The following is a 55,385-nucleotide window of genomic DNA, read 5'->3' on the forward strand; positions in this document are numbered from 1 at the left end:
GGCGGCGTCCGGGGGGCGGCGGCGGACTGGGCGCAGGCCGCGGCGGCGCCCAGGATCAGCGGGGCGGCGAGGGCGGTGGCGAGGAGGCGCTGGCGCATGGTCGAAAATCCCTGTGTACAAGCCTGAGAAGGGCGCGTCCGTTTTGCCTAAGGGCACCCTGGATGCTAGAAAACCGGATAGCGGATCACGTTCCGATTCCGGCCATTTAAAGCCCGATTTCCTTGACCGACGACACCTACGAAAACGCCGCAGCCCCGGCGGGCGGCGATATCTCCACCATCACCATCGAAGACGAGCTGCGCCGCTCGTACCTCGACTACGCCATGAGCGTGATCGTGAGCCGGGCGCTGCCGGACGCGCGGGACGGCCTGAAGCCGGTGCACCGCCGCATCCTGTACTCGATGCACGATCTGAAGATGTCGCCCGAGCGCGCCTATTCGAAGTGCGCGCGCGTGGTCGGTGACGTGCTGGGCCGCTTCCACCCGCACGGCGACGCCTCGGTCTATATGGCGCTGGTGCGCATGGCCCAGCCGTTCTCGATGGGGCTGATGCTGGTCGACGGCCAGGGCAATTTCGGCTCGGTCGACGGCGATATGCCCGCCTCGATGCGTTACACCGAGGCCCGGATGGCCCCGGCCGCCGTGGCCCTGCTGGCCGACATCGACAAGGACACGGTCGATTTCCAGCCGAACTACGACGAGAAGGAGCTGGAGCCGGTCGTCCTGCCCAGCCGCATTCCGAACCTGCTGGTCAACGGCGCGGGCGGCATCGCGGTCGGCATGGCGACCAACATCCCGCCGCATAACCTGGGCGAGGTGATCGACGCGGCGGTGGCCCTGCTGGACGAGCCGAACATCGGCGACGACGCCCTGCTGGACATCGTACCCGGTCCGGACTTCCCGACCGGCGGCGAGATCATGGGGCGCACCGCCCCGCGCAACGCCCTGCGCGACGGCCGCGGCTCGGTGATCGTGCGCGGCAAGGCGACGATCGAGACGATCCGCAAGGACCGTGAGGCGATCATCGTCACCGAACTGCCCTATCAGGTGAACAAGCAGACCCTGATCGAGCGGATCGTCGAGCTGGTCCGCGAGAAGAAGATCGAGGGCATCGCCGACGTCCGCGACGAGTCGGACCGCGACGGCATGCGGATGGTGGTCGAGCTGAAGCGCGACGCCTCGGGCGACGTGATCCTGAACCAGCTGTGGCGCTATACGGCGATGCAGTCGTCGTTCGGCGTCAACATGCTGGCCCTGAACCACGGCCGCCCCGAGCAGATGGGGCTGCGTCAGCTGCTGGACGCCTTCCTGGAGTTCCGGGAAGAGGTCGTTGTCCGCCGCACCAAATATGAACTGGCCAAGGCCCGCGACCGCGGCCACGTGCTGGTCGGTCTGGCCGTCGCCGTCGCCAACATCGACGAGGTGATCCACATCATCCGGTCGTCGGCCGATCCGACGGAGGCGCGCGAGCGCCTGCAGGCCAAGGCCTGGCCGGTGGGCGACATGATGGCCCTGATCGAGCTGATCGCCGACCCGCGCTCGGCGCTGGTGGACGGCGACAAGCTGCGCCTGACGGACGAGCAGGCCCGCGCCATCCTGGCCCTGACCCTGAGCCGTCTGACCGGTCTGGGGCGTGACGACATCTTCGGCGAGGCCCGCGACCTGGCCGGCACCATCCAGGGCCACCTGACCCTGCTGTCGGACCGCGCCAACATCCTGGCGGTGGTGCGCGCGGACCTGATCGCCGTGAAGGACGAGTTCGCCGTGCCGCGTCGCACCCTGATCGGGGAAGGCGACGGCGAGATGGAGGACGAGGACCTGATCCCGCGCGAGGACATGGTCGTGACCGTCACCCACGGCGGCTATGTGAAGCGCGTGGCGCTGAACGCCTACCGGACCCAGCACCGCGGCGGGAAGGGCCGCAGCGGCGTGGCGATGAAGGAGGACGACGCCGTCACGGGCGTGTTCTCGGCCTCGACCCACACGCCGGTGCTGTTCTTCGCCACCAACGGCAAGGCCTACAAGCTGAAGACCTGGCGTCTGCCGCTGGGCAATCCGCAGTCGCGCGGCAAGGCCTTCGTCAACCTGCTGCCGATCGAGCCGGGCGACAGCATCATGAACGTGCTGCCTCTGCCGGAGAACGAGGCGGAGTGGGGCGACTACGACATCATGTTCGCCACCAGCTCGGGCGACGTGCGCCGCAACAAGCTGTCGGACTTCGCCACGGTGAACCGCGCCGGCAAGATCGCGATGAAGCTGGAGGACGGCGACCGGATGGTCGGCGTGGCCCTGTGCACCGCCGAGGACGACGTCATGCTGACGACGGCGCTCGGCCGGGCGATCCGCTTCAAGGCCGACGATGTGCGCGTGTTCAAGGGCCGGGATTCGACCGGCGTGCGGGGCGTGCGCCTGCAGGAGGGCGACGAGGTCATCTCCATGGCCGTGCTGGGCCGGGTGGACGCCACGCCGGAAGAGCGCGCCGCCTACGTCAAGCACGCCAACGCCATGCGCAAGGCGCTGGCGGGCGCGGACGGCGAGGAAGACGCGGCTCCGGTCGAGGCCGAGGACGACGTCGCGGACGCCGTGCTGTCGGTCGAGCGGATCGCCGAACTGGGCGCCGCCGAGCAGTTCATCCTGACGGTCACCGAGACGGGCTTCGGCAAGCGGTCGTCGGCCTATGAATATCGCCGCACGGGTCGCGGCGGGCAGGGGCTGACGGCGCACGGCCTGGGCGGTCGCGCGGGCAACCGTCTGGCTGCGGCCTTCCCGGTCGAGGAGAGCGACGACCTGCTGATGGTCACCTCGGGCGGCCAGATGATCCGCACGCCGATGGACCAGGTCCGCATCGTCAGCCGCTCCAGCCAGGGCGTCACCATCTTCAAGACCGGCAAGGACGAGAAGGTCGTCTCGGTCGAACGCCTGCCGGACAGCGGCGGCGGCGAGGATGGTGAGATCGAGGTCGAGGGCGGCGAGGGCGAGGCCGGCGAAAGCTGATTGCGCCCGAGCGGGTCCCCGTCGCATGGTCTCCTCCAGGCTTGGGGGAGATGATCGTGCCGCGCATCCTGCTGTTTCTGCTGACCTTGCTTCTGGCCGGTTGCACCCTGCCAAAGGTCGATCCCGCGCGCGAGGCCCAGGCTGACCGCGTCTATGAACTGTTGCGCCGGAACGATGTGGCGGGCCTGCGGGAGATGGCCGGGCCCATCCTGCTACAGCAGGACCTGCCCGAGGCCGTGCAGCAGATGCAGTCCCATATTCATGCGAGCACGCCTACGGCCGTCGAGACCGCGGCGTGGAACCTGAATATCGTGAACGGCGATGCGACCTATGAGGTCGCGCGGCTGTACAGCCATCCGGAAGGCAAGGTGCAGGTCCGGGTGACCATGATGCGCAGCGGCGATGCGCCATACCGTGTTGAGGGGCTGCATGTGATGCGCGTCTCACCGGCGCTCCTGAAGGCCCACGAGGAGTCGATCAAGGCGAGCGGCTTCACCCTGACGGGCAAGACGCCGGCCCACTATGCGGTGCTGGGCGCGGCGGTGCTGGCCTTCCTGGCCTGTGTGGTCACGGCGGTGACGGCGGGTATCCGGCGTCGCTGGCTGTGGATGATCGGCTGCCTGTTCGGCTTCGGGAAGGTGGCGCTGAACTGGACGACCGGGGCGATGTTCGTCCAGCCGATCTCTATCGCTCTGCTCGGCGCGGGTGCCCTGAAGGGGCTGGGGCCTGCGGATCCCTGGGTGATCTCGGCCTCGATCCCGCTGCCGGCCATCCTGTTCTGGGCGCTGGGCAGGTGGCGCAAGAAGGCGCCGAAGACCAAGGCGCGGGCGGCGGAGCCGGACTCGTGGACGACCGACGCGTGACGCCGTCGCTCTGGATCGACGGAGCGCCGGCGACCGCAGAGGCGCTGGCCCATCAGGCGCTGGTGAACTACGGGGCCTATACCTCTTTCGGCGTCGAGAATGGCGCGGCGCGGGGGCTGGACCTGCATCTGGAGCGGCTGCGGGACGCGTCGGTCGAACTGTTCGGCGAGGCGGTTCCGGAGGACCGGTTGCGCGCATTGATGCGGGCCGCGATCGGGAGCCGTGAAGCCTGCTGGCTGAGGGTCAGCCTGTTCTCGGACCAGATTTCGAACCGCAATCCGACCTGGGTTGGTCAGCCGCGCGTGATGGTCGGCGTGTTTGATCCGCCGCCGCCGCTGAGGACGCGCGTGCGGTTGCAGGTCCAGGCTCACGAGCGGATGGCGCCCCGTCTGAAGCATGTCGCGAACATGGACCTGCTGACCACGCGCCGTCGGGCCCGGGCGGACGGCTTCGACGACGCCCTGTTCGCGGACCGGGACGGGGTCCTGTCGGAGGGGACGCTGTGGAACATCGGCTTCGTCCGGGACGACCGGGTGACCTGGCCCCGGGGGCCGATGCTGGCGGGGGTGACGCAGAGGCTGATCGAGACCGGTCTGGCGGGCGTCGGGCTGGACAGCGAGACCCGGCCGGTCAGCCGTGAGATGTCGACGGGCTTCCGGCAGGCCTTCATCTGCAACAGCGCGACCCCGGCCTGTCCGGTCGGTGAGATCGACGGCCGGGCGCTGGAGATCGATCCGGCGCTGATCGACCGGCTGCGCGCGGCCTGGGCCTCGAACCCGCCGCAGGCGATCTAGGCCCGACGTTGTGCACCTGCTAAACCGATGAAAAGTCGGGGGAGACATTCGATGCGCATCGGCCTGTATCCGGGCACTTTCGACCCGATCACCAACGGGCACCTGGACATCATCAAACGGGCGGTGAAGCTGGTCGACCGGCTGGTGATCGGCGTGGCCCAGAATGATGACAAGGGGCCGCTGTTCACGACCGCCGAGCGGGTCGAGATGGTGCGCGCCGAGGTGGCGGTCTTCGGCGACCGGGTCGAGGTCCGGCCCTTCTCCAGCCTGCTGATGCATTTCGCCGAGGACCTGGACGCGACGGTGATCGTGCGCGGGCTGCGGGCCGTGGCCGACTTCGAATACGAGTTCCAGATGACGGCGATGAACCAGCGCCTCAATGCGGACATCGAGACCGTCTTCCTGATGGCGGACCCGCGGCATCAGGCGATCGCCTCGCGGCTGGTCAAGGAGATCGCCCGGCTGGGCGGCAATATCGGAAGTTTCGTCAGCCCGGCGGTCGCGGCCGCCGTCCTGCACAGGGTCAAGGGATAGTATGCGCTTGAAGATCACACTCGCGGCGGCGACCGCCGTCGCCCTGCTGGCGGGAGCTGCCCCGGCCGCCCTGGCCCAGACCGCCGCCGGCCCGGGCGAGTGGCGCGCGGTGGCGCCGGAAAACCTGCTGGTCATCGAGACGTCCAAGGGGCGGGTGATCGCCGAGCTGGATCCGCGGGTCGCGCCGATCTCGGTGGACCGGGTCCGTACCCTGGCCAACCAGGGCTTCTATGACGGTCTGACCTGGCACCGGGTGCTGGACGGCTTCATGGCGCAGGGCGGCGATCCGCTGGGCACCGGGGAGGGCGGCAGCGAACTGCCGGACATCGTGGCCGAGTTCGGATTCCGGCGGGGCCGCGCGGACGGCTTTGTCCAGATCGCGCCGCCGTCGAACGGCGCCGGCCAGACGGGGGTGATCGGCTCCATGCCGGTGCAGACCCAGCCCGACGCCCAGATGATGGTGACGGCGGACTTCAAGGTCGACGCCAACGCCCTGTTCTGCCCCGGGGTTCTGGGCATGGCGCGCGCCGGCGAGCCGGACAGCGCCAACAGCCAGTATTTCATCATGACCGCCGCGAACAGCAATCTGAACGGCAGCTATACGCCGTTCGGACGGGTCCTGTCGGGCCTTGAGGTGGTCCGGTCCCTGAAGAAGGGAACCGATGCGAACAACGGCGCCGTCACCAATCCGGACCTGATGGTGCGGGTGCGCACGGCGTCCGCCCTGCCGGAAGCCGAGCGTCCGGCCGCCCGCGTGCTGACGACCGTCAGCCCCGCGTTCGCGGCGCAGGTCGAGGCGGCGCGCACCCGGCTAGGGGGCCGCTTCAGCGTGTGCGATGTCCAGCCGACGGCCGAAGTGACCGGCGGCTGAGCGAGGACGAGGGGGAGGTGTGATGATGTTGAGGTTCGCCCTGGCCGCCGCGGCGGTCCTGATGACCGGCCCGGCGATGGCGCAGGAGGTCGGCGGACCGCCGCCGCCCCCGCCGGCGCCGACCCCGCAGACCACCATCGCCCCGACCGACTGGCGCACGGTGGCGCCGGAGAACCTGCTGGTCATCGATACGACCAAGGGCCGGATCATCGTCGAACTGACGCCCGAGATCGCGCCCCTGCACGTCGAGCGGATGCGGCTGCTGGCGCGCAACGGCTTCTTCGACAATCTGACCTGGCACCGGGTGATCGACTGGTTCATGGCCCAGACCGGCGATCCGCTGGGCAATGGCGAGGGACAGAGCGCCTATCCGGACCTGAAGGCCGAGTTCACCTTCCGCCGCGACCGCGCGATGCCGTTCGCGCCGGTGGCCGAGCCGACCGGCGCGCGTCTGGGCTTCATCGGCTCCCTGCCGGTCCAGACCCAGCCCGACGTCGCCTTCGCCCAGACCGGCGACGGCAAGGTGCACGGCTGGGGCGTCTACTGCCCGGGCGTGGTCGGCATGGCCCGGGACGAGGGCAATGACACCGCCAACAGCCAGTTCTTCATCATGCGGCAGGCCTATCCGGCGCTGGACAAGCGCTACACCATCTGGGGCATGACCGTGTCGGGCCTGGACGTGGTCCGGGCGCTGCAGGTCGGGGACGGCGAGAACGGCATGATGGCGGCCGCCCAGCCGGACCGGATGACGCGCGTGCGCGTGGCCTCCGATATACCGGTGGCGGAGCGGCCGATGGTCCAGATCCTGGCGCCGACGTCCGAGCGCTTCCTGAACATCGTCGGCGCGGCGCGGGCGGCGCGGGGCGCCGATTTCTCGGTCTGCGACGTGACCCTGCCGGTTCAGGTGACGGGCGGCTGAGCCCCGCCCGAGCCGCCGCCCCGCCGACGGCGACGACGACGGCGCACGGGCTTCTGATCCTCGCGCATCCGCTCCAGCAGCAGGCCTTCGCGCAGGCCGCGATCGGCGACGCGAACCCGTTCCGACGGCCAGGCGCGCTGGATCGCCTCCATGATGGCGGCGCCGGCCAGCACCAGATCGGCGCGATCCGGACCGATGCAGCTTTCCTGCGCCCGCCCGTCGGGCCCGAGCGCCTTGAGACGTTCGGCGGCGCGCTCGCAGTCGGTCCGGGTCATCCAGAGGCCGTCGACCAGATTGCGCTGGTAGCGCCGCAGGCCGAGATGGATGCCGGCCAGGCTGGTGATCGCGCCCGAGGTGCCGACCATGTGGGCGCGACCTTCCTCGAACCGCGCGCGCAGGGTCGCATCAACGGGAGAGTCGGCGATGGCGGCGCCCATGTCGGCGACCATGGCCTCGTACCAGGGATGCAGGTCGCCGCCGACCGGCTCGGGATGGCGCTCGGCCAGGGTCACGACACCGATCGGCGCCGACATCCAGCCCTCGAGACTGAAGCCGCCCTCCGACCGCCGCAGCCAGCTGAGCTCGGTGGAGCCTCCGCCGACATCGACCACGAGGATGGCCTCCGCCTCGGGATCGAACAGGTTCCGGCACCCCTCGACCGCCAGCCGCGCCTCCTCGACGGGGTCGATGATGCGCAGTCTGAGACCGGTGCCCTTGCGCACGCGCTCGATGAATTCGGGTCCGTTGGCGGCCTGCCGACAGGCCTGGGTGGCGACGGCCATGAGCCGGGACGGATCGACCCCCCGCCGGGCCAGCCGTTCGCTGCAGGACATCAGGGCGTCGTAGGCCCGCTCCATGGCGGAGTCGTCGAGCCGCCCGGTGCGGGACAGGCCTTCGCCGAGCCGCACGATCCGGCTGAAGGAATCGACGACGCGAAAGCCGTCTCTCGCCGGGCGGGCGATGAGCAGGCGACAATTGTTGGTCCCCAGATCGAGCGCCCCGTACAGGAGCCCTTCGCGACCTGGCGCCCCCGCCGCGACGCCGGCGCCGCCACGGGCGCGCTTGCCGTCGGGCCGCCGGGGCTGGGACCGTTGACGCGAGGACGCGCCGGCGGTCTCCGGCATGGGCCGAATCTTTCAAGGTGGGCGGTCCGGAACGGCGCCCGTCCGTGACAGCCTAGACCGCCAAACTGATCCGCGCCAAGCGTGTCTGTCGCGAAAATGAACGGAAAGGCGGCGATCCCGCTCAGGTTCGCAGGCGTAGCTGTGGAGGATGACCCAATCCTCCTTCGCCCGTTTCGGCCTCGGCCAGATCGTTCGACACAGGGACGCCGGCTTCCGCGGCGTGGTGGTCGACGTCGACCCCGTTTTCGCCGGCCCCGCCGGGGCGACCGGCGCCATTTCCCCGGACCAGCCCTACTACCAGGTGCTGGCGCTGGGCGAGGACGGCGGCTTCATGGCCTATGCGCCGGAAGATGCGCTGGAGCACGATCCGGAGCTGGCCGCCCTGACCCGGGATGCGGAGCGCAAGCTGTTCACGCGCGACCGCAGCGGTCACCATGCGCCGAGGGCCCAGGCGATCCACTGACCCGCTGGCGCCGTTGCGCGCCCGCCTCTAGATTGGGTCCAAAGGGCCGTCAGAGTCCGGACCACAGGAGCGCCGTCATGTCTGATTTCGAGCACGTCTTTGACAAACCGCCCGCAGGGGCCGCCGAAGACTGGACGATTCCGCAGGACTGGCGCGCCTATACCGAGACCGAGCACAAGACCTGGGACACCCTGTACGCCCGGCAGATGAAGATCCTGCCCGGCCGCGCCGCCGACGTCTTCTTCAGGGGGCTGGAGGCGCTGGACCTGAACACGGGCGGCATCCCGGACTTCTCGCTGATGAACCCCAAGCTGCAGGCCCTGACCGGCTGGACGGTGGTGTGCGTGCCGGGGCTGGTGCCGGACGAGGTCTTCTTCGACCATCTGGCCAATCGCCGCTTCCCCTCGGGCCAGTTCATTCGCAAGCCGGACCAGCTGGACTACCTGCAGGAACCGGACATCTTCCACGACGTGTTCGGCCATGTGCCGATGCTGACCGACCCGGATTTCGCCGCCTACATGGAGGCCTATGGCAGGGGCGGGCAGCGGGCGGCGGCGCTGGGCATGCTGCCCAATCTGGCGCGGCTGTACTGGTACACGGTCGAGTTCGGCCTGATGAAGGAGGCCGACCAGCTGCGCATCTACGGCGCGGGGATCGTATCCTCGGCGACCGAAAGCGTGTTCGCGCTGGAAGACCCGTCGCCGAACCGGCTGGGCTTTGACCTGGAGCGGGTGATGAAGACCCTCTACCGGATCGACGACTTCCAGCAGGTCTATTTCGTCATCGACTCGATCGAGCAGCTGAAGGGCGAGACCCTGAAGGACTTCGGCCCGATCTATGAGCGGCTGAAGGGCGCCGAGACCCTGGCCATCGAGACGATCCTGCCGACGGACGAGGTCTTCACCAAGGGGACACAGGCGTACGCGGCGAAGGGCGGGCGGTTCGCGGCCTGATCAATCCTCGTGCGAGATCAGGCTCCTGTGCTTGGTGTCGCGCATGAAGAGGTAGACCAGCAGCGACACGCCGATCATGGCGGTCACGTACCAGAAATAGACGCTCTCGATCCCGGCGCCCTTGAGCCACAGGGCGACGTACTCGGCCGTACCGCCGAAGGCCGCGTTGGCGATCGCGTAGGGCAGGGCGACGCCCAGGGCGCGGATGTGGGCGGGGAACAGCTCGGCCTTCACCACGGCGTTGATGGCCGTGTAGCCGCTGACGATGACCAGGGCCGCCAACGCCAACAGGAAGGCGACAAAGGGGTTCTGGACCGAGGCCAGGGTGGCCATGATCGGCACGGTGAACAGGACGCCAAGAACGCCGAAGGCCACCATGACCGGCTTGCGCCCGATGCGGTCGGACAGCGCGCCGACGGCGGGTTGCAGGCACATGAAGACGAACAGGGCCGCGGCGCTGATCTCGGTGGCGGCGTCCTTGGTGAAGCCGGTCGTGTTGACGAGGAATTTCTGCAGGTAGGTCGTGTAGGTGTAGAAGGCCAGCGTACCCCCGGCGGTCAGGCCCATGACCAGAAGGGCCTCCTTCGGGTGTTTCAGGATCAGCTGCAAGGCGCTGGATTTCGGCGCCTTTTCGGTGTCGGAGGCGACGAAGGCGCGGGTCTCGTCCAGCCGACGACGCAGCCAGAAGACGATCACCGCCAGCGCCGCCCCGACGAAGAAGGGAATGCGCCAGCCCCAGGAGGCCAGGTCGGCGTCGCTGAGGGTGTTCTGCAGCACGATGAGCAGCAGCAGGGCCAGCAGCTGGCCCGAGATCAGGGTCACATACTGGAAGCTGGACCAGAAGCCGCGGTGGTTCTTCGCGGCCATCTCGGAGAGGTAGGTGGCCGAGGAGCCGTACTCGCCGCCGACGCTGAGGCCCTGCAGCAGGCGGGCGAACAGCAGCAGGGCCGGGGCGGCGAGGCCGATGCTGGCGTAGCCGGGACTGCAGGCGATGATCAGGCTGCCGCTGCACATCAGGGTGACGGACAGGGTCAGCCCGGCCTTGCGGCCCTTGCGGTCGGCGTAGATGCCCATGATCCAGGCGCCGACCGGCCGCATCAGAAAGCCGACCGCGAAGATGGCGGCGCTGGACAGCAGCTGGGCGGTGGCGTCGCCGCGGGGGAAGAAGACGGGCGCGAAATAGAGGGTGAAGGCCGCATAGGCGTACCAGTCGAACCACTCGACCAGATTGCCCGCCGAACCGCCGATGATGTTCCGCAGGCGACGGGCGGGGGACATGGTTTCGATCGGCGGGATGGCGGTCATCGGGCGGTCTCCGGAAGACGGCGAAGGCTGAAGGCGACGGCCCCCGCCCAGACGGCGAAGGCGGTCTCAAGGATGCGCTGGGCGACGCCCAGCCAGTGGAACCACGGCTGGACGAACCAGACCACGCCCAGGGCCGGAAGGCCACAGAGGAGGCTGAGGACGAACAGGCCGCGCAGGGCGGGCTGTTGGCGGGCGGCCAGACCGGTCAGGAAGACCCCGACCACCCCCGCCAGATAGCCGACGCCGCCAAGGATTTCATGCAGCCGCCCGGACAGGGTGAGGCCGCCGGGCGCGCACTCGAAATCACAGGGAAAGACGCCGCCGAACATCAGGCCCAGCCCGTTCAGGGCGCTCAGTCCGAAACCGATGACGAACAGGGGCGTGCGCGGGAACAGGACGGCGCACAGCCCCCAGAAGACGGTCAACAGGGCGCCGGAGACGATGAAGGCCAGGCTGACATGCGGACCGGTCAGGGCGCCGTCGGCGCCGAGTTCGCTGATGAACTGACGCAGGTGGTCGTAGTCCGGATAGAGGGCGCTGCCCGCGAACGTGGCGGCGCCGAGGATCAGCAGGCTGAGAAGGGCGCAGGCGAGGGCGAGCGCGCGCATCTCAGTCCCGCTGGAAGGGGTAGAAGTCCGAGCCCAGGCCGAGGATGGAGGTCAGCTCGTCCAGCGCGCCCCGGCTTTCGTCCAGCAGGGCCGGGTCGGCGAGGTCGGCGACCTTCAGCTCATCGCGATACCAGGTCGCGCCCCAGACGCTGAGGGCGCCGTGCAGCTCGTCGGTGAGGCGCATGTTGGCGTTGGCCGCGGCCAGTTCGGCCTCGTTCAGCACCACCCGGAGACGAAGGCAGGCGGGGCCGCCGCCGTTGCGCATCGACTGGCGGACATCGACGTACTCCACCCGGCCGATCGGGCCGTTGGACGAGGCGACGGCCTCGGCGACGGCGTGGGCGCGGGCGTTGTCGCGGGTCTCGGTCGGGCAGATCAGGGTCAGGCGGTCCTCGCCCGGGACCTGGATCAGCATGGAGTTGAACAGATAGCTGGTGATGGCGTCGGCGAGGGGGAGGTCGGCCTCGGACACCTCGACGAAGATCGGATCGAAGCCTTTCGCCGCCGCGCGGATGGCGGCGTGGGTCCCGGCGGTGTCCTCGAAGGCCAGCTGGTGATGGAACAGGGTGTCCAGGGCGCCGACGCAGACCACGTCATTGTGGAAGGTTCCGCCGGCGATGGCGGCCTTCGACTGGCGGGCCAGCACCGCGCCGGATGCGCCGTGTCGGCGGGCGAGGGCCTCGGCGGCCTCACGCGTCTGGCGAGCGGGGAAGGGGCCGGTCCACGGCTCCCATGCCTCGCGGCCCCAGACCAGCAGGTTGACCCCCTCGGCGCCATGCTCGGCGCACAGGCGAACGTGATTGGCGGCGCCCTCGTCGGCGAGATGGGCGACGGAAGGCAGGGCGTCGTGGACGGCGAAGCGGGCGGCGTCCGGGAAGAGGGCGTCGAGCGCACGCTTCGTCTGCTGATGCTCCAGCGAGCGGTGCAGGTTGGTGACGAGGTTGGCGGGGCTGAAGTGGACCCGGCCGTCGGCGCTGTCGGCGGAGGGCGTCACGGTCGCCGCGTTGGCGGCCCACATGGGCGAGGCCGAGCAGGCGGCGGCGGCGAAGGTGGGGGCGTCTTTCCACGCACGCTCGATCACCTGTGCGTCCGTGCCGCCGAAGCCGAGCGAGCGCAGGAAGGGGATGTTGGGCCGCTCATGCGGGGGCAGGACGAACTGGGGCAGGCCGAGGTCGGCCAGCCGCTTCATCTTGTCGAGGCCCTGCAGGACCGCCGCGCGCGGGTTGGACGCCTGCCCCTCATTGCGGCTGGAGGCGAGGTTGCCGGGGGAGAGGCCGGCGTAGGAGTGCGTCGGCCCGATCAGGCCGTCGGCGTTGGCTTCGAGGGCGGTCATCTGACGCTCGTGGTTATGGCTACGCCGAACGCGGAAAGGATAGGCAACGCCATGAACCAGACCAGCAGAGCGACAGCGCCACCCGCCACGCCGAGGGCTATCGCCCGCTCCTTCCGCGGCGCGAAGAGACCGACAAAAGCGAGGACCATGACTTGGCAGCCGAAAGTCATTGCCCAAAAGCGAAGATTTATGAACCAGTTCACTGGATCATCCAGCCTTCTGAGGGCGACCACTATGGCGGACACGGCCGCCAATGCCGCCATGAGGAGTAGGACAAAGCGTAAACTGCTGCCGAGGCGCTCGCTCAGCCCCGCCGCTCCGATCCGCCGATCTCCTCGCCAGTCCGAGATCACGCCGACAATCCCTTGATTTCGCTTTCGATGTTCTTCACCGCCTCGGCCTCGAAGCTGGCGACCGGGTAGGCGCAGTAGTCGGCCGCGTAATAGGCGGAGGGGCGGTGGTTGCCGCTGGCGCCGAGGCCGCCGAAGGGCATGTCGCCCGCCGCGCCGGTGGTCGGACGGTTGAAGTTGACCACGCCCGCGCGGATGCGGCGGATGAAGGTCTGCCAGTTCGCCGGATCATCCGAGACCAGACCGGCGCTGAGGCCGTAGCGGGTGGCGTTGGCCTCGGCGATGGCGGCCTCGAAGGACGACACGCGGGTCACCGACAGGAAGGGGGCGAAGATTTCCTCGTCCGGGACATCGACGCCGGTGACGTCGATGATGGCCGGTTTGACGAAGGCGCCCGGAAGGTTGCCGATCGGACCGGAGGCGCGGATCACCTTGGCGCCGGCGTCGATGCGCTGCTGCAGGGCGGCGAGGGCGGCGGCGGCGGCCTTTTCGGAGATCAGCGGCCCGGCGTAGGGCTCGGTCGAGCTGTTCCAGGGGGCGAAGATCAGGCGGTCGCTGAGGGCGGCGATGGCTTCGATGATGGCGTCGCCCTGCGGCCCTTCCGGCACGATCAGGCGACGGGCGCAGGAGCAGCGCTGGCCGGTGGTGATGAAGGCGGACTGGACCGCGATGCCCGCGACGGCTTCAGCGTCAGCGGCGTCCCAGACGACCAGCGCATTGTTGCCGCCCAGCTCCAGCGCGAGGATGACGTGGGGATCGTCCGCGAACTTGCGGCGGAAGTGGGCGCCGGCGGCGCCCGAGCCGGTGAACATCAGGGCGTCGATGCCGCTGTCCAGCAGGGCCGCGCCGGTGTCGCGCCCACCCTGCACCACATTGACCACGCCTTCGGGCAGGTCGGCGGCGGCGAAGGCCTCGGCCATCAGCTGACCGGTGAGGGGCGTCTCTTCCGAGGGCTTGAAGACGACGGTGTCGCCCGCCAGCAGGGCCGGGACGATGTGGCCGTTGGGCAGGTGGCCCGGGAAGTTGAACGGCCCGAGGACTGCGGCGACGCCGTGCGGGCGGTGGCGCAGGGTCGCCGAGCCGAAGGCGGTGGCGGCGGTGCGCTCGCCGGTGCGCTCGTCATAGGCGCGGGTCGAGATGTCGACCTTGCCCTGCATGGCGGTGAGCTCGGTCTGCGTCTCCCACAGGGCCTTGCCGGTTTCGCGGCTGATGGCCTCGGCGATCTGCGGGGCCCGCTCCTTGAGGACAGCCTGATAGCGTTTCACCGCATCAATGCGGTCCTGACGCGGGCGGTCGGCCCAGTCGGGGAAGGCGGCGCGGGCGCGGTCGGTGGCGGCCTGAACCTCGGTCGCGGAGGCGGCGGGGCCGTCCCAGACGGTTTCGCCGTTGGCGGGATCGATGGATTTGAACTGCATGCTTTTACCGCTCATCCCCGCGAAGGCGGGGACCCAGTGCTTTGGAAGATGGTCGGCGCGAAATGATCCCCGAACCCACGTCCTGATGCGCCGGCGTCAAGCTGGACAGAACTGGGTCCCCGCCTTCGCGGGGATGAGCGGAATAGACTGTCACGTCTTCACTCGCACGGTATCGCCGGCCTTCACCTTCAGGGCGTCGGCGGCTTCGCGGGTCAGGGTGGCGACATCGCCTTCGAGATGGGCGCGCTGGCGGACAGCACGGAAGGCGGTGACGCTGTCCGTCGAGATCAGGGCGGGCAGTTCGGCCTCCACCTCGTCGGCGACGGCGACGGTCAGGGGGCGGGCGTCGCGGACGGTGCGGATGTTGTCGCGCTGGCAGGAGACGGTCGGGCCGGCGTCGAAGATGTCGATCAGGCCGTTGGGGCGGAAGCCCTCGCTCTCCAGCAGGGCCATGGCGGGCACGCCCTGCGGATGGACCTTGCCGATGACGGCGCGGGCGGGCTCGGGCAGCAACTCGACATAGATGGGGTGGCGCGGAGCCAGGTCGAGGATGAACTGCTTGTCGGTCGAACCGGTCATCCGGTCGGCCTCGTCGAAGTCCATCGGGAAGAATTTGTGGGCGACGTGGTCCCAGAAGGGGCAGGCGCCGTCGGGGGTGAAGACCCCGCGCAGCTCGGCCAGAACGTTCTCGTTGAACAGTTCGGGCTCGGCGCCGATCAGCATGTAGCGCGACTGGCTGAGCAGACGGCCCGCGCCGCCCTTGCGCCGGTCGGCCTTCAGGAAGAGCGAACCCACCTCGGTCCAGCCGGTGCATTCGTTGACCAGCACCAGGGTCTTCTGTTCCAGCTTGATGCCGAGCGAGGGCGAGGACTGGGCGTTGTTGACGACCCGGAAGCTGAAAAAGGGCCGCTTCAGGCCGACGGAGGCCTTCACCGAGCCGATGCCGTCGACGTCGCCGGTTTCGCTCTCCTCGAGCATGAGAGTGTACCAGCGCTCATGCGGCTCCATCCGGCCGGCGAAGCTGTCGCGGCTGAGGTCCAGGCGTTCGGACAGCTGGTCGGGATCTTCCGGCAGGCTGGTGAAGCCGGGGCCCGAGAGGATCGCCAGTTCGAGCAGGTGGTCGAGGTCGGCGGGGCCGGCAGGTCTGACGACGAGCATGGGGTTACATCGTCTCCAGACGCAGGGATTTCAGTTTGAGGGCGTCGATCTCGCCCGAGGCGATCTTGCACAGGATCAGGGCGGACAGCTGCGCCCGTTCGACGAAGCTGGCGGGCCAGGCGAACTCCTGATCCGAATGGATGTCGCCGCCCAGGACGCCGAGGGTGTCGATATTGGGCAGGCCCGCCGCGTGCAGGTTGTTGCCCTCGCAGACGCCGCCGGAGGGCTTCCAGGCGATGGTCTGGCCCAGCAGGGCGCCGGTGTCGCGCACGGCTTCGAACAGGGCGGTCTGGGAGGCGTCCATCGGCTTGGGCGCGCGGGTCATGCCGCCGTGCAGGTCCAGCGTCAGGCCGGGGAGGGGCGGCTCGGCGGCGATCTGCTGCACTGTTTCCGAAATCCAGGCGGAGGACTGGGCGTCGGGGACGCGGACGTTGAAGCGGACCACGGCATTGTCGGCGACGACATTGAGCGGACCGCCGCCGCTGATCCTGGCGACATTGACGGTGACGCCGTCACGCTGGTCGTTCAGGGCGTGCAGGCGGGCGGCGATGATGGCGGCGCCGGCGACGGCGTTGGCGCCCTCGTGGAAGGCGCGGCCCGCATGGGCGGCCTTGCCGGTGACGATCAGGTGGTAGTTGCCGCTGCCCTTGCGCTCGCCGGCCAACGTGCCGTCCGAGAGCGCGGGCTCATAGGTCATGCCGACATGGCCGCGCGCGCCCAGCTCGGCCAGCAGTGGGGCGGAGGCGGGAGAGCCGATCTCCTCGTCCGGTGACAGCAGGACGGTCCAGCCCACGCGCTCGCGGTCGGGGTGGGTCTCGAAGGCTTCGAGCGCCGCCAGCAGGACCGAGATGCCGCCCTTCATATCGGCGATGCCCGGACCGTTCAGGGCGCCGTCGGCGCGGGTGACGACGCTCTGGAAGCCCGATGTTTCGGGGAAGACGGTGTCGTAGTGGCCGGTCAGGACGACCTGCAACGGCGCGTCCGGACGGCAGGTGATCTTCAGGGCGTCGGCATGCGCCTCTTCCCGCACCGACCCGTCGTCGGCGACGGTGGTGGAGCCGCGGGTAGGCAGGCGTTCGACGGTCGCGGGCAGGGCGCGGGCGGCGTGCTCCAGCAGGGCCAGCACCGCGGCCAGTCCTCCGGCGTGCCGGCTGCCGGAATTGACGTTTGACCACTCGATCGCGCGCCCGATGATCAGGTCTTCCCGCGCCGCGACGTGGTCGAGGACGGTCTGTTCGGAAGGCAGAATCCGCATCGGCGCGACCCTAGACGGGTGCGCGGCAAAGGTGAAGCGGAGCGGGGATGCGACTCGTCTTCAAGGCGGGATAGGGTTGGGCCACATCCCCATGGAGGAAACGGATGACTGACATCATCAAGGCGATGAACCCGACCGCTCCTGTGAACACCGAGGCGGCCGCCCTGGCCGCCGCCAGGGTCAGTGCGGTCGGCATCGCGATCGGCGCGATCCATCAGGCGTTCAACGCCTGGTACGCCACCACGCCCGAGGCCTCGGCCGCTGCCGCCGCCTCGGCCGCGGACCTCATCGAGAAGCTGACCGGACAGGTTCCCAGCGCCGAGCAGCTGGCGGCCAGCGCCCAGCAGGGCATGATGGTCGCGGGTGTCCTGACGCTCCTTCAGATCGGTCTGGCCGTCTGGCAGTGGCTGAAGCCGAACATTGTGCTGCCGATCCTCTTCCTCGTGCTGTGCGTCTGGACTTTCGGCACCAGCGCCCTGGGTCTGGCGCCGGGCGGCCATCAGCCGATGTATCTCAGCCTCTTCTCGCTGTTCGCCATGGGCATCGCCATTGTGACCCATATCGCCGGCATCCGCGGAGCCAGCGCCCTGGGCAAGATCCGCCAGCAGGCGGAGACGGCCCAGGACGACTGACGCCGTCTAGCGGTTCGGGCGGCGGTCGTTTGATGCGCCGCCCGGCTGCCGGCTTTGCCGCCGCCAGCGGATGGACAGGCTGGCGTCACCCTGTCCGCCGAATTTCGAGCTGACCGTCAGGTTGCGGCGCACCTGCCATTCGACGTTCACCTCGGCCCCGTCCTCGCCGCCGCCGATGATCTCCAGATAGACGTCGTCGGTGATGTAGCGTCCGCCGGCCACGGTGAGGCTGGACGCCTCGCCGCCGAAGGACAGGCGGTCCAGACCGGCCAGCTCGCGCAGGTTTCCGATCACATCGAAGCCGCCGCCGCCCGCCAGGGCGGCCACGCCCGCCGCCAGCTGGGCCGCCTCGAAGGCGGACAATTGGGAGGCGGATCGGCCGAACAGCACCTGCGACAGGATTTCGTCCTGCGGCAGGGCCGGGGTCGAGGTCAGGGCGATCTCGGGCCGCGCCGCCGTGCCGGTGACGCGGATGGTGGCTGTCAGGGCCGGATCGTCCCGGGTCGCCGACAGGTTCAGGCGGATCTGGTCGGGCCGGGTGGACAGGCTGACCGAGCCGGTCTGGTCGAAGACGAAGCGCTTGCCCGCGAAATCATAGTCGCCCCGCACCACGCGGGCGGTCCCGGTCAGGTTGGGGCGGGAGATGGTCCCCGTGACCCGGGCGTTGACGCTCATTTCCACGTTCAGGCCGCGGCCGACCACCCGCACGTCGCCCCCGGGCGAGCGGATGGCGATGTCCATGCCGATCTGCGGACCCCGGCTGCGGGTCTGCTCTTCCTCGGGCGTGTCGCCGCCGGGCCGGTTGATCTCGACCACATCCATGCTGACGATGCCGTTCGAGCCGGGGGGATTGGCCTCGATCCGGGCCTCGTCCACCGAGATTTCGCCCGCCAGACGGATATTGCCGTCCTGACCGCGGATGACCGTGATCGGGCCGGAGGCGCGGGCCTCTGCGATGTCGTTGTCGATGATCCGGAACCGGCGCAACAACAGCTGGAAGCTGGAGCCCGAGCCCTCGCGCAGGCCGATGCGGCCGTCGCCGCTGACCTGACCGCCGGCGCCGTCATTGGCCGAGAAGGTCTCGATCAGGGCGGTTGTGTCGTCGAACCGGCTGTTCAGGGTGACCCCGGCGAGCCGGAGGCCGGTGGCGTTGTCGCGGAAGGCTCCCTGCTGGAGATCCAGGCGGCCGTTGATACGCGGTTCGGCCAGGCTGCCGCCGAGGGTCGCATTGGCCGCCACCTGACCGGACAGGGAACGCTCGCCGCCCAGGAACAGGTCCCAGATCGGCTGGATCTGACCGCGGATGTCGACCGTGCCGGACATCGGGCGGGTGCGGGCGATGGCGAGGCGCAGGGGCGCGGCAGAGGCCTCGACGGGCAGGGTCAGGTCGGCGCTGGCCTGAACCGCGTCCTCGTCCACGGCGCGGGCCTGCAGGCGCAGGGTGTTGTCGACCAGGACGGCGTTGAGCGTGCCGTCCACCTCCATTCCCCGCGGGGCGTCGATGCTGCGCAGGTTGTCGAGGGTGACGTTGGCCGAGCCGGAGAGGTCGTCGCCCGAGCCGCGCAGGGACAGGCGTCCGGTGACGCGGCCGCGCAGGTCCGGTGAGATCGAACCCAGATCGACGGAGCTCAGATTGGCCTCGATGATGGCCGCGCGGGAATCCTGCCGCAGGTCGCCGGTCAGGACGCCGCCGCCCACCGAAAGGTCGACCCGCAGGACCTTGCCGTCACCCGACAGGGCCGCGACGGCCGGGCTGCGGGTGGTGAAGTCGATCTCGCGCACCGAGCCGCCGCCCTGCAGGGTGACGGACTGCGACGCCCCGTTGCGGGCGTAGACGCCGGAGCCGTCGAAGGCGACCGGGGTCGGTCCGCCGACGTCGGCCTTGAGGGTGAAGGGCAGGCGCTCGAGCGTGCCACGGCCGTCCAGATCAAGGGTCCGGATCACATAGGGCGAGCCGGCCAGGCGGACGTTGCGGCCGGAGACGTCGAGAATGGCGGTCTCGGCCCCGCCGCCCTCGGTCAGGCGAACGCGGCCGTTGGCCTCGCCCGAGGCCAGGAAGGCGCCGGGGCGGGCGGTGAAGGTCAGGTCGGCGCTGGACGGGATGCGGCTCGACAGGGCGATGTCGCCCCGCGCGGTGACACCGCCCGCGTCGAGGTCGACGTCGGTCAGCCGGATGCGGGGGCCGCCGAGGTAGAAGTTCCCGGCGGCGCGGGCCGGGCCGTAGTTGGAGGCGGCGGTGATGGCCACGCTGCCGTCCGAGGCGTCCGCCCCCTTGCGGAAGCTGAGCACCAGATTGGCGTCGGCCAGTTGCAGGGGGCCGGCGTTGACCCGGGCGAAGGCGGCGCGCAGGTCCGCCTTCGGGGCCGCCAGCGTGCCCGTCAGCGCGCCGTCGCCGGTCATGGCGCCGTCAATCTCGACCGGGCCGACTCCGAAGGGCCCGCGCGCATTCCAGTCCAGCGCCAGCCGCAGGGCCCCGGTGCTTTCAATACGCCCGCGCGCGGACGCGGCGCCGGCGGCGCCGGTGAGGGCGGCGCGCTCGACGTCAATCCGGCCCTGGTTCAGGGCGCCGGTGAGCTGGAGGCGGGGCGTGGCGCCGAGCAGGCGGTCGAGCTCGGACTGGCCGGTGGCCAGACGGCGTCCGCGGCCGTCGAAGGTCAGCCGCCACGGGGCGCCGGCGCGCGCCATGGACGCCGAGATCGGCCCGCCGAAGGCGCCGCGCGCCCCGCTGTGGATCTTCGAGGCGTCGGTGATGCGGGCCTCGCCGCGGAAGCCGAGACCGCCCAGCAGGTTGCGTCCGCCCGATCCGGTCAGGCGCAGGGCCTGTCCTTCGGCCTCGATGCGGCTGAGCAGGATGGCGCCGTCCGTCTGACGCACGGCCTCGAAGGCGACCCGCGGTCGCGCGCCGAGCAGGGCGCCGATGATGCCGGCGTTCGACCCGCCCTCGGCGCGGATGTCCCCGTCGAGCGCCATGCGGCCGCGCTTGACCTCAAGGTTGAGGGGGCCGCGCACACGGCCAGCGCGATAGCTGGACGCCTCGACCCCGGCCAGGTCGACCGCGCCGTCCAAGGTCCAGGTTTCGGCGTCGCCCCGGAAGGTCCCGACATAGCCGGACGCCCCGGCGGCGGCGGTTCCGGCGAGCCGGGTCAGGTTGGGCGTCGAGACCTCCAGCCGAATCCCGTCGCGGCTGCGGCGGGTCTTCATCTCGATCTGGCCGCTGGCGTGGGAGTTCAGATTGTCCGACATCAGCGTCCAGCTGACGCCCTGCTGACCGTCTCCGTCGGTGTCCGGCGTGACCGCGAAGCCGAAGCGCGCCGTGCGGCCGATGCGCTCGGCGAAAGGCTCCAGCAGGTCCGAGCCCGAGAAGTCGAAGAAGCCGCTGACCCGGGCGGTGTCCTTGCCGTAGCGGCCCTTGACCAGAAGGGGGACGAAATCGCCGGTGCGGACGACGGCGTCGATGACCTCGCCGTTGATGAGGGCGGTCGCCTGGAAGGGACGGTCGGGCGAATAGCCGAGCGCGCCGGCGATCGGGCCGCCGCGGGCCTCGACCGCACGCAGGTCGAGACGGGTTTCAGGCAGGGCTCCGCCGAAGACGGCGTTCAGGCGAAGGTGGTCGCCGGGGCGGCTGAGGCTGTCGGCGTTGACCACGGCCTGTTTGGCCCCCCGGCGGGGGATGTTCGCCTCGCCGGACAGGGTCCAGCGTCCGTACTCCTTGCTGAAGCCCTCCAGCAATTCCACGCGGGCGGCGAAGCGGTCGATGTCGACGCTGATCGGCTGCGGGCCGCCCGGTCCGGACGGGGGCTCGACCTGCGGTCGGCGGATCAGGCGGATGACCTCGGCCTCGATCTCCGTGGCGTGGAAGCGACGGGTGACCAGCGGCCACCAGGTCCAGTCCACGCGCACCTTGCGCGCCTCCAGCCAGACGCCGTCCGCGTCGGTCACCGTGACCCGGTCGATGGTGAAGTCGTCGAACAGGTCGCCCCGGACACCCTCCACATTGATCCGCCCGTAGCGACCGATCTTCTTGCCGGCGACGAAGCTGGTCACCAGCTCCCGCCCGGCGTCGCTGACCAGATACATCCGGCCGCCGATCAGGACGACGATCAGCAGGGCCGCGAGGATCGCCGTCCCCATGCCGGCGAAGAAGGCGAGGGCCTGCAGGCGCGTGCGCTTCCGCTTCGCCTTCTCGACGGGCGTGTCGGCCGGATCGGCCTCGGTCGTCTCTTCCGGAGGCAGGTCGTCGGTCAAAACGCCTGTCCGATGCTGACGTAGATCTGGAAGTCGGCGTCGCCTTCACGGCGCTCGAGCGGGAAGGCGATGTCCGCGCGGATCGGTCCGAACGGCAGCTTGTACCGCACCCCGACCCCCGCGCCGTAGCGCAGGTTGTTGAAGTTGGGGTTCTCCTGGAAGCCGATGGCGCCGGCGTCGACGAAGGCGACGGCCTGGAAGCTGCGCCAGACGTCCCGGCGGATTTCCAGAGAGGTCTCGAACAGGCTCAGGCCGCCGCGGGGGGTGTTGTCCGGCAACCGCGGCCCGACACCCTGGTATTCATAGCCGCGCACAGACCCGCCGCCGCCGGAATAGAAGAGGCGATCCGACGGCACGGTCAGCTCCTCACCGCCGAGGATGGAACCCAGCCGGACGCGGCCGGCGAGGACGGTCTTGCCGTTGTCCTGCAGGGGCAGGTAGGCGGTCCCCTGGCCTTCGACCTTGAGGAACAGGACGGTGTCCTCTCCGCCCACGGCCGTGGGCTGGGCCGAGGCGCTGAAGCGCCAGCCGGTGGTCGGGTCCAGCGGATCGTTGGACTGGTCGAGATAGAAGCTGCCGCGGCCGGTCAGGATGTAGAGGTCGCGGTCGAAATTGATCGGCGCCTGGGTGACCGGATCAAAACGGTTCTCGTTGTAGTGACCGACGTCGACGCCCAGACCGTAGCTGAACCACGACGTCTTGCCGGTGCGCTGCTGAAGGTCCGCGGCGACAGCGAGGGCGGTCCGTCGGTAGGCGTCCGTATCCTCGTTGACCACGGCGGCCGAGAGTTTGAGGGTCTGCCCCGGCTCGCGCCAGTGGGGCAGGCTGAGATCGGCCCCCAGGCGGCTGTCGACATCGGCGATGCGGACCTCCCAGACGAGGGTGTCGGCGCGGTGGAACCGGTTGTGCCAGGTCCAGCGGGCGTCCACGCCCGAGCCGTCGGCCGTGGAGAAGGTGGCGCCTGCCTCGAGAATGCGGCGGGGACGGTCGGTCAGGCTGACGACAACGGGACGGTGACCGTCCGGATTGGTCTGCTCGGCCGGAGCCAGGGCCACGCCGACCCCGTCGTACACGCCGGTCTCGAGCAGCCGGCGTTCCAACTCGGCCACGTCTTCCGGATCGTAGACGTCGCCCTCCGACCAGGGCGCGAGGCCGGCGACCCAGGCGGGATTGGTGGGGCCGCGCGTCTCCAGCCGGACCCCGTCCAGCCGCACCAGCTGTCCGGAGGCGATGTTGTAGGTCGGAAACACGGTCAGGGCGGAGTGGTCGACCACGACGCGGCGCGGCTCGGCGCGCGCGTCGGCGTAGCCGTTGCGGACGAGGCCTGCCACCAGCCGCCCCTCGGCGGCGATGACCTCGACGGCCCGTCCGGCCTGTCCGGCGGAAAGGCCGATGTCGTCCATCACCTCGGCGGCGATCGTGGGCTCGGGTTCCGGCGCCACCCAGTTCACGGCGGGATCGGTCAGCGCGAAGCGCGGCCCGGGGACGACGCTGACGATGGCGACCGGCGTCTCCTCGCCTTCGACGATGTCTTCCAGCACCGGCTGGTAATAGCCCTCGGACCGCAGCAGGGCTTCGGCCGCCTGCAGGGCGCCGCGCGCCCGGCGGCGGGCTTCAAACCGGTTCGAAGGGGCGCCATCCACCTCGCCGACGGCGCGGACCAGCTGTTCCCTGAGACCGCCGTCCAGCTCCCCGCGGATCTGGGCGCGGGGGTCCGCGGCGGCGGTGGACGCGATCGTCACGCCCGCGAGGCTGAGAAGGAAGAAGGCAGGCCTCGGCGTCAAACTCAAACCTCGAAGGCCGGTCGGCCTGCTGGATCGGGACGGCGCTCCCCCGCCGTCGGCGTCAGGATATGTCGCGGCGGCCCGGAGGCGCGCGCGACGCGGGGCCTCAGTAGAAGAGGGTTTCGCTTTCCGGCTGCACGGACTCCTCGGAGGTCCGCTTCTCCGGCGGCAGGGTGGTCGAATCGGTCGGCGGCGGCGTCACCGGAGCCGGCGCCTCCACGACGGGCTCCTCGATCACCGGCGCGGGCGCCTGCTCGGCGGCCTTGTCAGCCAGCCCTTCGTCCTCCGCCGGAGGCGGGTTGTCACAGGCGGCCACGGCAAAAACAGCGGACACGGCCAGCAGGGCGGCAAGGCGTTTCATGAGCGAAGAAGTCTCCCCCGGAATCAGGCCTTCCAACGCACGGCCGTCGGTCCTGTTCCATAGAGGATATCGACGGACGGCGCACCCTGTCGACCTCCGCCTTTCCGCCGGAATGAGCGGGGATCGGTGTTCGGTGAAACCATTCCTTTCCCAATTCGACGCAATCTGAGCGTGGGGAGAAAACAAAAAATGTCCGCCACCGCCTATGCCCTAGTCTCCCAGGTCCGGTTCCGCGAGCTCAAGACACGGGTCGGACTGGCCGCCTTCATCGGAATGACGGCCTGGTTCTTCCTGCCGAGCGTCTGGCCGATCATCTGGTTTCTGGCCGTCCTGCTGAGCCAGTTGGTGGACTGGGCGGTGTTTCGCCGTTTCCGTCGCGACCCGGAACGCGAGCCGGGGCCGGCCTATGTCGTCCTGTGCTGCGCGGTGACGGTCCTGGGGGTCGCCATCTATTCCGGCATCGCCGCCTGGCTCTGGATCAACGGCGGGGAGATCGGCCGGGCCTTCGCCCTGGTCCAGGTCGCCGGCGGCCTGCTGCACGTCAGCCTGCACATGCACCATGTGCGGCCGATCCTGTTCGCCGCGGTGGCCACCCACGGCGCCTATTTTCTCGGTCTGCCGGTGGTCAGTGCGCTTCTGACCGGGCGGTGGCAGGAGCTGCTGATCGCGTTGGGCTGTCTGCTGTACATGAGCCATCTGGTCGTCGCCGTGCGGCAGGCCAACACCACCACCCGGTTGCTGCGCTCCGCCAAGGAGCTTGAGCAGAACGCCCGGGAGAAGGCGGAGGAGGCCAGCGCCGCCAAGTCCGACTTCCTCGCCGTCATCAGCCACGAGATCCGCACCCCCATGAATGCGGTGATCTCGGCCGCCAACCTGCTGCGTCGCACCGATCTGGATGAACGGCAGGCCGAGCACGTTTCGATGCTGACCGACGCCGGCGAGGTGATGATGGGGCTGCTGAACGACGTGCTCGACGTGTCCAAGATCGAGGCCGGCAAGATGGTGCTGGAGACGGATGACGTGGACGTGCGCGCCCGACTGACGTCCCTCGCGCGTCTGTGGGAGCCGCGAGCTGCGGCGAACGGCGTCCAGCTGGTCGTCGAGGCCTCGGCGGGCGTGCCCGACTGCGTGCGGACCGACCCGCTGCGGTTCCAGCAGATTCTGTTCAACCTGATCTCCAATGCCGTGAAATTCACGGAGGCGGGGCGGATCGCGGTCTCCGTCGGCTGGCGCGAGGGGGTGATGACCGTGGACGTCGCGGACACCGGCTGCGGCATTCCCGCCGCGCGGCTGGCCCATGTGTTCGACAGCTTCGAGCAGGCCGAGGCCGGAACGACCCGCCGCTACGGCGGCACCGGACTGGGCCTGTCGATCAGCCGCAAGCTGGCCGAGCTTATGGGCGGCGGCCTGACGGTCGCCAGCATCGAGGGGGAGGGGGCGACCTTCACCCTTGTCCTGCCGATGCAGGTTTCGGAGGTGCGTCCGGTCGCGCTGGACGCCATCGAGGCCGAGGTCGGCGGCCTGCAAGGCCGCTCCATCCTCGCGGCGGACGACCATGAGGTGAACCGCCGCATCCTGACCCTGCTGCTTGAGCCGCACGGCTGCCGGCTGACCCTGGTCGAGAACGGCGCCGAGGCGGTGGAGGCGGCCAGGGTTGAACGGTTCGACGCCATCCTGATGGACATGCAGATGCCGGTCATGGACGGGCTGGAGGCCACACGCCGGATCCGGGGCGGGGAGGGGTTGAACGGCGACACCGCCGTCGTCGCGCTGACCGCCAACGCCCTGGACATCCATCGGCAGGCCTGGGAGGCGGCGGGCGTCGCGGGCTTCCTGACCAAACCGATCGACCCGTCGATGCTGATCATGACCCTGGCGGACGCCTGTGCGTCCGCTGGGACGGCGCAAGCGCGCGCGCAGGTCGCCTGAACCGGGGCGTCAGCATCGGTCCCCGGGGGCTCAGGTCCAGCGGGCGACGGCCTCGTCCAGCGACAGCGCCGGGGGCTGGGGCTCCGGCCGCGCCGGGCCGTCGAATCGCGGCGCCGGGGCCGGCTGAACGACACCCTGGTCGATGAAGGCGCCCCGTGCGGCGTTGTGGGGATGGGTCGGCGCCTCACCCAGGGTCAGCACCGGCGTGACGCAGGCGTCCGTGCCCTCGAAATGCGCGGCCCAGTCGTCGCGGTCCCGTGTCGCGAACAGGGCTTCGAACCGGGCGTGCAGGGCGGGCCAGTTCGCCATGTCGAACTGCGGCGCCTCTTCCGGCGTCAGGCCGAGCCCTGCGATCAGGGCGGCGTAGAACTGCGGCTCCAGCGCGCCGACAGCGACGAAGCGGCCGTCCCGGCAGGTGAAGCAGCGATAGAAGGGCGCGCCGCCGTCCAGCAGGTTCGCGCCGCGCGCGTCGCTCCACAGGCCGCGGGGGCGGAAGGCGTGGAACAGGCCGGTCAGCAGGGCCGAGCCGTCGGTCATGGCGGCGTCGACGACACAGCCCTTGCCGGTGGTCTTCGCCTGCAGCAGGGCCGCCAGCAGGCCGGAGACAAGGAACATGGCCCCACCGCCGTAGTCGCCGACGAGGTTCAGGGGCGCGCGGGGCGGGCGGTCCGGCTCGCCCATCGGGTGCAGGGCGCCCGACAGCGCGATGTAGTTGATGTCGTGCCCGACCTGATCCGCCATCGGCCCGGTCTGGCCCCAGCCGGTGACGCGTCCGTACACCAGCGCCGGATTGCGGGCGGCCAGCGCGTCCGGACCGAGGCCCAGTCGCTCCATCACGCCGGGACGGAAGCCCTCGATGATCGCGTCCGCGCCTGCGACCAGATCAAGGATGCGGGCGTGGTCCGCCGGGTCCTTCAGGTTGACGCCCACCGCCGCGCGTCCCCGGTGGAGCACCTCGCCGCCGACATCGCTGAACACGGCCGCGCCGGCGGAGGCGCTGCGGGTCAGGCGCAGGACCTCGGCCCCCATGTCCGCCAGCACCATGCCCGCGAAGGTCACGGGGCCCAGGCCGTCGAACTCGAGAATGCGGAGGCCGGAGAGGGGCTTTGTGGTCGCTGTCATGCCCCCTTGCGTAGCCGGTCCGTCAGGAACCTGTCGAGCGGACCTTGACCCGCGCGGCCTGATGTTGGAAAAGCCGCGCCTCCGGATTCGCCGACGCGGTCCGGTGACACGATGTGCGTCCTTAGCTCAGTTGGTTAGAGCATCTGACTTTTAATCAGAGGGTCCTCGGTTCGAGCCCGAGAGGACGTACCATCGGTTCCTGACCTCATGTCAGGCCGTTCTTCCGCAAATGATGATCTTCCGACGCTCTTGTCCGGCGGCGCCCGCGCGCATCCGGGTGCGTCCGGCATCCTGATTTTCTGAACGCTGATTACATTTCAACAAAGTAATGTTCTTTGAGGCGCTGTCCAAAGAACAGTAGTTTGCGGGAAGTATTACAAGTTTTTAAAGTCCAGAAGTTGCCCGAATTCTGATTCAGGTTCGCCTCATGTTATGGCAGTCCATGAAATTCGGATCGGTCGACAGTGGCGCGCTGGCCGCGTTCAGTCGTGGCGACTGGCGCGGCGCCGGCGAGCAGCTGGACGCGGCGATCCGCGGCGGCGGAGGCGATGCGGAGACCTTCGCCCTGCTGGCCGACTGCCGGCGCCGGCTGGACGAGTCGTCGGCGGCCCATGAGGCGGCGGAGCGCGCGCTGGCGATCGATCCGCGCAACCTGCGCGCCACCCTGGTGAAGGCTGATCTGCTGGTCGGGGAAGGGAAGCGCCGGGAGGCGAATTTCTACCATGGCGTCGCCCTCGAGATCGCCGCGGAAGGCGGGGTGACGCCGGATCTGCGCGACGGGGTGCACCGGGCGCAGGCGGCGCGCGCGGCGGTCCAGGCGGACCTGCAGGCGCTGGTGCAGGAAGAGCTGCGCGAAGCCGGCTACCGGGAAGGGCGCTCCAGCCCCCGGTTCACCCTGGCGCTCGATGTGCTGATGGGGCGCAAGCAGCCCTATTTCCAGCAACCCACGGCCTTCTACTATCCGGGCCTGCCGAACCTCGAGTTCTATCCCCGGGAGCAGTTCCCCTGGCTCGACGCCGTCGAGGCCGAGGTCGAGGCGATGACGACCGAGCTGGAAGGCGTCCTTCGCGACGAGGCGACCTTCGCGCCCTATCTCCGGCCGGCCGCGGGCATCCCGGGGCTGGCGGACTATCCGCTGATCAACAGCATGGACTGGAGCACCTGCTCGCTCTGGAAGTCCGGCGCCGAGACCGCGATGGCGGCCCGTTGTCCCCGCACCATGGCCGCCTTGGCCGAGGCTCCGCTTTGCCGGGTCAAGGCCCGTTCGCCGGAGGTCATGTTCTCGCAACTCCGGGCGGGGGCGCACATCCGGCCGCACACCGGCGTGGCGAACACCCGGCTGATCTGCCACGTGCCGCTGATCGTCCCGTCGGATTGCGTCTTCCGGGTCGGCAATGATGTCCGGGAATGGGAGAAGGGGCGCGGCTGGGTCTTCGACGACACCATCGAGCACGAAGCCCGCAACGGCAGCGACCGGACGCGGGTGATCCTGATGTTCGACATCTGGCGGCCGGAGCTGGGCGAGGAGGAACGGCTGCTCGTCTCCGCCCTGCTGGAAGCGATGGACGCCTATTCGCCCCATCCGGGGGCGCACGGCTGACAGCTGAATGCGGTCGCGGGCGCTTTCCCGTCCGCGTTGGCCGTGGTTGAAGGGATCCATGCGACGTCTACTCGGAATACTGCCCCTTCTGGCCCTCGCGGGTTGCGGCGCCGGCGACGCGGCCCGGCAGGGGGCGCGGCAGTTCGGCGACGGGTTCGGCGCAGCGGCGACAGCGCCCCTGGATGACTTCAACCTGCGTCAGCAGAGCATTCCGATCGTCCTGCTGCAGGCCGAGGCCAACCCCTATGATCTGCGCAACCTGAACCAGTGCACGACCATCGGCGCCGAGATCGCCCGGCTGAACGAGGCCCTGGGACCGGACAGCGACGAGCCGCGTCGGCCGGACCAGCCCAATCTGACGGAGATCGTGACCGAGGAAGTCGTCGAAGAGGCGCTCGACGCGATCCGGGACGCGACCACGGACTTCATTCCCCAGCGGTCCTGGGTCCGGCGGCTGACCGGGGCCAAGCGCGCCGAACTGCGGGTGAAATCCGCAGTGCAGGCCGGGCGGATGCGCCGGGCCTTCCTGAAGGGCATCGGGATGCAGCACAACTGCGCCCCGCCGGCCGCCCCGGCCTGGTTCAGGCCCCGCAGGTAGGGATTAGGGACTAGGGTTTAGGAGGAGGCCGGGTCTGGATGGCTCCACTCCGGAAGCCTGTCTCCGCCGAACCTAATCCCTAATCCCTCAGTTCGAGACGTGCCGCGCGTGGAAGTCGCGGCGGAATTGCTCGAAACGGCCCTCGGCGATGGCGGTGCGCATGGCGGCGGTCAGGGCCTGGAAGAAGGCGATGTTGTGCCAGCTGAGCAGGACCTTGCCGAGGATTTCGTCGGCGCGGATCAGGTGGTGCAGGTAAGCCTTTGAATAGTCTTGCGACGCCGGGCAGGGGACGTCCGGATCGAGCGGGTCCTGGTCCTCGGCGAAGCGGGCGTTCTTCAGATTGATCGGGCCGTTCCAGGTCCAGGCCTGGCCGTGGCGACCGGCGCGGGTGGGCAGGACGCAGTCGAACATGTCGACGCCGCGATACACCGCCTCGACCAGATCGACCGGCTTGCCGACGCCCATCAGATAGCGGGGACGGTCCTTGGGCAGGAACTCCGGCGCATAGTCCAGCACCTCGCACATGGCCTGATGGCCCTCGCCGACGGCCAGACCGCCGATGGCGTAGCCGTCGAAGCCGATCTCCTGCAGACGCTCGGAGGATTCCTTGCGCAGGTTTTCGTAGGTCGAGCCCTGCTGGATGCCGAACAGGGCCTGCGCATCCCGCGTCCCGAAGGCGTTTTTCGAGCGCAGGGCCCAACGGGCGGAGAGCTCCATGCCCTGACGGGCGCGCACTTCCTCGGCGGGCCAGGCCACGCATTCGTCCAGCTGCATGACGATGTCCGAGCCCAGCCGGTCGGCCTGGATCTCGATGGAGCGTTCCGGCGTCAGGACGTGTTTGGAGCCGTCGATGTGGCTGGAGAAGGTGACGGCCTCCTCGGTCAGCTTTGAAATGCCCGACAGGGACATGACCTGGAAGCCGCCGGAGTCGGTCAGGATCGGCTTGTCCCAGCGCATGAACTCGTGGAGGCCGCCGAGGCGCTCCATCCGCTCCGGGCCGGGGCGCAGCATCAGGTGATAGGTGTTGCCCAGCAGGATGTCGGCGCCGGTCTGCTTCACCTGATCCACGGTCAGGGCCTTCACCGTGGCGGCGGTGCCAACCGGCATGAAGGCGGGGGTGCGGATATCGCCGCGGCTGGTCTTCAGGACGCCGGTGCGGGCGCGGCCGTCGGTCTTCGAGATTTCAAACGGGAAGGTCATCAGGCGGCGCGGAATAGCAGGCTGCCGTCGCCGTAGGAATAGAATCGGTATCCGTCGGCCACGGCGTGGGCGTAGGCGGCTTTCATCGTCTCCAGCCCCGCGAAGGCGCTGACCAGCATGAACAGGGTCGACTTCGGCAGGTGGAAATTCGTCATCAGCACATCGACGGCGCGGAAGCGGTAGCCGGGGGTGATGAAGATGGCGGTGTCGCCGTGGAAGGGGCGGACCACGCCGTCCTCGCCGGTCGCGCTTTCCAGCAGGCGCAGGGAGGTGGTGCCGACGCAGACGATGCGGCCACCGGCGGCATGGACGGCGTTCAGGGCGTCGGCGGTGGCCGGCGAGACCTCGCCCCACTCGGAATGCATCCTGTGGTCGGCGGTGTCGTCCGCCTTGACCGGCAGGAAGGTGCCCGCGCCGACGTGCAGGGTCACGGCGTGGGCCGAGACGCCGCGCGCCTTCAGGGCGTCGAGCAGGGCCGGGGTGAAGTGCAGACCGGCCGTGGGGGCGGCGACCGAGCCGTCATGCTCGGCGAAGACGGTCTGGTAGTCGGAGCGGTCCCGCTCATCCTCGGGGCGTTTGGCGGCGATATAGGGCGGCAGGGGCATGGCCCCGACCTCATGGATGGCGTCATCCAGCGCCGGGCCGGTCAGGTCGAACTTCAGGGTGACGAGGCCGTCGTCGCCCTTGCCGGTGACCGTGGCGGTCAGGGACCGGAAGACGATGCGGTCGCCGTCCTTGATCCGCTTGCCCGGCTTCATGAAGGCGGACCAGACGTCGGGGGCGTCGCGGTGGTGAAGGGTGGCCTCGACCTCGACGGTCAGGGTGTCGCCTTCGGGGCCTCCGACCACGGGGTTGGGCCGCTCGCGCACGCCGGACAGGCGGGCCGGGATCACGCGGGTGTCGTTGAACACCAGGGCGTCGCCGGGGCGCAGGAAGTCGGGCAGGTCGCGGATGATCCGGTCCTCAAGCCCGTCCGGGCGCACCACCAGCAGGCGCGCGGAATCCCGCGGCTCGGCGGGGCGCAGCGCGATGTTGTCGTCGGGCAGGTCGAAGTCGAAATCAGCGGTCTTCATCAGGCGGCGCAAAGGCCATGCGTCTGAGGCGGGGTCAAGGCAGGCTGAGACCTTGTGTCAGCCTGACCGGGTGGCGGGGTTCGGGCAGGATGAGCGTATGAAACTGATCCCCGTTCTCGCCGTCTCCGCCCTGCTGGGTCTCGTCGCCGCCTGTGAAGAGGCCGCATCCACCCTGCAGGAGATCGAGGATACCGCCGCCAAAGCCTCGGCCACGGCGAACGAGATCAACACCCGCGCCGACCAGATCCAGCAGGCGGCCAATGACCCCGTTGGCGCCCTGCGCGGCGTGGTGACGGCCAATCTGACGAAGATGCCGACCGACCAGCCGGGCATCTATGTGGTCACCGACGTCCAGACCGGCTGCCAGTTCCTGGCCACCTATCAGACGGACGGGACGACGGTGGCCAGCATCGCCCCGCGTGTCGAACAGACCGCCGACGGCGGCACGCGCCAGCGCTGCATCGCCCTGCCGGGATCGGGATCGGGCGAAGAGGCCGAACAACAGGGGTGATTTGAACCGGCGGCTGTCCCGCCGGTTGGAGCAGGATGAAAGCCCCTGAACTCCTTCCCTCCGCCCTGATCGGCGCGGTCGCCAGCGCCCGGTCGATGACCCCCATGGCCGCCCTGGCCGCGGCCCATCTGGCCCGGCGCAAGACGCCCGGAAAGCTGCGCCTGCTGACCCATCCGCTGTTCACGGCGGGGGCGCTGGCGATGGGCGCGGGCGAGCTGTACGGCGACAAGATGAAGTCGGCCCCGGACCGGACGGTGTTTCTGGGCCTTCTGGCGCGGATCATGAGCGCGGGCATCGCCGGAAGCGCGCTGGCGCCGAAGGGGCGGGAGCGGAGCGGCGGGCTGGTCGCCATCGCGACCGCCGTGCCGCTGGCCTATCTGACGCTGGCGGGCCGCAAGACGGCCATGCGCCGGATCGGCCAGACGAAAAGCGGCCTGATCGAGGACGCCCTGATCGTGGTGAGCGGCGCGGCGGTGGTGGCGGGGGCTGTACGCAGGCGTTGAGGCGAATGCCAAGATTCGCATCAGCCTTCGGAGGAAGGCTTTTCGTCATCAGTGGATGGAGACGTGAAGGTTACCCGGAAACGGCTCCTATCTCTTTCTTGAGGCTCAAATCGACCCTCTCCGACCGCGGGAACTTCTTCATCGCTTCCGACAACTTGGATCAATCTTTGCCGGATTAGTTCTGGTGACGGAGATATGCCCGGAAACCACAGACCGTCAATGGCGAAACCAAGGACGCGACTTGACATCCCGCGCCTCATCACTGGGGGGAGCGAACACAACAGACCTGAGAGCGGGAACATTTTAGGCTGAATGGTCCCGAGGTTGGAAGTTTTTGATGCGGTCAGCTTGCCAGCGGTCTTCTGTTGTACCAAGCCGTTGATGAAATAGCCGCTGACTAGGGATGCGCCGTCAACCTTCGCCCCTGATGTCGCGGCCAAATCGCAAATCGTCTGGTGGTTGTAGAACAAGTACAGAGGGTATGTGGCCGCTGTTCTTTTCGCTTCGGCCACCAACGTGGCAGACTGAAGTGCTTTCGTTTTCGGCACACGATGGAATATTTCTGGGTAGCTTCGCCTAGTCCAGATCTTCCCTTTGCCATAGAGTTTCTTAGCTTGGATCAGTAGCCGGTAGTGGGTCGAACCGTTCGCTCTCTGGAAAATCCACTCCATATCTGCGCCCGTGCGAGGCTCGTCAGGAAAGTCGACCTTGATCCCAAGAGGCTCGAACGCGACCATTGCGCCCATGAGTACGTCAGTAAGTGTTTCTTCGCGAAATGAACGACTTAGGCCGGATGCTCTGTCTAGAAATTCGCCGGCCGTCTTAGGGAATCTGCGTGAAAATTCGCAAAGCATGGAAGCTGAGAATCTCGTAAGGGTTGCTGTTTAATTACAATCTAAGGATTGTAGATAAGTTTGGCTCAGAGCAAGGCTTCCTTGCAAACGTTGACCCGCGCGCCCTGAGGCGGCAAAGCCCGTCGCATGCTGCAGAACATCGAACTCCTCGCGCGCGACGCCCGGTCGTGGCCGTTTGAACAGGCCCGCAATCTTCTGAACCACGTTCTGAAGAAGCGGCTGAGCGACGCCGAGCGGGATGCGGCCAAACTGCTGATCGACGCGGGCAAGGCGGACGAGGCGCTGGCGACCTTCCCGGCGCTGCAGCGGCCCGTGATCCTGGAGACGGGCTATGGTCCGTCGGGCCTGCCGCACATGGGCACCTTCGGCGAGGTGGCGCGCACGACCATGGTGCGCAACGCCTTCCGCGCCCTGACCGGCGACCACTGGCCGACGCGCCTGATCGCGTTCAGCGACGACATGGACGGCCTGCGCAAGGTGCCCGAGGGGATTCCGAACCCGGAGATGCTGCGCGAGGACCTGCACCTGTCGCTGACCCGCGTGCGCGACCCGTTCGGCACCCACGAGAGCTTCGGTGCGCACAACAACGCCCGGCTTCAGGCCTTCCTCGACAGCTTCGGCTTCGACTACGAGTTCATGAGCTCGACCGAGACCTACAGGTCCGGCCGTTTCGATGAGGTGCTGCTGCGCCTGCTGGAACGGTTCGACGCGATCATGGCGATCATGCTGCCGACCCTCGGCGAGGAACGCCGGGCGACCTATTCGCCCTTCCTGCCGATCAGCCCGATCACCGGCCATGTGCTGCAGGTGCCGACGCTGGAGCGCAACGTCGAGAAGGGGACCATCACCTTCGAGGACCCGGCGGGCGAGCCCGGCAACCGCACCGAGGTTCCGGTCACCGGCGGCCATGTGAAGCTGCAGTGGAAGCCCGACTGGGCCATGCGCTGGACCGCGCTGGACGTCGACTACGAGATGTCGGGCAAGGACCTGATCGAGAGCGTGCGCGAAAGCTCCAAGCTGTGCCGCGCCCTGGGCGGCGTGCCGCCGGAGGGCTTCAACTACGAGCTCTTCCTCGACATCGAGGGCAAGAAGATCTCCAAGTCCAAGGGCAACGGCCTGACGATGGACGAGTGGCTGCGCTATGGCACGCCGGAGTCGCTGAGCTGGTACATGTTCCAGTCGCCGAAGTCGGCCAAGTCGTTGCACTTCAACGTCATTCCGCGCGCGATCGACGACTATCTGTCCTTCATCGACCAGTTCCAGACGCAGGAGCCGGCCAAGCGGATCGACAACGCCGTCTGGTCGATCCACGCGGGCAATCCGCCCAAGGTCGCAAGCCCGGTGTCGTTCAGCCTGCTGCTGAACCTCGTCGGCGTGGCCAACGCCTCGTCGAAGGAACAGTTGTGGGCGTATTTCGCCAGGTATCTGCCCGAGGCGACGCCGGAAAATGAGCCGACGCTCGACCGGCTGATGGGCCATGCGCTGAACTATTACGAGGACTTCGTCCGCCCGACGAAATCCTTCCGGCTGCCCACCGAGCAGGAGAAGGCGGCGCTGCTGGATCTGGCGGAGCGGCTGAAAGCGCTGCCGGCGGACACGACGGACGGCGAGACGATCCAGAATGAGGTCTATGCGGTGGGCAAGGCGCACGCCTTCGAGCCGCTGCGGGCCTGGTTCGGGGCGCTGTACGAGGTGTTGCTGGGCGCCACGCAGGGGCCGCGCTTCGGGTCGTTCGCCGCCATCTACGGCCTGCCGCAGACGATCGAGCTGATCGAAAAGGGCGCGAACGGCGGTCTGGCTGAGGGATAATCCCTAGTGCCCTGTCCGGATGTCCTTAACGCGCCGCGCGTCAGGATGCCCGTGTCAGGGGAGGGCCCGGGTTGACCAGCTACGTCGATGAAGCCGATCAGGTGTTCCATCTGGACCTGACGGGCGCGTCCGCCCGGCGGGCGCTGGTCGAGGACACCGCCTTTCTGGATGATCGGCCCGAGGTCTGGAACTGGGACTGGGTCATCCATCTGCCGGAGGGCGCGACCGACACCACGGTGGATGACGTCGCCGGGCTGGCGGCGCGGTTCCCGGGCCGGATCGGCGACGGGATCACGGTTCTGGTCAGCGGGGATCGCCATCTGCATCTCTGGGCGCAGGTGATGGATCACCAGTTCCAGGGGCGTCAGCATCTGGTGGTGCCGGACTCCGACGCCGCCGCGACCGTGATCGGCCGCCGGCACGTCGCAACGAAGATGAACCGAATATAACGACACGGTCACGGGAGCCTTCAGACAGGCTCGGGCATTCTTCCTGCCATCGACCAACTCGATGACAGGAGCAGAGCCATGTCGAAGAACAAAATCACCGTCGCCATCGCCGCTGCCGCCATGCTGGGCGGCCTGGCCCCGATGGCCCTTCCGACCGCCGCCGCGGCCCAGCAGGCGAACGGCATCACCAACTGTGACGCCCCGGGCGGCCGTCAGCGCGCCGGCGCCCTGATCGGCGCGGTCGTGGGCGGTCTGGCGGGCAGCCAGATTTCCAGTAATGAGCGCGCCCTGGGCGCGGTCGGCGGCGCCGCCGCCGGTGCGGCCGCGGGCTCGTACATCGGCTGTAACCAGCAGCGCGCCCGCGCCGAAGCCAATGCCCAGAGCGGCGCGCAGTATCGCGCCACCGCCAACCTGAACATCCGTTCGGGTCCGGGCACCGGCTACCGCACCGTCGGCCGTCTGTCGTCGGGCCAGCCGTTCTCGGCCATCGGCTCGCAGGGCGAATGGGTCCAGATCGCCGGCGGCGGCTGGGTGAACGCCCACTACGTGTCGACCTACTAAGCTGGAGAGCCGCCCTTCGGGGCGGCTTTCTTCTGCGTGCCGCCGCCCGACGCGCGGTGTCCGGCGGCTCGAGTGTGATGAGGTGAAGAGGCCGTCCCGGGAGGGGCGGTTTCTTTTTTGTCGCGACCGGAGAATGGCCCGCAGGACCGGCTCTACTGGCTGACCCAGAGGATACGGCCCATCCAGAGCACCTCGGCGCGGTCCAGCGCCCGGGGCAGGTAGGCCGGATTGATCGAGGCGAGGGTGACGGATTTCGCCGTCAGGGCGGCGATCTCCTTGGCCAGGGTTTCACCGGCGAGGGTGCGCACCACCACCCGGTCGCCCCGGCGGACGTCGGTGGCTTCCCGGTCGACAATGACCCGGTCCCCCGCCCGGTAGAGGGGCGCCATGGAGTCGCCGACGATCCGGAGGCTCAGCAGGCTGTCGGACGCGCGGGGCAGTTCGGTCTGCTCCCAGCCTTCACCCGTCGGGAGGCCGGCATCGTCGAAAAAGCCGTCCTGACCGGCCTGGGCCATGCCCAGAAGGGGGATGGTCTCCGCCCGTTCATGGGCGTCCTGGGCCAGTCGGGCGAAGTCGCCCAGCGACAGGCCGGCGACGTCGAGAATTCGCGTCAGGCTCTCGGTCGAAGGCCAGCGGGGGCGTGGCGGCTGTCCGGGACCGAAACGTTTGGAGGGGTTGAAGCTGGTCGCGTCCAGCCCCGCCCGTCGCGCCAGGCCCGAGGCGCTGAGCCCCTCCCGCTCGGCGAGCCGGTCGATGGCGGTCCAGATCTGGGCGTGGGAAAGGGGCAAGCGACGTCCTGGCGGAGGGGCGTAGGAATATCCGCCTAGGACCGTTGTGGGTCAACCATGAGTACGGGGCCGGCCGGCGCGTTCCCGCCGACCCAGGGACCGTCGGGACCGGCGAGCGTGGACACCGCGCCGTCCAGGAAAAGCGCGTCGGGGCACCCCAGCGCATCCCGGAACAGCCGGGCGAAGGCGCCGAAGCTGACCCGGTCCCGTGAAATGGCGAACACCACGGTCCCGTCCGGCCGGACGCCGACGCCGTTCCGCCGGTATCGGGAGGCGCCGTCGGGGTCGAAGGCCGGATGCAGTTCGCCGCCGATCACCAGCATGGGGCCGGACTGGGTGGCGAAGGCGGCCTCGGGAGACGGGGAGGCGGCGTCCGACGCCGTCACGCGCGCATGACCGTTCCGGCCAATGGCGAACACCCCGTTGGGCTTGAGATGGAAATTCCCCGGCCCGTCATTGGTGTTGAGCGGCGACAGCGTCACGCCCTGCTCAATGAGCAGGCCAATGGCGTTCAGGCGCGGGTCGTACATCCCGGCGTTCATGGCCAGCAGCGGCGCAGGGCCATTCCGGGCCCGCGCGCGGATCGCGTCCATCACCGTGGCGTCCGCCTCCGAGGGGGCGGGGTTGTGCACGATCGAGATCGCATACCGATCCGTCGGCAGCACGCAGACGACGTAGGCGCCGCCTTCGAACACCTGATCCCGACAGGGCGGGGGGAGCACGGCGGTGGCGGACGACGGCGTCCGTCCGTCCGGCTGGCGCAGCCAGACCAGGCCGCCTCCGCCGATGGCGACAAGGCCGATCAGGATGGCGGCGAGGCGGCCGGACCGCTTCAGTCGCGAATCTCCAGCTCGGGCAGGAGATTGAGCACCATCGGTCGCATGCCGGTCCTGGCCGGGGCCATCGCCTTCAGGAAGCCCAGCGTATAGGCGGCGGGGCCGTGGAAGCTGAACCGGGAGGCCTTGAAGCTGCAGTTCTCGAAGCCGGGGGGGACGCCGCCGTGGTAGTTCATGCGGGCGTTTTCGAACACGCAGTCGATGTAGACGTTCGCGTCGAGCGTCTGATCGCCCGTCAGGGTCTGGTTGCGGATTTCGGGCATGGCCGGTCCTTGAGCTGAAAAACATGGCCCACGGCCAATCGCCCGTCCTACCTAGGGCGCGTGGCGGCGGGACACCATAGGCGGACCGCGGATTGGAAGGAGAAGGGCGCCGGAGGCTATTCCAGCCCGGCGGCGCGACGCTCCTGCCAGGCCCAGAAGGTGCCGACGGCGATGGCGACCAGAACCCCGTAGCTGGCGAGGTTGATGACCGCGAAAAACGCGCCGGGGGGCGGGCGGAGGTCGACCAAGGTCAGCAGGTGGCTGGCCACGATCAGCGATTGCAGGGCGCAGACCCAGATCGGCCAAGCGCGACGGCTCTTCCACGCCAGGCCGATGCAGACGGCCAGGAACACTGCGTCGATGGCCATGAGGGGCCATTGCGGACTGCCTGAAAAGCCCTTGTCCTGCACGAGTTGGGACGCAAACAGGCCGAGCATGTAGGCGCCGGCGCCGACACGCTCGGGCTCATCGCCCTTCAGGAACGCAAACGCAGTCACCAGCACCGCGATTGCGAAGCCGATCTGCGATGCGAGGGTGTCAAACATGAAATCGCCCCCATGCCGTTCGGCATGAGGGCGACTTTGCATCGAGTCTGCGCAAACCGGAATGACCGGCCGCCGACATTACGTCGAATTAAACCGCGCGGAGGCGGCCGACCGGCTTTTGTTCCGGGCCGGTTTCAGCCGGCTTGTCCAGAACGCCGATGGCGTAGGTGCCCCAGCCGAGGCGGCGGTGATCCTTGGCCAGCTCCTCGTGGCTGGCGACGATCGCCGACCGGGCGCTGCTGAGAGCGGCGATGGCTTCCATGGCCTTGGCCTGGGCCTCGGCGCCGGCCACCGGCGACAGGCTGAGGGCGGTGCGGGCGCCGATCATGGCCTGCACAAGGGTCGTCGCCTTGGCGATCGCGGCGTCAACCGCCTGTTCGGTCGCATTCAGATCACCAGCAACGCTGGCGATAACTTCAGCCTTATCCATCAGACCCTCCAAACATGAACTATGGTAAGTGGAATCTTAACACGGAGTGGTGGTGTCCGGTAGGATTTTGTTTGCCTTGTTTGTCAGGGATTTATTTACCTCCGGCGTTCGGGCGCGCGAATCCGGCCCGGGTCCGACCATGGGTTGATCGGCGGGCTGCGACGGCCGGGCTGAAGGGGTCGGATCCGCCCTGTGCGGGGCGTCAGAGGTCGTACTGGGCGACCAGGAAGTGGGCGCTCAGGCTGGCGATGGGATTGTCCTCATCGTCCTGCCAGGCCTCGGCCTGGACGTGGGCGACACGCCGCCCGGCCTTGCTGATGCGGGCCCGGGCATGCACGTCCTGCGGGCGGCCGGAGCGCAGATAGGTGACGCTCACATTGATCGGCCGGGGCAGTTCAAGACGGGGGTAGAGCACCGCGACCTGGGCGACAGCGGTCAGTTCGAGCATGGCCGCGGTCGAGCCGCCGTGGAGGGCGGGCAGCACCGGGTTTCCGATCAGGTGATCGGCAAAGGGCATGGTCACCGTCAGGCGGTCCCCGTCGCGCTGCGTCAGCAGGCCGAGAAAGCGGGCGTAGGGGAGGCTGGTCAGAAGGTCCGTCATGCGTCGGCCTCCCGCCGGGGCTTCAGATTGGCGCCGGCAGGCCGCCCGTCGCTCGAATTCAGGATGTAGGCGGCCTGGGCGGCCGCGACCGGATCCTCGGGATCGTCCTCGAACGCCCAGGCGCGGACAAAGGCGATCGAGCGGGTCAGCCGATAGCAGCGCGCTTCGGCGATCAGCCCGGCCTGCGCGCGGGCCGGGCGCATATAGTCGACCCGCAGGTCGAGGGTCGCGATCGGCTCGAAGCGGTCGAGGGCGACCCAGACCGCCAGTCCGCCGGCGTGATCCAGCAGGGCGGTCACCAGCCCGCCCGAGAGCACGCCCGTGGCAGGGTCGCCCACGAGATCCTCCCGCCAGGGAACCCTGAGTCTGACGCGGTCGCCGGACAGGCCGTCATAGGCGAAGCCGAGCGCATGGGTGTGGGCCGAGGCGGAGGCCAGCTGGGGCAGCAGGGCGACGAGCGGTGACGAGGACATGGCCGCACTGTCTCCCCCGTCCGCGATTCCCCGCAAGCAGGATGATGCGGCGCTTCGGGATCAGGCGACCGAGCGGGCGTCCGGAGCGGCGGCCGCGGCATCGCCGGCGCCCTGTTCGAGCGCGGCGTTCATGGCCATCCGGAGCCGTTCCGGCTTGATCGGCTTTTCGACGACGGCCGCCATGCCGATGGACATGTATTTGCGGGCGTCCTCGGGATCGGCGTTGGCGGTCAGGGCCACGATCGGGATGCGGCTGACCGGACCGTCCAGGGCGCGGATGGCCTGCGTGGCCTGCACGCCGTCCATGCGCGGCATCTTGATGTCCATCAGGACCAGGTCGAACCGACGCTCCTGCACGGCCTCGACCGCCTCGGCTCCGTCCTCGGCGGTTTCGGAGGTGCAGCCGAACATCTCGCAGAGCGCCTGGGCGACAACGCGGTTCGTCGCGTTGTCGTCGACGATCAGGATGTGCGGCGTATCCTGCAGATCCAGATCCGGAAGGCTCTCGACGTTCGAGGTCGGACCCGTCTCGATCTCGGCGCGCTCGACCTCAAGGTCAAAGGCGAAGGTGGCGCCCCGGCCCGGGTTGTTTTCGGCCCAGATACGGCCGTTCATGCGATCGACGACCTGACGGCAGATCGACAGGCCCAGCCCGGCGCCGTCCGGCCCGGATCCATGCACGAAGGGCTCGAAGATGGCGTCGACGCGCTCCGGGTCGATGCCGGGGCCGTCGTCGCGTACGCGGGCTTCCAGACGGATGCGGTCGCCGTCCGCCGTCGCCCGGAGGCCGGCTTCGACAACGCCGTTGCGGGCGAATTTGAGGGCGTTGCCGATCAGGTTGTTGAAGACCTGCTTCATCCGCATCGAGTCGATCACGGCGGCCAGTTCGGTGTCGCCCTCGTAGCCGACCATCAGGGTGACGTTGTCCTGGGACGCGCGGGGCGCCCACATGGCCTCGACGTCGTCCATCATGGCCCGCAGCGGCGTCGCTTCCGGGGCCAGTTCCAGTTCGCCGGCCTCGGCGCGGGACAGGTCGAGGGCGTCCTGAAGGATCCGCAGCAGGGTCTCGGAAGATTCCACGATGGTGGAGACGTGCGCCTGGGCCTGGGCGTTCAGCGGCTGGCGGCGGAGCAACTCGGCCACGGCCAGCACGCCGTTCATGGGCGTGCGCAGTTCGTGGCTCATGATGGCGAGGAACTGGCTCTTGGCGCGGGCCGCGGCCAGCGCCTGGGTCCGGGTGTCGCTCAGTTCGATATTCTGGAGGCGCTGGCGTTCATTGACCGCCTGCAGCAGCGACACCGCGGTGCCGACGCCATGGTATTTTCCGTTCCGGGTGACCACGAAGCCGCGCATCAGCGCGCTGGGGCCGCCCTTCAGGAGGATGTCGCAGAAGGCGTCGATGCTGACCCCGGCCTCGACCACGGCGGGCTCCGGATCCATCACATGGATGACCGCGCGGCGGGCATAGAGCGCATGACCGAAGGCGCCCGCGATCTTGAGCAGGAAGGCGTTGCGTTCGACCAGTCCGATAGGGCGATCCCCATCCACGACCGGGATCACGAGCGTATCCGGCTCGCGTTCAAAACGCGCGAATACATCGCTTCCCGGCGTCTCCGGCGAAATCGCCTCGGCGCGTTCGGTAAGGGTTTCGATTGTCGGCATACTGGCCGGCACTCCACTGCGACCGGTGGACAATGCGGGAGAACCGTTTGCAGAAGGGTTAAGATGGGCGGCTCTCGCCGTCTTGTCGCCATTTTTGCTCTCGGCGGCGCGCGGGTGTAGAAGGCCGGTCCGCCGAAATCAGGCCCCATCCCCTTGTCCATGCGCGCGGCCGGCCGGCCGACCGCAGGTTTGTCGTGAGCGAATTGTCCCAGAGCGCCGGAAAAAGCCCCGCATCTTCGGCCCTTGTCCTGTTCTCCGGCGGACAGGACAGCGCAACCTGCCTGGCCTGGGCGCTGGATCGGTTCGACCGTGTGGAGACGGTCGGCTTCGACTATGGCCAGCGGCATGCGGTCGAGATGCAGGCGCGCCTCAATGTGCGCGACGGCATGGCGAAGGTGCTGCCGCACCGGGCGGATCGACTGGGCCCGGACCACGTCGTGGACCTGACCGGCTACGGCCGGATCGCCGAAAGCGCCCTGACCGCGGACCGCAGGATCGAAATGGACGCCCGCGGCCTGCCGACCACCTTCGTCCCCGGGCGTAATCTGGTGTTTCTGACCTGCGCGGCGGCGCTGGCGGACCGGCGCGGGCTGGACGTGCTGGTGGGCGGCATGTGCGAGACGGATTTCTCGGGCTATCCGGATTGCCGTCGCGACACGATCGACGCCATGGCGCAGGCGCTGAGCCTGGGGCTGGACAAGCCGGTGGTGGTCGACACCCCGCTGATGCATCTGACCAAGGCGCAGACCTGGGCGCTGGCTGACGCGATCGGCGGTGCGGCGCTGGTCGAGCTGATCGTCGAGGCCTCGCACACCTGTTATCTGGGCGACCGTGAGCATCGGCATGACTGGGGCTACGGCTGTGGCGACTGCCCGGCGTGCGAACTGCGCGCGGCGGGCCACCGACAATGGGTCGAGGGCCGATGACCTATTCGGCGAAGGAAGTCTTTCTGACGGTGCAGGGGGAGGGCGGTCAGGCCGGCCGCCCGGCGGTCTTCCTGCGCTTCGTCGGCTGCAATCTGTGGAACGGGCTGGAGCGGGATCGCGCCACCGCCGTCTGCACTTTCTGCGATACGGACTTTGTCGGCACGGACGGCGACGGCGGCGGTAAGTTCGCCACCGCCGACGCGCTCGCGGATCATGTGGACGCGATGTGGCGGGGGCGGGCCGGCGATCCGAAGCTGGTGGTCTGCACGGGCGGCGAGCCCCTGCTGCAGCTGGATGCGCCGTTGATCGACGCGCTCCACGCCCGCGGCTTCGAGATCGCCATCGAGAGCAACGGGACCCTGGCGGCGCCGGGCGGCGTCGACTGGATCTGCGTCAGTCCCAAGGCCGACGCCCCGGTGATCCAGATCAGGGGACAGGAGCTGAAGCTGGTCTATCCGCAGCCCAAGGCCCTTCCGGAGCGATTCGAGCACCTTGAGTTCGAGCGCTTCTGGCTGCAGCCCATGGACGGGCCCGACCAGGCGGCCAACACCGCCGCCGCCATCGAATACTGCCTGACCCACCCCCAGTGGCGCCTGAGCGTCCAGACCCACAAGTACATCGGCGTCCGCTAATGCCCGTCTTCGAGATCACCAAACAGGCCACCTTCGACGCGGCCCACCACTTTCCGAACGAACCCGAGGGCAGCATCTATCGCCGGGTTCACGGCCACTCGTTCACGGTCGAGGCGACGATCCGGTCGGAGACGCTGGACGCGGAGCACAACTGGGTGGCGGATCTCGGCGCCCTGGACCGCGCCCTGAAGGCCGCCGCCGGGAAGCTGGACCACGGCATGCTGAATGAGCACCCGGGGCTTGAGCTGCCGTCGCTGGAGAATCTGTGCCTGTGGTTCGTGGCGCAACTGACGCCGGACTGGCCGGGACTGTGCCGCGTTCAGGTGGCGCGTCCGACCATCAACGAGCGCTGCGTTCTGAGCCTCTAGGATCCTAGCAGTCCTGCCCGCGGCGCTGGCGCTGTTCGCAGCGCCGCTGTTCCCTCTCCCAGCGCCGCTGGTCGCGCTCGCGTTTGGCCCGGGTTTCCTCATCGGAAGTCGTGACGGCGTCGACGCCCGCGCCGACGACCTTGGCGCCCGTGCCGACCACGGCGACGCCCGCATCGACCACGGCGCCGACGAGACAGCCCTGAAGCATGAGGCTGCCCGCAACAACGGCAGACAGGGCGGCGACGCGCGTGATGACTGACATGATGGTTCCTCCCGAGCGCACAGGGTTAACCCGGGATTGGTGAACACAGTCTGACGGTGAAGGCGGGGCGTGGTGGGCGGCGAGGGGTTCGAACCCCCGACCCCCTCGGTGTAAACGAGGTGCTCTGACCAGCTGAGCTAGCCGCCCGGTCGCGTGCGCGGAGGGCCTTCTAGGCCGACGCCGCGCAAAGAGAAAGGGCCGCCGGTTTCCCGACGGCCCTTTTGTCGTCTGGTCGCTGACCGGTCCTAGAACCGGAAGCTGGCCCGCAGGAACAGCATGTAGCGAACGTAGTTGTCGAGCATCTCGGCGTCGGCGCTGACCGACAGCATGCCCAGCTCGTTGCCGACGTTGAGGCGGAAGCCGACGATCGGACCGCCGCCCTCGATGGTGTCCGGCGACAGGGTGAAGTCGGGGCCGCCCGAGCGGAAGCGGGCGATGGTCTCGCCCGGATCGACCGAGATGTTCTGACGCCAGCCGAGGCGCAGTTCCGGCTTCAGCCAGCTGTTCTGGCCCATCGACATGCCGATGTTGATCGCGGCGGTGGCCGAGAACAGGTGGCCGTCGCGATCATCGATCTCGAGATCGAAGCCGTCGCCGCCGCCTTCCTCGACGTGACCGTCCTCGCTGAGCGAGAAGTACTCGATGTAGCCTTCCGGACGGATGCTGAAGCGGCCGAAGGTGCGCTCGTACGAGGCGCCCGCGGCGGCCGAAAGGGTGAAGCCGTTCCAGTCGGACGTGTTGGTCAGGTTCAGGCCGGCGCCGACCAGGCGGCGTTCCGACTCGAAGGTCGCATAGCCAGCGGCCGCACGGGCCCAGGTCGTCCAGTACTGGCCCTGGGCGCGCCAGTAGAGGCCCAGTTCCAGAAGATTGGCGGTCAGGACTTCTTCGGCCTCGGACTCGGGGTCCTCGAGATCCGACGAGGTGAAGGCGACCGAGAGACCGACGGCGCCCAGGCCCGTTCCCCGCTCGACGCCGCCCGCCACGCCGAAGCCTTCCGAACGGAAGCCGTAGGAGTCGGTCTTTTCCTTGTCGGCGTAGAAGTTGATCTCCTGCACCCAGGCGCTGGTTTCGCCCGGCGCGGCCGAGGCGTTGCGGCCGGTCAGGGCGCGGGTCACAGCATCGACGCCGGATGCGAGCGAGACCAGCGGGCCGCCGGAGTGATCCGGCAGCAGTTGCTCATACAGGTTGATGAAGTCGTCGCGGCCCAGCTGGGCGAGGAAGGCGGCGCGGGTGTCGGCGTCGCGGCTCAGCGAGCTGTAGAAGGCGTCGTACATCGCCGCCTCGACCGGGATCAGGCCGGCTTCCTGCGTGGTGCGCTGACGCACGTCCGCATAGACGGTGTTGTTGGCCGCATCGACGCCGCCCTCCACGATGTAGAGGTAGGGCGAGTTGTCCTGCAGGCCGGCCAGATCGATCGCGCCGGCGTTCAGCGAGCCGGCCTGGATGAGGTCGAACCGCTCGGGCGTGTCCAGCAGCGACGAGAAGCGAACGCCGAGGCCCGCGCCGTCGGCCAGCGTGGCCGTGCCCGTGACGTTGAAGCCGCCGCCGGTGCCGTTGGCCGGGTCAAGGCTGACGATCAGGGCGCCGTCGCCACCGATATCCAGCGAGGAGATTGTGGTGGCGGTGGTCTGGCGGGCGTCGAGGGTGCCGTCGGAGACGGTGATCGCCAGATCGCCGTCGATGTCGGTGATCGCGCCGCGAACCAGCGAGCCGCCGCTGATCTGCAGGCTGTCGGCGCCGGCGCCGAAATCGATGTTGCCGAGCACCTGGCCGTTCCGGATGTCGACCGAGTCCGCGCCCGAGCCGAGCAGGATCTCGCCGGCGATGAGGGGTTCGTTCGAGTCCGTCACGCCGTCGCCGTCCGTGTCGGGATCGGTCGTGGTCGCGGCGCTGGCGATGCCGTCCTGGATCAGGGTCACGCCGGTGGTGTTGGCGGCCACATTGATCGCGACGGCGCGGCCGGTGATCGGATCGCCGTCGGCGTTGGCGGTGATGTTGGACTGGATCGAGCCGGTATTGGTGATCGACGTCAGGCCGCCGCTCAGATCGAGCAGGGCGGTCGTGTTGGCCACGCCGCCGCCCGCGGCGGCGAGGATGTTGCCGTCGTTGTTGAACACCGGAACGCTGGCGTCGGCGTCGATGCGGACCGCGACGCTTTCCGCGGCGGTCTCGCTCGACACGCCGGCGGTGATCACGCCGTTGTTGATGAAGGCCGGCGTGGTGAGGCCGGAGTTCAGGTTGACGGTGGTCGCGTCCGCGTCGATGGCCAGCGCCGCGATGGTGCCGTCATTCCGGATCCCGCCGTCGATGGTCACGGTCTGACCGGCGTTGCCGCCGATGTTCACGCTGGTCGCGTCGAAGCCGGAGAACACGCCCTGGGCGGTCAGCACGCCGCGGTTGATGAAGCCGTAGGCGGAGTCGCCCGTGCCGGCGACGCCGAGGGTGATATCGCCGGTCGCCGAGCCGACCTGGACCGCCGGCGCCGAACCGAAGCTGGAGACCGAGGCGGTGTTTTCCGAGGAGTCGAGGATGCCGTCGCCGTCGCGGTCCGTGTCCTGACGGTTGATGGTGCCGTCGTTGTCGTCGTCCTCGTCGCCGTTCTTGACGCCGTCGTTGTCGTCGTCGCCCTCGATGCCGGCCGACGAGTAGGCGGGCGGGCGGTCGAAGATGACGCCGGCGCCGACGTTGGCCGCGATCAGCACGGCGGGGCCGCCGACCAGCAGATCGTCGGGGTCAAGCTCGTCGACGAACAGCAGGTCGCCGTCGTTCGCCGGCGTCTCGACATAGTCGTCGGGGCGGGTCGGCAGGGCGCTGGTGTAGCGGAAGCCCGAGACGACGATGGTCGACTCGACCATCACCCGGCCGCTGACGTCGCCGTTGATCGCGGCGCCCACCGAGTTCTCACCCCGGACGGAGATGGCCCCGACGAGGTTGATGTTTCCGTCCACGGCGCCGGTCGTGTGAAGGCCGTAGCTGTTGTCGCCGACGACGGTGATGGCGCCGAGCGTGTTGATGTTGCCGGTCAGCGGGGCCTCGACCGAGATGCCGGCCGAGTTGTTGCCGTCCACCGAGATGCGGCCCGCGGCGTCGACGACGATATTGCCGACCAGGGGGGCGGCGCCGACGACGCGCACGCCGTAGCGGTTGTTGCCCTTCGCCCACGGACCGTCGGCGTCGCCGTCGTTGTCGGTGTCGACATCCGTGTCGCTGGTGATGTCGTCGAACACCGCGATGGTGCCGGCGATGGTGATGTTCGAGGTCGTGCCGCCGTTGACGAGAATCCCCGTCACGCCGTCGTCATTGCTGGACAGCGAAATGTCGGTGCCGGTGTCGAGCTGGACGTTGTGGCTCGAATCGACGGTGACCGCCACGCCGCTGGTCATGCGGATGGAGCCGCCGCTGGCGATCCGGATCGAGTCAGGGCCGGAACCCGTCGCATTCGAAGTGGTGATCGGCGTGGTGCGCGACGTGGAGATCACGACTTCAGCCATGGCTCCCGAAGCGGCCAGAAGGGGAGCGATCGCCACTGCGGTCGCGAGCAGAATACGCATTCGAGAGAAACCCCTGTGGACGACACGCCAGAGACGCCGGTGATCCTCTAACAGGGACCGCGCCAGCGTGCCTCAAGTTTCTCGAATTTGAGGCGAATGCAAGGCCGAACCCGTCCGAAGGCGCCTCATGTGTCCGGTTCCGCTTGCGCGAAATGTGATCAAGGTGATATCACTTTCATATCGTTTTCGGAGAGGGGCCATGACGGCGACAACGCATTCCAAATCCACTGAACATCCCGCCGCCGCGGCAAACGGGGTCGTGATGCTGCTGACCAGCCTGGCGCTGACCCTCGGCGGGCCGCTCGTCGTGGCGTCGAACCCGGACGCCATCGCTTTCGTGATCGGCGGAATCGCCCTGGCGACGATCGGCCTGTTCCTGATGTGCGGGCTGTATTCGCTTCAGCCCAACGAGGGGTCGGCGATCCTGCTGTTCGGCGACTATCGCGGCACCGACCGCAAGACCGGCCTGCGCTGGGTCCTGCCCTGGTACACCCGCAAGAAGATCAGCCTGCGTGTCCGCAACCTGACCAGCGACAAGCTGAAGGTGAACGACAAGCGCGGCAATCCGATCGAGATCGCGGCCAACGTCGTCTGGCGGGTCGAGGATTCGGCCCAGGCCCTGTTCGACGTCGACGACTTCCAGCAGTTCGTGAACATCCAGGTCGATACGGGCCTGCGCGACATGGCCTCGCACTACGCCTACGACCATGGCGAGGAGCAGGAGCTGACCCTGCGCGCCGACGCCGAGGACGTCGCCGCCCGTCTGCGGGAGGAGCTGGTGGGGCGGGTCAAGGTGGCCGGAGTGGTCATCGACGAGGCCCGCATCGCCCACCTGGCCTATGCGCCCGAGATCGCCAGCGCCATGCTGAAGCGCCAGCAGGCCGAGGCCGTCCTGGCCGCGCGCCAACTGATCGTGAGGGGCGCGGTCGGGATGGTCGAAAACGCCCTGACCGATCTGGGCGAGCGGGGCGTGGTCGAGCTGGATGAGGATCGCAAGGCCGCGATGGTGTCGAACCTTCTGGTCGTCCTGTGCGCCGACCGGGAGGCCCAGCCGGTCGTCAACACCGGCACCCTGTACGGCTGATCATGGCGGGCAAGCCCAGGAAACCCTTCCTGATGCGCGCGTCCCCGGGCGTGATGGCGGCGGTCGAGAAATTGGCCGCCGCCGAACTGCGATCCGTCAACGCCCAGGTCGAAATCCTGCTGCGGGAAGCGCTGATGCGTCGGGGTGTTCCGACTACAGACGATCCGGAGCCTGAACAGGACGCTTGAGCTTGGCCGCGAGCGGGGCTACGGGCGCTGGTATGGTGAAGTCTCACATGTCCCGGGTCCGCAAGGCCCGTCGCATCCAGAAGCGGGTCCGGCGCGTTGGCAAGGCCGGCGTTAGCGCAACGGAGCGGGAACTGATGAGTCTGGCGGGTCTGGAAGTCCAGGAGGGCGAACTGCGCCTGATCCCGGGATGGGATGAGGAAGTCTCGGAAACCCTGAAGGCCGCCCGGCGGGCGGCGGCGGACGATCGGCCCCGGTTCGTGGACACCACCATGCTGTACGCGCCCAAGTCGGGCGGGGTGAAGCGCTACCTTCTGTCCAAGAAGGCCTGGCTGGAGGAGAACCGCCCGGGCGTCGCCCATTCGCTGGTCGTGCCGGGCCAGCACCACAAGGCGGGCGACGACGGAATCATCCAGTTGCACGCCACCAAGTTGCCGTTCGGCGACGGCTATCGTTGGCCGACCTCGGTGCGTCGCTGGGCCGCCTGGGTGGCCTCGCTGAACCCGTCCCTGATCGAGGCGGGCGACCCCTATACGCCGGGGCAGGGCGCTTTGGAGGCCGGTCAACGCGCCGGCTGCCCGGTCGTCGGCTTCTGCCACTCCGACCCGGCGGGACTGGCCGCGCTCCACTTCGGCGAATGGGCCAAGAAACCGGTCGAGAAACGCTGGGCCCGGCTGTTCGGCCAGTTCGACCGGGTGGTCTCGCCCAGCCGCTACATCGCCCGTCGTCTGGAAGAGGCGGGCATCAAGGACATCGTGATCCAGCCGCTGGGCGTCGAGATCGACACCTTCCGCCCTGACCGGCGCGACCGCGACTGGCTGCTCAAGAAGTTGGGGCTGCCCGCCTCCGCCCGTCTGCTCTGCTTCGCCGGGCGTCCGGCGCGCGAGAAGAACATCGATGTGCTGATCGAGGCGGTCCAGAAGCTCGGCGCGCCCTATCATCTGGTGCTGGTCGGCGCCGGTCAGGGCCTGCCCGCCGAAGATCGGGTCATCTCCCTGCCGTACGAGGCCAATCCCAAGGCTGTGGCGAGGATCATCGCCAGCTGCGACGCCTTTGTGCACGCCAACGACAAGGAGCCGTTCGGTCTGATCGTGCTGGAGGCCATGGCCTGCGGTCGCCCCGTGGTCGGCGTCAATGCGGGCGGTGTGAAGGAGACGGTCGACAACAGCGTGGGCCAGTTGGCCGACGCCGCCGAGCCGGGCGTCTACGCCGAGGCGATCAAGGCCCTGTTCGAACGGGATATCGAGGCCCTCGGCGCCGCCGCGCGTCAGAAGGCGGTCGAGCGCTTCGCCTGGAACCGGGTCTTCGAGGACCTGTGCATGACCTACGCCGACGTCAGCGGGAAGCGCGCCTTCCTCGAACCGCCGGGCGACTGGGCCGAGCACTAGACCTCGACAGTCCGCTCCGGCGGGACCAGTCTCCCGGAAAATCGGGAGACTTTCATGAAACGCCTGCTGCTCGCGACCGCGCTGACGCTGCTGTCCGCGACGTCCGCCATGGCCCAGACGGTCATTCTGGCGCGCCACGCCGAAAAGGCGGATCAGAGCGCCGATCCGGCCTTGTCCGAGGCGGGGCAGGCGAGGGCGACCGCATTGGCCGTGGCGCTGTCCGGCGCCGATCTGACCCATGTCCTCGTGACGCCCCTGAGACGGACCGGAGACACGGCGGCGCTCGCGGCGCAGGCCCACGCGGTTACGCCGGAAGTCATTTCCTTCGAAGGCGGGACCGAGGCCCATATCGCCCGCGTCGCCGCGCGCGTGCGCGCCTTGCCGACCGACGCGGTCGTGCTGGTGGTCGGCCACAGCAACACCGTGCCCCTGATCGCCAAAGCCCTGGGCGAGGTCGGTCCGGACGAGATGCGGGACTGCGAGTACGATCGTCTGACCGTGCTCACGCTGCGACCCGGCGGCGAAGCGCCGGCCGTGGTCGGCCGTTACGGCGCGCCTTCGACATGTGAGTCGCCGGCGGCGACCGGGGGTTAGCGGCGGACGTCGCGAATGGCGGCGCCGTTGACCTCGAACAGCCCGTCCCCGGCGGCGACGAAGATCGGCATCCGGTTCTGCAGCGACAGGAAGACGTGTGTCTCCACCGGGCCGCTCGAGACGATCTGACTCATGCTCAGGGCCACGACCTGACGACCGTCCGCGTCCGCCTTGCGCAGGGACAGGCAACTGTTGGTCAGCATGTCCCGCCGGATCACGGTTGAGCCGTCCGCGCTGATGCGGAAGCGGTAGTGACCGCCCATCGGCACGACATTGGCGTCGGTGGTGGCGGTCAGCAGCCAGACCAGCCATTCGTCGCTGTCGGGGTCGTCCAGAACCACGGCGTTCAACTGCCGGGAGCAGCGGAGGCGGCCGATATTGCTCGCGGCGGTCGTTCGGGCCCGGAACTGGGCCAGTTCCGTCGCGCTCAACGTCCCCGTCTCGACGGGGCTCACCGCGCCGGCGCGGCCGTTTCTGACGGGGATGTCGAACGCCGGACGGACGCTGTCCGCCTCCAGACGCACGAAGCGCACCAGCAGATCCGGACCCTGGTCGACGACGATCCAGCCAGCGAGGCCGGCCGGCGGCTGACGTCCGTTGAGATGCGCCAGAAGGGCGTCGGTGGCCACCGCGGCGGCCTGGTCCCGCCGGAAGATCGCCTGCCCCATGGCGATCACGCGCGCCTGCGACCACTCCTCGACAGGGATCGGGTCGGGAGCCCGTTCCTGCGCATGCGCCGGAGCGACCGCCGCAAGACCCGTCAAAAGGGCGGCGGCGACAAGAGCGGCGATGCGCATGAAAAACTCCCTCGATACGGGAGGGAGCCTAATATCACACGTCCAGATCGGCCACCGCGAAACGGGCGTTGTCCTGGATAAATTGGTAGCGGGCCTCGGCCTTCTTGCCCATCAGGCGCTCGACCAGATCCTCGATCTCGGCCTCGTCCTCAGGCAGTTCGACCCGCGCCAGGGTGCGCTTCCTCGGGTCCATGGTGGTTTCCTTGAGCTGGGAGGCCATCATCTCGCCCAGACCCTTGAACCGGCCGATCTCGACCTTCTTGCCCTTGAACACCGTGGCCAGAAGCTCGTCGCGGTGGGCGTCGTCGCGCGCATATTCGGACAGGGCGCCGGCCTGGATGCGGTAGAGCGGAGGCAGGGCCATGAACAGGCGGCCCTGACGGATCGCCTCGGGCATGGAGCGGTAGAAGAAGGTGATCAGCAGGGCGGCGATGTGGGCGCCGTCGACGTCGGCGTCGGTCATGATGACGATGCGCTCGTAACGCAGGTCATCGATGTTGAACCGGCTGCCGGGCTGCACGCCGAGGGCCAGCGCCAGGTCGGACAGCTCCACGTTCTGGCGCAGCTTGTCGGCGGTGGCCGAGGCGACGTTCAGGATCTTGCCGCGCAGGGGCAGGATGGCCTGGGTGGTGCGGTCGCGCGCCTGTTTGGCCGAGCCGCCGGCCGAGTCGCCCTCGACGATGAACAGCTCGGTCCCTTCGGCGGCCTGACGGGTGCAGTCGGCCAGCTTGCCGGGGAGACGCAGCTTGCGGGTCGCGGCGGCGCGCTGGACTTCCTTGTCCTTGCGACGACGCAGACGGTCTTCGGCGCGCTCGATGATGAAGCCCAGCAGGGTATTGGCCTGTTTGGGGCTTTCGGTCAGCCAGTGGTCCAGCGGGTCGCGCAGCAGCTGCTCGACAAGCTTCTGGCCTTCCGGCGAGGACAGGCGGTCCTTGGTCTGACCCTGGAACTCGGGGTTGCGGATGAAGACCGAGATCATGGCGCCGGCGTTGGCGATGACGTCTTCCGCCGTGATCAGGCCCGCGCGCTTCTCGTTGGTCAGCTCGCCATAGGCCTTCAGCCCCTTGACCAGCGCCGCGCGGAAGCCCGCCTCGTGGGTGCCGCCGTCGGGGGTCGAGACGGTATTACAATAGGAGCTGACGAAGCTGTCGGCCTCGCCGAAGCCGATGGGCGACCAGGTGACGGCCCATTCGACGGCGCCGGCCTCGCCCTTGCGCTCGACCCGGCCCGCGAAGGTCGGAGTGACGGTTTCCAGCTCGCCGATGCGTTCGGCCAGGGCGTCGGCCAGGCCGCCCGGGAAGTGCAGGGTGGCGCTGGCCGGAGTGGCGTCGGTGATCCGGTCCGGGGAGCAGGTCCATTTGATCTCGACGCCGCGGAACAGATAGGCCTTGGAACGGGCCATGCGGAACAGGCGGGCGGGCTTGAAGGCCGCGCCGACGCCGAAGATCTCGGCGTCCGGGTGGAAGCGGATCAGGGTGCCCCGCTTCTTCGACGGCTGGACCTGCTGGATCGGGGCCAGCACGTGGCCGCGCGAGAAGGACTGCTTCCACTCGAAGCCGTCACGCCAGACGGTGACGTCCAGATGATCCGACAGGGCGTTGACCACCGAGACGCCGACGCCGTGCAGGCCGCCCGAGGTCTCATAGGCCTTGCCCGAGAATTTCCCGCCCGAGTGCAGGACGGTCATGACCACTTCCAGCGCCGACTTGCCCGGATGTTTGGGGTGCGGGTCGACCGGGATGCCGCGGCCGTCGTCGTAGACGGACAGGAAGCCGTCTGCGTCCAGGTCGACCTTGATGATCTTGGCGTGGCGGGCCACGGCCTCGTCCATCGCGTTGTCGAGGACTTCGGCGAACAGGTGGTGCAGGGCCCGCTCGTCGGTGCCGCCGATATACATGCCGGGGCGTTTGCGAACGGGCTCCAGCCCCTCCAGCACCTCGATCGAGGAGGCGGAATAGCCGGTGGCGGCGGCGGTCGTGGCCACCGCGGTGTCGGCGGGCTTCGCGGCCAGGGCGGGCGCGGCAGGCGGCGGCGTCACGGGCGCGGCGGCGACCGGCGCGGGAGCCTGTGCGGGCTGGGGTGAAGCAGCGGGTGCGGCCGGGCGCTCGGGCGTCGGCTCGTCATCGAACAGGAAGAGATCGGCGGAGTTGGCCATTCAACGAGTGTGCGGCGATTCGGGGACCGGTCTGGTAGGCCCGACGGGGCTTTGGAGCAAGCGCGACCGCCTCTGTTGTGGACGACGGCAGGAAGACGCGGGTCATCACGGCCATGAACAGGACGAACGGCAGGCCCTGATGGGCCAGCAGGATGGATTCCGACAGGCTGAGCACGAAGAAGGCGGCCAGGAAGCCCAGCGCCCACCAGCCTTCGCGCAGGCCGGAGCCGGCGCTGCGGAACAGCAGGATCAGGAAGGTCACGGCCATCTGGACGCCGACCAGAATCGCGCCGGGCCAGCCCAGCTGGACCAGCAGGTCGATCCAGCCGTTGTGGGCGGAGGGCACGATCCAGCCGGTTTCCCGCCGCACCCAGTCGGCGGGCGGGCTTTCGCCGATCCGGCCCCAGAAGGCGCCGTAGCCGTAGCCGGTCCACGGACGCTCGGCCACGCGGCGCATCAGACTGGCCCAGATGTCGGTCCGGCCGGTCAGCGACGGGTCCTTGCCGAGGGCTTCCAGCACCTCGACCGAGTGGGTGTCCCAGATGTAGAGGCCCAGCCCGGCGATGACGACGGCGCTCCAGATCGCCACCACGGCGAAGGCGGCGCCGCCCCGGCGCAGGGCCCAGAAGCCGCCGACCACGCCCACGCCCAGCATCAGGCAGAGCAGGGAGGTCTTGGACTGGGTGGCCAGCACCAGAAGGCTGGAGAGGCCGAAGGAGAGGGCCGGCAACAGGCGGCGTGTGTCGCCGGAGGCCAGACAGGCCGCGGCGGCCGTGGCGCCGATCACCATGACCGCACCCATCTGGTTCTTCTCGTACCAGAGGCCGCGCCACAGGCCCGCGTTGACGTCGTGGTGCACCCCGATGGCGGGAAAGGCGAAGACCATGATCAGACTGCCCACGGCCATGATCAGGCTCGAGAGCATCAGCAGGCGCGGCAGGTGCTCGCCCCGGAAGACCGCGCCCAGATAGAGGGCGAAGACCCCGCTCATGGCCAGGGCGATCACCCGGCGGCTCGTCGTGTGATAGTCGAGCGACCAGTATTTCGAGGCGAAGCAGAGGGCGACCAGCATGAGCACGCCGAGGGCGCCGGGCCAGGCGCGCCACATACGGTCGATCCGGTAGAGCACCAGGCCGATCGTCACGGCGTAGGCGGGCAGCCAGATCAGCCGCAGGATCGGCGTCTCCTGCTGCTGGGGCGCGAACACCGGCCCGATCAGGGCGCCGGTCAGCATGAAGATCATGGCGACGCAGATCGCCGTCTCCCACCAGGCGGGGGACGGTTCGGTCGTTGCCATGGCTGGACGGGACTCACGCACGGCCGCAGGGTCGGCGTTCAGGCTTAACGAAGGGTTGGGAAGCCCGTCCGCAAGGCCCGCTAGAGCGTCGCCAGCGCCCGGGCGTGCTCGCGGATGATGCGGCGGGTCGAGGCGTCCTGATCGAACACGCCGTACCAGCCCTGCGGTTCGTGCGGGGGATCGCCGAGGAAGGCGTCGTCGCCGGTGCGGAACCGATGATCCGGATGGGCGGCCCGCGCCTCGCCGTTCCAGGCCCAGAAATTCGATCCGGCCAGGGGGCCGCCCTCGCGCGCATCGGCCAGTACGGCCTCGTGGATGACGGTGTAGAAGGCGTCGCGCAGGGCGGTCGGGGCGGCGGGGTCATAGACGTTGCCGTCGC

53 protein-coding genes and 2 tRNA genes (1 of these 55 running past the window's edge) are annotated in these 55,385 nt (G+C 68.9%); 25 read left to right on the forward strand and 30 right to left on the reverse strand.

Annotated features, from left to right (window positions below):
- Positions 1-221 precede the first annotated feature (221 nt).
- Genes gyrA through ACLQ7T_RS05900 form a run of 6 tightly spaced genes read left to right on the forward strand, consistent with a single transcriptional unit; the run spans position 222 to position 6,974 of the window.
- Positions 222-2,993 carry a DNA gyrase subunit A gene (gene gyrA, locus ACLQ7T_RS05875; protein WP_420478579.1) on the forward strand — a complete coding sequence of 924 codons (2,772 nt, stop codon included), beginning with the start codon at positions 222-224 and terminating at the stop codon, positions 2,991-2,993.
- Positions 2,994-3,049: 56 nt separating this feature from the next.
- The gene (locus ACLQ7T_RS05880) at positions 3,050-3,856 is read left to right on the forward strand and encodes a hypothetical protein (RefSeq protein WP_420478580.1); all 807 of its coding nucleotides are present in this window, start codon (positions 3,050-3,052) and stop codon (positions 3,854-3,856) included.
- Complete coding sequence (locus tag ACLQ7T_RS05885; protein WP_420478581.1) at positions 3,838-4,650, forward strand: aminotransferase class IV; 813 nt, start codon at positions 3,838-3,840, stop codon at positions 4,648-4,650. The genes ACLQ7T_RS05880 and ACLQ7T_RS05885 overlap by 19 nt, the downstream gene beginning before the upstream one ends.
- 51 nt (positions 4,651-4,701) lie before the next feature.
- Positions 4,702-5,184 carry a pantetheine-phosphate adenylyltransferase gene (gene coaD, locus ACLQ7T_RS05890; protein ID WP_420478582.1) on the forward strand — a complete coding sequence of 161 codons (483 nt, stop codon included), beginning with the start codon at positions 4,702-4,704 and terminating at the stop codon, positions 5,182-5,184.
- 1 nt (position 5,185) lies between these two features.
- Positions 5,186-6,055 (forward strand): peptidylprolyl isomerase, encoded by an 870-nt coding sequence (locus ACLQ7T_RS05895; protein WP_420478583.1) that lies wholly within the window; start codon positions 5,186-5,188, stop codon positions 6,053-6,055.
- 22 nt (positions 6,056-6,077) lie between these two features.
- Positions 6,078-6,974, forward strand: coding sequence for a peptidylprolyl isomerase (locus ACLQ7T_RS05900; protein ID WP_420478584.1), 897 nt, complete (start codon positions 6,078-6,080; stop codon positions 6,972-6,974).
- Here the strand turns inward: ACLQ7T_RS05900 and ACLQ7T_RS05905 are convergent.
- A complete protein-coding gene (locus ACLQ7T_RS05905) occupies positions 6,956-8,098 on the reverse strand; it encodes a Ppx/GppA phosphatase family protein (RefSeq protein ID WP_420478585.1) in 1,143 nt (380 codons plus the stop codon). The two genes, ACLQ7T_RS05900 and ACLQ7T_RS05905, sit on opposite strands and share 19 nt — an antisense overlap.
- Before the next feature lie 148 nt (positions 8,099-8,246).
- On the opposite strand from ACLQ7T_RS05905, the gene hspQ reads away from it, so the two are divergent.
- Together hspQ and phhA are read left to right on the forward strand one after the other, a co-directional pair.
- Positions 8,247-8,561: a heat shock protein HspQ gene (gene hspQ / locus ACLQ7T_RS05910; RefSeq protein ID WP_420472064.1), complete on the forward strand. Its 315-nt coding sequence runs from the start codon at positions 8,247-8,249 to the stop codon at positions 8,559-8,561.
- A 77-nt stretch (positions 8,562-8,638) separates the two neighbouring features.
- A complete protein-coding gene (gene phhA, locus ACLQ7T_RS05915) occupies positions 8,639-9,514 on the forward strand; it encodes a phenylalanine 4-monooxygenase (protein WP_420478586.1) in 876 nt (291 codons plus the stop codon).
- Here phhA and ACLQ7T_RS05920 read toward each other — a convergent pair whose 3' ends face one another.
- From ACLQ7T_RS05920 to ACLQ7T_RS05950, 7 genes are all read right to left on the reverse strand, one after another.
- Positions 9,515-10,819 (reverse strand): MFS transporter, encoded by a 1,305-nt coding sequence (locus ACLQ7T_RS05920; protein WP_420478587.1) that lies wholly within the window; start codon positions 10,817-10,819, stop codon positions 9,515-9,517.
- Positions 10,816-11,427 carry a DUF998 domain-containing protein gene (locus tag ACLQ7T_RS05925; RefSeq protein WP_420478588.1) on the reverse strand — a complete coding sequence of 204 codons (612 nt, stop codon included), beginning with the start codon at positions 11,425-11,427 and terminating at the stop codon, positions 10,816-10,818. The genes ACLQ7T_RS05920 and ACLQ7T_RS05925 overlap by 4 nt, the downstream gene beginning before the upstream one ends.
- A 1-nt stretch (position 11,428) precedes the next feature.
- Complete coding sequence (astB, locus tag ACLQ7T_RS05930) at positions 11,429-12,760, reverse strand: N-succinylarginine dihydrolase (protein ID WP_420478589.1); 1,332 nt, start codon at positions 12,758-12,760, stop codon at positions 11,429-11,431.
- Positions 12,757-13,113: a hypothetical protein gene (locus ACLQ7T_RS05935; RefSeq protein WP_420478590.1), complete on the reverse strand. Its 357-nt coding sequence runs from the start codon at positions 13,111-13,113 to the stop codon at positions 12,757-12,759. The genes astB and ACLQ7T_RS05935 overlap by 4 nt, the downstream gene beginning before the upstream one ends.
- Positions 13,110-14,540, reverse strand: a complete 1,431-nt coding sequence (astD, locus tag ACLQ7T_RS05940; RefSeq protein ID WP_420478591.1) for a succinylglutamate-semialdehyde dehydrogenase — start codon at positions 14,538-14,540, stop codon at positions 13,110-13,112. The genes ACLQ7T_RS05935 and astD overlap by 4 nt, the downstream gene beginning before the upstream one ends.
- A 135-nt stretch (positions 14,541-14,675) precedes the next feature.
- Entirely contained in the window at positions 14,676-15,683 is a 1,008-nt protein-coding gene (locus ACLQ7T_RS05945) for an arginine N-succinyltransferase (RefSeq protein WP_420478592.1), read from the reverse strand.
- A gap of 4 nt (positions 15,684-15,687) precedes the next feature.
- Positions 15,688-16,938 (reverse strand): hydrolase, encoded by a 1,251-nt coding sequence (locus ACLQ7T_RS05950; protein WP_420478593.1) that lies wholly within the window; start codon positions 16,936-16,938, stop codon positions 15,688-15,690.
- Between the two features lie 104 nt (positions 16,939-17,042).
- Here ACLQ7T_RS05950 and ACLQ7T_RS05955 point away from each other — a divergent pair, with 104 nt between their 5' ends.
- The gene (locus ACLQ7T_RS05955) at positions 17,043-17,570 is read left to right on the forward strand and encodes a hypothetical protein (RefSeq protein ID WP_420478594.1); all 528 of its coding nucleotides are present in this window, start codon (positions 17,043-17,045) and stop codon (positions 17,568-17,570) included.
- Between the two features lie 6 nt (positions 17,571-17,576).
- On the opposite strand, the gene ACLQ7T_RS05960 is transcribed toward ACLQ7T_RS05955, so the two are convergent.
- From ACLQ7T_RS05960 to ACLQ7T_RS05970, 3 genes are all read right to left on the reverse strand, one after another.
- Positions 17,577-21,815, reverse strand: coding sequence for a translocation/assembly module TamB domain-containing protein (locus ACLQ7T_RS05960; RefSeq protein ID WP_420478595.1), 4,239 nt, complete (start codon positions 21,813-21,815; stop codon positions 17,577-17,579).
- Positions 21,812-23,599: an autotransporter assembly complex protein TamA gene (locus ACLQ7T_RS05965; RefSeq protein ID WP_420478596.1), complete on the reverse strand. Its 1,788-nt coding sequence runs from the start codon at positions 23,597-23,599 to the stop codon at positions 21,812-21,814. The genes ACLQ7T_RS05960 and ACLQ7T_RS05965 overlap by 4 nt, the downstream gene beginning before the upstream one ends.
- A gap of 106 nt (positions 23,600-23,705) precedes the next feature.
- Entirely contained in the window at positions 23,706-23,960 is a 255-nt protein-coding gene (locus ACLQ7T_RS05970) for a hypothetical protein (protein WP_420478597.1), read from the reverse strand.
- Between the two features lie 189 nt (positions 23,961-24,149).
- Here ACLQ7T_RS05970 and ACLQ7T_RS05975 point away from each other — a divergent pair, with 189 nt between their 5' ends.
- Complete coding sequence (locus ACLQ7T_RS05975; protein WP_420478598.1) at positions 24,150-25,889, forward strand: ATP-binding protein; 1,740 nt, start codon at positions 24,150-24,152, stop codon at positions 25,887-25,889.
- Positions 25,890-25,919: 30 nt separating this feature from the next.
- Here the strand turns inward: ACLQ7T_RS05975 and ACLQ7T_RS05980 are convergent, their stop codons facing one another.
- Positions 25,920-27,011, reverse strand: coding sequence for a CaiB/BaiF CoA transferase family protein (locus ACLQ7T_RS05980; protein WP_420478599.1), 1,092 nt, complete (start codon positions 27,009-27,011; stop codon positions 25,920-25,922).
- Positions 27,012-27,126: 115 nt separating this feature from the next.
- On the opposite strand from ACLQ7T_RS05980, the gene ACLQ7T_RS05985 reads away from it, so the two are divergent.
- The 3 genes from ACLQ7T_RS05985 (at position 27,127) to ACLQ7T_RS05995 (ending at position 29,209) form a co-directional block, all read left to right on the forward strand.
- Positions 27,127-27,203 (forward strand) — tRNA-Lys (locus ACLQ7T_RS05985).
- A gap of 250 nt (positions 27,204-27,453) precedes the next feature.
- Entirely contained in the window at positions 27,454-28,611 is a 1,158-nt protein-coding gene (locus ACLQ7T_RS05990) for an aspartyl/asparaginyl beta-hydroxylase domain-containing protein (RefSeq protein WP_420478600.1), read from the forward strand.
- 58 nt (positions 28,612-28,669) lie between these two features.
- Positions 28,670-29,209 carry a hypothetical protein gene (locus ACLQ7T_RS05995; RefSeq protein WP_420478601.1) on the forward strand — a complete coding sequence of 180 codons (540 nt, stop codon included), beginning with the start codon at positions 28,670-28,672 and terminating at the stop codon, positions 29,207-29,209.
- 87 nt (positions 29,210-29,296) lie between these two features.
- Here ACLQ7T_RS05995 and tgt read toward each other — a convergent pair whose 3' ends face one another.
- Together tgt and queA are read right to left on the reverse strand one after the other, a co-directional pair.
- Positions 29,297-30,412: a tRNA guanosine(34) transglycosylase Tgt gene (gene tgt, locus ACLQ7T_RS06000; RefSeq protein WP_420478695.1), complete on the reverse strand. Its 1,116-nt coding sequence runs from the start codon at positions 30,410-30,412 to the stop codon at positions 29,297-29,299.
- Positions 30,409-31,482: a tRNA preQ1(34) S-adenosylmethionine ribosyltransferase-isomerase QueA gene (queA, locus tag ACLQ7T_RS06005; RefSeq protein ID WP_420478602.1), complete on the reverse strand. Its 1,074-nt coding sequence runs from the start codon at positions 31,480-31,482 to the stop codon at positions 30,409-30,411. The genes tgt and queA overlap by 4 nt, the downstream gene beginning before the upstream one ends.
- Before the next feature lie 97 nt (positions 31,483-31,579).
- On the opposite strand from queA, the gene ACLQ7T_RS06010 reads away from it, so the two are divergent.
- Together ACLQ7T_RS06010 and ACLQ7T_RS06015 are read left to right on the forward strand one after the other, a co-directional pair.
- On the forward strand, positions 31,580-31,993 hold the full coding sequence (locus ACLQ7T_RS06010; protein WP_420478603.1) for a hypothetical protein: 414 nt from the start codon (positions 31,580-31,582) through the stop codon (positions 31,991-31,993).
- A gap of 35 nt (positions 31,994-32,028) precedes the next feature.
- Positions 32,029-32,496, forward strand: a complete 468-nt coding sequence (locus ACLQ7T_RS06015) for a hypothetical protein (RefSeq protein WP_420478604.1) — start codon at positions 32,029-32,031, stop codon at positions 32,494-32,496.
- Positions 32,497-32,516: 20 nt separating this feature from the next.
- Here the strand turns inward: ACLQ7T_RS06015 and ACLQ7T_RS06020 are convergent, their stop codons facing one another.
- The gene (locus ACLQ7T_RS06020; RefSeq protein ID WP_420478605.1) at positions 32,517-33,350 is read right to left on the reverse strand and encodes a DUF6615 family protein; all 834 of its coding nucleotides are present in this window, start codon (positions 33,348-33,350) and stop codon (positions 32,517-32,519) included.
- 126 nt (positions 33,351-33,476) lie between these two features.
- On the opposite strand from ACLQ7T_RS06020, the gene ACLQ7T_RS06025 reads away from it, so the two are divergent.
- From ACLQ7T_RS06025 to ACLQ7T_RS06035, 3 genes are all read left to right on the forward strand, one after another.
- Entirely contained in the window at positions 33,477-35,159 is a 1,683-nt protein-coding gene (locus ACLQ7T_RS06025; RefSeq protein WP_420478606.1) for a lysine--tRNA ligase, read from the forward strand.
- 71 nt (positions 35,160-35,230) lie between these two features.
- Positions 35,231-35,608, forward strand: a complete 378-nt coding sequence (locus ACLQ7T_RS06030; RefSeq protein ID WP_420478607.1) for a hypothetical protein — start codon at positions 35,231-35,233, stop codon at positions 35,606-35,608.
- Positions 35,609-35,686: 78 nt separating this feature from the next.
- Positions 35,687-36,169: an SH3 domain-containing protein gene (locus ACLQ7T_RS06035; protein WP_420478608.1), complete on the forward strand. Its 483-nt coding sequence runs from the start codon at positions 35,687-35,689 to the stop codon at positions 36,167-36,169.
- Positions 36,170-36,321: 152 nt separating this feature from the next.
- On the opposite strand, the gene ACLQ7T_RS06040 is transcribed toward ACLQ7T_RS06035, so the two are convergent.
- The 8 genes from ACLQ7T_RS06040 to ACLQ7T_RS06075 all read right to left on the reverse strand — a co-directional run bounded on the left by ACLQ7T_RS06040 (position 36,322) and on the right by ACLQ7T_RS06075 (position 41,767).
- Positions 36,322-36,957 (reverse strand): S24 family peptidase, encoded by a 636-nt coding sequence (locus ACLQ7T_RS06040; RefSeq protein ID WP_420478609.1) that lies wholly within the window; start codon positions 36,955-36,957, stop codon positions 36,322-36,324.
- A gap of 35 nt (positions 36,958-36,992) precedes the next feature.
- Positions 36,993-37,679 (reverse strand): phosphodiester glycosidase family protein, encoded by a 687-nt coding sequence (locus ACLQ7T_RS06045; RefSeq protein ID WP_420478610.1) that lies wholly within the window; start codon positions 37,677-37,679, stop codon positions 36,993-36,995.
- 110 nt (positions 37,680-37,789) lie between these two features.
- Entirely contained in the window at positions 37,790-38,056 is a 267-nt protein-coding gene (locus tag ACLQ7T_RS06050) for a hypothetical protein (protein ID WP_420478611.1), read from the reverse strand.
- Positions 38,057-38,172: 116 nt separating this feature from the next.
- The gene (locus tag ACLQ7T_RS06055; RefSeq protein WP_420478612.1) at positions 38,173-38,601 is read right to left on the reverse strand and encodes a hypothetical protein; all 429 of its coding nucleotides are present in this window, start codon (positions 38,599-38,601) and stop codon (positions 38,173-38,175) included.
- Positions 38,602-38,689: 88 nt separating this feature from the next.
- Positions 38,690-39,031 (reverse strand): hypothetical protein, encoded by a 342-nt coding sequence (locus tag ACLQ7T_RS06060; RefSeq protein ID WP_420478613.1) that lies wholly within the window; start codon positions 39,029-39,031, stop codon positions 38,690-38,692.
- 202 nt (positions 39,032-39,233) lie between these two features.
- Positions 39,234-39,632, reverse strand: coding sequence for a PaaI family thioesterase (locus tag ACLQ7T_RS06065; RefSeq protein ID WP_420478614.1), 399 nt, complete (start codon positions 39,630-39,632; stop codon positions 39,234-39,236).
- A complete protein-coding gene (locus tag ACLQ7T_RS06070) occupies positions 39,629-40,105 on the reverse strand; it encodes a PaaI family thioesterase (protein WP_420478615.1) in 477 nt (158 codons plus the stop codon). The genes ACLQ7T_RS06065 and ACLQ7T_RS06070 overlap by 4 nt, the downstream gene beginning before the upstream one ends.
- Positions 40,106-40,165: 60 nt before the next feature.
- On the reverse strand, positions 40,166-41,767 hold the full coding sequence (locus ACLQ7T_RS06075; RefSeq protein WP_420478616.1) for a response regulator: 1,602 nt from the start codon (positions 41,765-41,767) through the stop codon (positions 40,166-40,168).
- A 203-nt stretch (positions 41,768-41,970) separates the two neighbouring features.
- Here ACLQ7T_RS06075 and queC point away from each other — a divergent pair, with 203 nt between their 5' ends.
- Genes queC through ACLQ7T_RS06090 form a run of 3 tightly spaced genes read left to right on the forward strand, consistent with a single transcriptional unit; the run spans position 41,971 to position 43,693 of the window.
- Complete coding sequence (queC, locus tag ACLQ7T_RS06080; RefSeq protein ID WP_420478696.1) at positions 41,971-42,693, forward strand: 7-cyano-7-deazaguanine synthase QueC; 723 nt, start codon at positions 41,971-41,973, stop codon at positions 42,691-42,693.
- Positions 42,690-43,325 (forward strand): 7-carboxy-7-deazaguanine synthase, encoded by a 636-nt coding sequence (queE, locus tag ACLQ7T_RS06085; protein WP_420478617.1) that lies wholly within the window; start codon positions 42,690-42,692, stop codon positions 43,323-43,325. Before queC ends, queE begins: the two co-directional genes overlap by 4 nt.
- Complete coding sequence (locus ACLQ7T_RS06090; RefSeq protein WP_420478618.1) at positions 43,325-43,693, forward strand: 6-pyruvoyl trahydropterin synthase family protein; 369 nt, start codon at positions 43,325-43,327, stop codon at positions 43,691-43,693. Before queE ends, ACLQ7T_RS06090 begins: the two co-directional genes overlap by 1 nt.
- A 4-nt stretch (positions 43,694-43,697) precedes the next feature.
- On the opposite strand, the gene ACLQ7T_RS06095 is transcribed toward ACLQ7T_RS06090, so the two are convergent.
- From ACLQ7T_RS06095 to ACLQ7T_RS06105, 3 genes are all read right to left on the reverse strand, one after another.
- Positions 43,698-43,955: a hypothetical protein gene (locus ACLQ7T_RS06095; protein ID WP_420478619.1), complete on the reverse strand. Its 258-nt coding sequence runs from the start codon at positions 43,953-43,955 to the stop codon at positions 43,698-43,700.
- A 70-nt stretch (positions 43,956-44,025) separates the two neighbouring features.
- A tRNA-Val gene (locus tag ACLQ7T_RS06100) sits at positions 44,026-44,102 on the reverse strand.
- Between the two features lie 98 nt (positions 44,103-44,200).
- A complete protein-coding gene (locus ACLQ7T_RS06105) occupies positions 44,201-47,506 on the reverse strand; it encodes an autotransporter outer membrane beta-barrel domain-containing protein (protein WP_420478620.1) in 3,306 nt (1,101 codons plus the stop codon).
- 199 nt (positions 47,507-47,705) lie between these two features.
- On the opposite strand from ACLQ7T_RS06105, the gene ACLQ7T_RS06110 reads away from it, so the two are divergent.
- Genes ACLQ7T_RS06110 through ACLQ7T_RS06125 form a run of 4 tightly spaced genes read left to right on the forward strand, consistent with a single transcriptional unit; the run spans position 47,706 to position 50,757 of the window.
- The gene (locus ACLQ7T_RS06110) at positions 47,706-48,590 is read left to right on the forward strand and encodes an SPFH domain-containing protein (protein WP_420478621.1); all 885 of its coding nucleotides are present in this window, start codon (positions 47,706-47,708) and stop codon (positions 48,588-48,590) included.
- 32 nt (positions 48,591-48,622) lie between these two features.
- Entirely contained in the window at positions 48,623-48,778 is a 156-nt protein-coding gene (locus ACLQ7T_RS06115) for a type II toxin-antitoxin system antitoxin (protein ID WP_420472098.1), read from the forward strand.
- Positions 48,779-48,825: 47 nt separating this feature from the next.
- Positions 48,826-50,163, forward strand: coding sequence for a glycosyltransferase (locus tag ACLQ7T_RS06120; RefSeq protein WP_489671806.1), 1,338 nt, complete (start codon positions 48,826-48,828; stop codon positions 50,161-50,163).
- Positions 50,164-50,217: 54 nt separating this feature from the next.
- Positions 50,218-50,757: a SixA phosphatase family protein gene (locus ACLQ7T_RS06125; RefSeq protein WP_420478622.1), complete on the forward strand. Its 540-nt coding sequence runs from the start codon at positions 50,218-50,220 to the stop codon at positions 50,755-50,757.
- Here ACLQ7T_RS06125 and ACLQ7T_RS06130 read toward each other — a convergent pair.
- The 4 genes from ACLQ7T_RS06130 to ACLQ7T_RS06145 all read right to left on the reverse strand — a co-directional run.
- A complete protein-coding gene (locus ACLQ7T_RS06130; protein ID WP_420478623.1) occupies positions 50,754-51,554 on the reverse strand; it encodes a hypothetical protein in 801 nt (266 codons plus the stop codon). The genes ACLQ7T_RS06125 and ACLQ7T_RS06130 overlap by 4 nt on opposite strands.
- A 34-nt stretch (positions 51,555-51,588) precedes the next feature.
- Positions 51,589-53,709, reverse strand: a complete 2,121-nt coding sequence (parE, locus tag ACLQ7T_RS06135; RefSeq protein WP_420478624.1) for a DNA topoisomerase IV subunit B — start codon at positions 53,707-53,709, stop codon at positions 51,589-51,591.
- Entirely contained in the window at positions 53,675-55,006 is a 1,332-nt protein-coding gene (locus ACLQ7T_RS06140; RefSeq protein WP_420478625.1) for an O-antigen ligase family protein, read from the reverse strand. The genes parE and ACLQ7T_RS06140 overlap by 35 nt, the downstream gene beginning before the upstream one ends.
- 80 nt (positions 55,007-55,086) lie before the next feature.
- A protein-coding gene (locus ACLQ7T_RS06145) for a glycoside hydrolase 5 family protein (RefSeq protein ID WP_420478626.1) crosses the window boundary here: on the reverse strand, positions 55,087-55,385 show its 3' end. Its footprint extends 1,003 nt past the window's final position; only the last 299 of its 1,302 coding nucleotides appear in the window; its start codon lies beyond the right edge, outside the window — the gene reads right to left on this strand; its stop codon occupies positions 55,087-55,089.

Origin of the sequence: Brevundimonas sediminis (genome assembly GCF_048799765.1) — a bacterium.
In the GTDB taxonomy this organism is placed as follows: domain Bacteria; phylum Pseudomonadota; class Alphaproteobacteria; order Caulobacterales; family Caulobacteraceae; genus Brevundimonas.

Coding starts and splice junctions, on each gene's coding strand:
- ACLQ7T_RS05900 (WP_420478584.1), top strand. CDS start 6,078: ATGATGTTGAGGTTCGCCCTGGCCGCCGCGGCGGTCCTGATGACCGGC.
- queA (WP_420478602.1), bottom strand. CDS start 31,482: ATGAAGACCGCTGATTTCGACTTCGACCTGCCCGACGACAACATCGCG.
- ACLQ7T_RS06110 (WP_420478621.1), top strand. CDS start 47,706: ATGACGGCGACAACGCATTCCAAATCCACTGAACATCCCGCCGCCGCG.
- ACLQ7T_RS06020 (WP_420478605.1), bottom strand. CDS start 33,350: ATGCTTTGCGAATTTTCACGCAGATTCCCTAAGACGGCCGGCGAATTT.
- ACLQ7T_RS05945 (WP_420478592.1), bottom strand. CDS start 15,683: ATGCTCGTCGTCAGACCTGCCGGCCCCGCCGACCTCGACCACCTGCTC.
- ACLQ7T_RS05990 (WP_420478600.1), top strand. CDS start 27,454: ATGAAATTCGGATCGGTCGACAGTGGCGCGCTGGCCGCGTTCAGTCGT.
- ACLQ7T_RS06090 (WP_420478618.1), top strand. CDS start 43,325: ATGCCCGTCTTCGAGATCACCAAACAGGCCACCTTCGACGCGGCCCAC.
- ACLQ7T_RS06070 (WP_420478615.1), bottom strand. CDS start 40,105: ATGTCCTCGTCACCGCTCGTCGCCCTGCTGCCCCAGCTGGCCTCCGCC.
- ACLQ7T_RS05995 (WP_420478601.1), top strand. CDS start 28,670: ATGCGACGTCTACTCGGAATACTGCCCCTTCTGGCCCTCGCGGGTTGC.
- ACLQ7T_RS05975 (WP_420478598.1), top strand. CDS start 24,150: ATGTCCGCCACCGCCTATGCCCTAGTCTCCCAGGTCCGGTTCCGCGAG.
- ACLQ7T_RS06025 (WP_420478606.1), top strand. CDS start 33,477: ATGCTGCAGAACATCGAACTCCTCGCGCGCGACGCCCGGTCGTGGCCG.
- ACLQ7T_RS06010 (WP_420478603.1), top strand. CDS start 31,580: ATGAAACTGATCCCCGTTCTCGCCGTCTCCGCCCTGCTGGGTCTCGTC.
- ACLQ7T_RS05905 (WP_420478585.1), bottom strand. CDS start 8,098: ATGCCGGAGACCGCCGGCGCGTCCTCGCGTCAACGGTCCCAGCCCCGG.
- ACLQ7T_RS06105 (WP_420478620.1), bottom strand. CDS start 47,506: ATGCGTATTCTGCTCGCGACCGCAGTGGCGATCGCTCCCCTTCTGGCC.
- ACLQ7T_RS06125 (WP_420478622.1), top strand. CDS start 50,218: ATGAAACGCCTGCTGCTCGCGACCGCGCTGACGCTGCTGTCCGCGACG.
- ACLQ7T_RS05970 (WP_420478597.1), bottom strand. CDS start 23,960: ATGAAACGCCTTGCCGCCCTGCTGGCCGTGTCCGCTGTTTTTGCCGTG.
- ACLQ7T_RS06140 (WP_420478625.1), bottom strand. CDS start 55,006: ATGGCAACGACCGAACCGTCCCCCGCCTGGTGGGAGACGGCGATCTGC.
- ACLQ7T_RS06120 (WP_489671806.1), top strand. CDS start 48,826: ATGTCCCGGGTCCGCAAGGCCCGTCGCATCCAGAAGCGGGTCCGGCGC.
- astB (WP_420478589.1), bottom strand. CDS start 12,760: ATGACCGCCCTCGAAGCCAACGCCGACGGCCTGATCGGGCCGACGCAC.
- ACLQ7T_RS06035 (WP_420478608.1), top strand. CDS start 35,687: ATGTCGAAGAACAAAATCACCGTCGCCATCGCCGCTGCCGCCATGCTG.
- ACLQ7T_RS06115 (WP_420472098.1), top strand. CDS start 48,623: ATGCGCGCGTCCCCGGGCGTGATGGCGGCGGTCGAGAAATTGGCCGCC.
- queE (WP_420478617.1), top strand. CDS start 42,690: ATGACCTATTCGGCGAAGGAAGTCTTTCTGACGGTGCAGGGGGAGGGC.
- ACLQ7T_RS06055 (WP_420478612.1), bottom strand. CDS start 38,601: ATGTTTGACACCCTCGCATCGCAGATCGGCTTCGCAATCGCGGTGCTG.
- parE (WP_420478624.1), bottom strand. CDS start 53,709: ATGGCCAACTCCGCCGATCTCTTCCTGTTCGATGACGAGCCGACGCCC.
- ACLQ7T_RS05895 (WP_420478583.1), top strand. CDS start 5,186: ATGCGCTTGAAGATCACACTCGCGGCGGCGACCGCCGTCGCCCTGCTG.
- ACLQ7T_RS05925 (WP_420478588.1), bottom strand. CDS start 11,427: ATGCGCGCGCTCGCCCTCGCCTGCGCCCTTCTCAGCCTGCTGATCCTC.
- ACLQ7T_RS05920 (WP_420478587.1), bottom strand. CDS start 10,819: ATGACCGCCATCCCGCCGATCGAAACCATGTCCCCCGCCCGTCGCCTG.
- phhA (WP_420478586.1), top strand. CDS start 8,639: ATGTCTGATTTCGAGCACGTCTTTGACAAACCGCCCGCAGGGGCCGCC.
- ACLQ7T_RS06075 (WP_420478616.1), bottom strand. CDS start 41,767: ATGCCGACAATCGAAACCCTTACCGAACGCGCCGAGGCGATTTCGCCG.
- ACLQ7T_RS05980 (WP_420478599.1), bottom strand. CDS start 27,011: ATGACAGCGACCACAAAGCCCCTCTCCGGCCTCCGCATTCTCGAGTTC.
- coaD (WP_420478582.1), top strand. CDS start 4,702: ATGCGCATCGGCCTGTATCCGGGCACTTTCGACCCGATCACCAACGGG.
- ACLQ7T_RS06050 (WP_420478611.1), bottom strand. CDS start 38,056: ATGCCCGAAATCCGCAACCAGACCCTGACGGGCGATCAGACGCTCGAC.
- ACLQ7T_RS06130 (WP_420478623.1), bottom strand. CDS start 51,554: ATGCGCATCGCCGCTCTTGTCGCCGCCGCCCTTTTGACGGGTCTTGCG.
- ACLQ7T_RS05950 (WP_420478593.1), bottom strand. CDS start 16,938: ATGCGGATTCTGCCTTCCGAACAGACCGTCCTCGACCACGTCGCGGCG.
- ACLQ7T_RS05955 (WP_420478594.1), top strand. CDS start 17,043: ATGACTGACATCATCAAGGCGATGAACCCGACCGCTCCTGTGAACACC.
- ACLQ7T_RS06060 (WP_420478613.1), bottom strand. CDS start 39,031: ATGGATAAGGCTGAAGTTATCGCCAGCGTTGCTGGTGATCTGAATGCG.
- hspQ (WP_420472064.1), top strand. CDS start 8,247: ATGACCCAATCCTCCTTCGCCCGTTTCGGCCTCGGCCAGATCGTTCGA.
- ACLQ7T_RS06065 (WP_420478614.1), bottom strand. CDS start 39,632: ATGACGGACCTTCTGACCAGCCTCCCCTACGCCCGCTTTCTCGGCCTG.
- ACLQ7T_RS06095 (WP_420478619.1), bottom strand. CDS start 43,955: ATGTCAGTCATCACGCGCGTCGCCGCCCTGTCTGCCGTTGTTGCGGGC.
- ACLQ7T_RS06015 (WP_420478604.1), top strand. CDS start 32,029: ATGAAAGCCCCTGAACTCCTTCCCTCCGCCCTGATCGGCGCGGTCGCC.
- astD (WP_420478591.1), bottom strand. CDS start 14,540: ATGAGCGGTAAAAGCATGCAGTTCAAATCCATCGATCCCGCCAACGGC.